General features: G+C 60.6%; 52 protein-coding genes (1 of these 52 only partly in view). 30 read left to right on the top strand and 22 right to left on the bottom strand.

Annotated elements, in window-relative coordinates:
• Positions 1-137 precede the first annotated feature (137 nt).
• From X756_RS158720 to X756_RS158780, 11 genes are all read right to left on the bottom strand, one after another.
• A complete protein-coding gene (locus tag X756_RS158720) occupies positions 138-3257 on the bottom strand; it encodes a hypothetical protein (RefSeq protein WP_156941341.1) in 3120 nt (1039 codons plus the stop codon).
• Positions 3250-4131, bottom strand: coding sequence for a hypothetical protein (locus X756_RS158725; RefSeq protein WP_023728982.1), 882 nt, complete (start codon positions 4129-4131; stop codon positions 3250-3252). Before X756_RS158725 ends, X756_RS158720 begins: the two co-directional genes overlap by 8 nt.
• Positions 4131-6575, bottom strand: coding sequence for a helicase-related protein (locus X756_RS158730; RefSeq protein ID WP_198020000.1), 2445 nt, complete (start codon positions 6573-6575; stop codon positions 4131-4133). Before X756_RS158730 ends, X756_RS158725 begins: the two co-directional genes overlap by 1 nt.
• Position 6576: 1 nt before the next feature.
• Positions 6577-9834, bottom strand: a complete 3258-nt coding sequence (locus X756_RS158735; protein ID WP_084569860.1) for an SNF2-related protein — start codon at positions 9832-9834, stop codon at positions 6577-6579.
• Positions 9835-10414: 580 nt separating this feature from the next.
• A complete protein-coding gene (gene queC, locus X756_RS158750) occupies positions 10415-11137 on the bottom strand; it encodes a 7-cyano-7-deazaguanine synthase QueC (RefSeq protein ID WP_023728977.1) in 723 nt (240 codons plus the stop codon).
• Between the two features lie 9 nt (positions 11138-11146).
• Positions 11147-11500, bottom strand: a complete 354-nt coding sequence (gene queD, locus X756_RS158755; RefSeq protein WP_023728976.1) for a 6-carboxytetrahydropterin synthase QueD — start codon at positions 11498-11500, stop codon at positions 11147-11149.
• A complete protein-coding gene (gene queE, locus X756_RS158760; protein WP_023728975.1) occupies positions 11497-12132 on the bottom strand; it encodes a 7-carboxy-7-deazaguanine synthase in 636 nt (211 codons plus the stop codon). Before queE ends, queD begins: the two co-directional genes overlap by 4 nt.
• A gap of 5 nt (positions 12133-12137) precedes the next feature.
• Positions 12138-13226: a DGQHR domain-containing protein DpdB gene (dbpB, locus tag X756_RS158765; protein WP_023728974.1), complete on the bottom strand. Its 1089-nt coding sequence runs from the start codon at positions 13224-13226 to the stop codon at positions 12138-12140.
• Positions 13223-14512, bottom strand: a complete 1290-nt coding sequence (dpdA, locus tag X756_RS158770; RefSeq protein WP_023728973.1) for a tRNA-guanine transglycosylase DpdA — start codon at positions 14510-14512, stop codon at positions 13223-13225. The genes dbpB (X756_RS158765) and dpdA overlap by 4 nt, the downstream gene beginning before the upstream one ends.
• The gene (gene dbpB / locus X756_RS158775; RefSeq protein ID WP_023728972.1) at positions 14512-15651 is read right to left on the bottom strand and encodes a DGQHR domain-containing protein DpdB; all 1140 of its coding nucleotides are present in this window, start codon (positions 15649-15651) and stop codon (positions 14512-14514) included. The genes dpdA and dbpB (X756_RS158775) overlap by 1 nt, the downstream gene beginning before the upstream one ends.
• Positions 15648-16604, bottom strand: coding sequence for a hypothetical protein (locus tag X756_RS158780; protein ID WP_156941340.1), 957 nt, complete (start codon positions 16602-16604; stop codon positions 15648-15650). The genes dbpB (X756_RS158775) and X756_RS158780 overlap by 4 nt, the downstream gene beginning before the upstream one ends.
• 458 nt (positions 16605-17062) lie before the next feature.
• On the opposite strand from X756_RS158780, the gene X756_RS158785 reads away from it, so the two are divergent.
• The 4 genes from X756_RS158785 to X756_RS158795 all read left to right on the top strand — a co-directional run bounded on the left by X756_RS158785 (position 17063) and on the right by X756_RS158795 (position 22251).
• The gene (locus tag X756_RS158785) at positions 17063-17803 is read left to right on the top strand and encodes a hypothetical protein (RefSeq protein WP_156941339.1); all 741 of its coding nucleotides are present in this window, start codon (positions 17063-17065) and stop codon (positions 17801-17803) included.
• Positions 17804-17810: 7 nt separating this feature from the next.
• Positions 17811-18596 (top strand): HAD family hydrolase, encoded by a 786-nt coding sequence (locus tag X756_RS0133680; RefSeq protein ID WP_023728969.1) that lies wholly within the window; start codon positions 17811-17813, stop codon positions 18594-18596.
• A gap of 387 nt (positions 18597-18983) precedes the next feature.
• Positions 18984-21068 (top strand): ParB/Srx family N-terminal domain-containing protein, encoded by a 2085-nt coding sequence (locus tag X756_RS158790; RefSeq protein WP_023728968.1) that lies wholly within the window; start codon positions 18984-18986, stop codon positions 21066-21068.
• Positions 21069-21939: 871 nt separating this feature from the next.
• Positions 21940-22251 carry a DUF736 domain-containing protein gene (locus X756_RS158795; RefSeq protein WP_023728967.1) on the top strand — a complete coding sequence of 104 codons (312 nt, stop codon included), beginning with the start codon at positions 21940-21942 and terminating at the stop codon, positions 22249-22251.
• Between the two features lie 88 nt (positions 22252-22339).
• Here X756_RS158795 and X756_RS158800 read toward each other — a convergent pair whose 3' ends face one another.
• On the bottom strand, positions 22340-22870 hold the full coding sequence (locus X756_RS158800; RefSeq protein WP_023728966.1) for a MucR family transcriptional regulator: 531 nt from the start codon (positions 22868-22870) through the stop codon (positions 22340-22342).
• 385 nt (positions 22871-23255) lie between these two features.
• On the opposite strand from X756_RS158800, the gene X756_RS158805 reads away from it, so the two are divergent.
• Positions 23256-24461 carry a DUF932 domain-containing protein gene (locus X756_RS158805; protein ID WP_198020003.1) on the top strand — a complete coding sequence of 402 codons (1206 nt, stop codon included), beginning with the start codon at positions 23256-23258 and terminating at the stop codon, positions 24459-24461.
• Between the two features lie 229 nt (positions 24462-24690).
• Here X756_RS158805 and X756_RS158810 read toward each other — a convergent pair whose 3' ends face one another.
• The gene (locus X756_RS158810; protein ID WP_023728964.1) at positions 24691-24906 is read right to left on the bottom strand and encodes a helix-turn-helix transcriptional regulator; all 216 of its coding nucleotides are present in this window, start codon (positions 24904-24906) and stop codon (positions 24691-24693) included.
• A gap of 125 nt (positions 24907-25031) precedes the next feature.
• Here X756_RS158810 and X756_RS158815 point away from each other — a divergent pair, with 125 nt between their 5' ends.
• The 10 genes from X756_RS158815 (at position 25032) to X756_RS158850 (ending at position 34824) form a co-directional block, all read left to right on the top strand.
• Positions 25032-25310 (top strand): DUF2285 domain-containing protein, encoded by a 279-nt coding sequence (locus X756_RS158815; protein ID WP_023728963.1) that lies wholly within the window; start codon positions 25032-25034, stop codon positions 25308-25310.
• A 291-nt stretch (positions 25311-25601) separates the two neighbouring features.
• Positions 25602-26243: a DUF2285 domain-containing protein gene (locus X756_RS1000000166575; RefSeq protein WP_050589224.1), complete on the top strand. Its 642-nt coding sequence runs from the start codon at positions 25602-25604 to the stop codon at positions 26241-26243.
• 134 nt (positions 26244-26377) lie between these two features.
• Positions 26378-26668, top strand: coding sequence for a helix-turn-helix domain-containing protein (locus X756_RS158820; RefSeq protein ID WP_023728960.1), 291 nt, complete (start codon positions 26378-26380; stop codon positions 26666-26668).
• Positions 26669-26685: 17 nt separating this feature from the next.
• Positions 26686-27570 carry a replication initiator protein A gene (locus tag X756_RS158825; protein WP_023728959.1) on the top strand — a complete coding sequence of 295 codons (885 nt, stop codon included), beginning with the start codon at positions 26686-26688 and terminating at the stop codon, positions 27568-27570.
• A gap of 319 nt (positions 27571-27889) precedes the next feature.
• Complete coding sequence (locus X756_RS158830; RefSeq protein ID WP_023728958.1) at positions 27890-28354, top strand: DUF2840 domain-containing protein; 465 nt, start codon at positions 27890-27892, stop codon at positions 28352-28354.
• Positions 28351-28911, top strand: a complete 561-nt coding sequence (locus tag X756_RS158835; protein WP_023728957.1) for a S26 family signal peptidase — start codon at positions 28351-28353, stop codon at positions 28909-28911. Before X756_RS158830 ends, X756_RS158835 begins: the two co-directional genes overlap by 4 nt.
• A 45-nt stretch (positions 28912-28956) precedes the next feature.
• Positions 28957-29283 carry a DUF736 domain-containing protein gene (locus X756_RS158840; RefSeq protein WP_023728956.1) on the top strand — a complete coding sequence of 109 codons (327 nt, stop codon included), beginning with the start codon at positions 28957-28959 and terminating at the stop codon, positions 29281-29283.
• Positions 29284-29296: 13 nt separating this feature from the next.
• A complete protein-coding gene (locus X756_RS1000000167130) occupies positions 29297-30376 on the top strand; it encodes a lytic transglycosylase domain-containing protein (protein ID WP_245264451.1) in 1080 nt (359 codons plus the stop codon).
• Positions 30377-30623: 247 nt separating this feature from the next.
• Entirely contained in the window at positions 30624-32363 is a 1740-nt protein-coding gene (locus tag X756_RS158845; protein WP_023728952.1) for a VirD2 family relaxase/mobilization nuclease, read from the top strand.
• A 403-nt stretch (positions 32364-32766) separates the two neighbouring features.
• On the top strand, positions 32767-34824 hold the full coding sequence (locus tag X756_RS158850; RefSeq protein WP_156941337.1) for a hypothetical protein: 2058 nt from the start codon (positions 32767-32769) through the stop codon (positions 34822-34824).
• A 216-nt stretch (positions 34825-35040) separates the two neighbouring features.
• On the opposite strand, the gene X756_RS1000000166560 is transcribed toward X756_RS158850, so the two are convergent.
• The 3 genes from X756_RS1000000166560 to X756_RS0133660 form a co-directional block, all read right to left on the bottom strand.
• Positions 35041-35985: a toll/interleukin-1 receptor domain-containing protein gene (locus X756_RS1000000166560; RefSeq protein ID WP_023728949.1), complete on the bottom strand. Its 945-nt coding sequence runs from the start codon at positions 35983-35985 to the stop codon at positions 35041-35043.
• Between the two features lie 247 nt (positions 35986-36232).
• Positions 36233-37228 (bottom strand): hypothetical protein, encoded by a 996-nt coding sequence (locus X756_RS0133665; RefSeq protein WP_023728948.1) that lies wholly within the window; start codon positions 37226-37228, stop codon positions 36233-36235.
• Between the two features lie 260 nt (positions 37229-37488).
• Positions 37489-38427: a hypothetical protein gene (locus X756_RS0133660; RefSeq protein ID WP_023728947.1), complete on the bottom strand. Its 939-nt coding sequence runs from the start codon at positions 38425-38427 to the stop codon at positions 37489-37491.
• Positions 38428-38657: 230 nt separating this feature from the next.
• On the opposite strand from X756_RS0133660, the gene X756_RS158855 reads away from it, so the two are divergent.
• The 15 genes from X756_RS158855 (at position 38658) to X756_RS158915 (ending at position 52946) form a co-directional block, all read left to right on the top strand.
• A complete protein-coding gene (locus X756_RS158855) occupies positions 38658-40652 on the top strand; it encodes a conjugal transfer protein TraG (RefSeq protein WP_023728946.1) in 1995 nt (664 codons plus the stop codon).
• Between the two features lie 54 nt (positions 40653-40706).
• Positions 40707-41108 (top strand): hypothetical protein, encoded by a 402-nt coding sequence (locus tag X756_RS158860; protein ID WP_050589227.1) that lies wholly within the window; start codon positions 40707-40709, stop codon positions 41106-41108.
• 213 nt (positions 41109-41321) lie between these two features.
• Positions 41322-42320 (top strand): P-type conjugative transfer ATPase TrbB, encoded by a 999-nt coding sequence (gene trbB / locus X756_RS158865; protein ID WP_198020002.1) that lies wholly within the window; start codon positions 41322-41324, stop codon positions 42318-42320.
• 10 nt (positions 42321-42330) lie between these two features.
• The gene (locus tag X756_RS158870; RefSeq protein WP_023728943.1) at positions 42331-42633 is read left to right on the top strand and encodes a TrbC/VirB2 family protein; all 303 of its coding nucleotides are present in this window, start codon (positions 42331-42333) and stop codon (positions 42631-42633) included.
• The gene (locus tag X756_RS158875) at positions 42633-42896 is read left to right on the top strand and encodes a VirB3 family type IV secretion system protein (protein ID WP_023728942.1); all 264 of its coding nucleotides are present in this window, start codon (positions 42633-42635) and stop codon (positions 42894-42896) included. The genes X756_RS158870 and X756_RS158875 overlap by 1 nt, the downstream gene beginning before the upstream one ends.
• A gap of 14 nt (positions 42897-42910) precedes the next feature.
• A complete protein-coding gene (gene trbE / locus X756_RS158880; RefSeq protein ID WP_023728941.1) occupies positions 42911-45460 on the top strand; it encodes a conjugal transfer protein TrbE in 2550 nt (849 codons plus the stop codon).
• Positions 45461-45492: 32 nt separating this feature from the next.
• A complete protein-coding gene (trbJ, locus tag X756_RS158885; RefSeq protein WP_032999257.1) occupies positions 45493-46203 on the top strand; it encodes a P-type conjugative transfer protein TrbJ in 711 nt (236 codons plus the stop codon).
• Between the two features lie 8 nt (positions 46204-46211).
• Positions 46212-46580, top strand: coding sequence for a putative entry exclusion protein TrbK-alt (gene trbK-alt / locus X756_RS0133655; protein WP_023728939.1), 369 nt, complete (start codon positions 46212-46214; stop codon positions 46578-46580).
• The gene (gene trbL, locus X756_RS158890; RefSeq protein WP_023728938.1) at positions 46577-47947 is read left to right on the top strand and encodes a P-type conjugative transfer protein TrbL; all 1371 of its coding nucleotides are present in this window, start codon (positions 46577-46579) and stop codon (positions 47945-47947) included. The genes trbK-alt and trbL overlap by 4 nt, the downstream gene beginning before the upstream one ends.
• On the top strand, positions 47944-48630 hold the full coding sequence (gene trbF / locus X756_RS158895) for a conjugal transfer protein TrbF (protein WP_023728937.1): 687 nt from the start codon (positions 47944-47946) through the stop codon (positions 48628-48630). Before trbL ends, trbF begins: the two co-directional genes overlap by 4 nt.
• Positions 48627-49688 (top strand): P-type conjugative transfer protein TrbG, encoded by a 1062-nt coding sequence (gene trbG / locus X756_RS158900; protein WP_050589222.1) that lies wholly within the window; start codon positions 48627-48629, stop codon positions 49686-49688. The genes trbF and trbG overlap by 4 nt, the downstream gene beginning before the upstream one ends.
• Positions 49685-50884 carry a TrbI/VirB10 family protein gene (locus X756_RS158905; protein ID WP_023728935.1) on the top strand — a complete coding sequence of 400 codons (1200 nt, stop codon included), beginning with the start codon at positions 49685-49687 and terminating at the stop codon, positions 50882-50884. The genes trbG and X756_RS158905 overlap by 4 nt, the downstream gene beginning before the upstream one ends.
• Entirely contained in the window at positions 50881-51108 is a 228-nt protein-coding gene (locus tag X756_RS0133650; RefSeq protein WP_031237862.1) for a DUF2274 domain-containing protein, read from the top strand. Before X756_RS158905 ends, X756_RS0133650 begins: the two co-directional genes overlap by 4 nt.
• Positions 51109-51307: 199 nt before the next feature.
• Positions 51308-51901: a DUF6088 family protein gene (locus tag X756_RS158910; RefSeq protein ID WP_031237861.1), complete on the top strand. Its 594-nt coding sequence runs from the start codon at positions 51308-51310 to the stop codon at positions 51899-51901.
• Positions 51894-52946: a nucleotidyl transferase AbiEii/AbiGii toxin family protein gene (locus tag X756_RS158915; protein WP_023728933.1), complete on the top strand. Its 1053-nt coding sequence runs from the start codon at positions 51894-51896 to the stop codon at positions 52944-52946. The genes X756_RS158910 and X756_RS158915 overlap by 8 nt, the downstream gene beginning before the upstream one ends.
• A gap of 142 nt (positions 52947-53088) precedes the next feature.
• Here the strand turns inward: X756_RS158915 and X756_RS158920 are convergent, their stop codons facing one another.
• From X756_RS158920 to X756_RS158945, 6 genes are all read right to left on the bottom strand, one after another.
• Positions 53089-53982: a LysR family transcriptional regulator gene (locus X756_RS158920; RefSeq protein ID WP_156941336.1), complete on the bottom strand. Its 894-nt coding sequence runs from the start codon at positions 53980-53982 to the stop codon at positions 53089-53091.
• A 38-nt stretch (positions 53983-54020) separates the two neighbouring features.
• Positions 54021-54602, bottom strand: coding sequence for an acyl-homoserine-lactone synthase (locus tag X756_RS158925; RefSeq protein ID WP_023728931.1), 582 nt, complete (start codon positions 54600-54602; stop codon positions 54021-54023).
• Positions 54603-54682: 80 nt separating this feature from the next.
• Entirely contained in the window at positions 54683-55471 is a 789-nt protein-coding gene (locus tag X756_RS158930) for a LuxR family transcriptional regulator (protein ID WP_023728930.1), read from the bottom strand.
• Between the two features lie 118 nt (positions 55472-55589).
• A complete protein-coding gene (locus X756_RS158935; RefSeq protein WP_023728929.1) occupies positions 55590-56534 on the bottom strand; it encodes an ROK family protein in 945 nt (314 codons plus the stop codon).
• The gene (locus X756_RS158940) at positions 56531-57259 is read right to left on the bottom strand and encodes a ribulose-phosphate 3-epimerase (RefSeq protein WP_023728928.1); all 729 of its coding nucleotides are present in this window, start codon (positions 57257-57259) and stop codon (positions 56531-56533) included. Before X756_RS158940 ends, X756_RS158935 begins: the two co-directional genes overlap by 4 nt.
• A protein-coding gene (locus tag X756_RS158945; RefSeq protein WP_023728927.1) for an alpha/beta hydrolase crosses the window boundary here: on the bottom strand, positions 57256-57671 show its final stretch. It continues 418 nt past the right edge of the window; 416 of the gene's 834 nt are visible here — the last part of the coding sequence; its start codon lies off the right edge, out of view; the stop codon is at positions 57256-57258. The genes X756_RS158940 and X756_RS158945 overlap by 4 nt, the downstream gene beginning before the upstream one ends.

Below are 57671 nucleotides of genomic sequence, written 5' to 3'. Positions count from 1 at the left end.
CAGGCGGCGCAGCTCATCGGCGAGATCAGCGGAGGCCCTGAGCTTGTCGCGGATCGCGACCATCTCTCCCAGTTGGGTGGCGCGCTTCTCTTTGTCAGGAATTACTTGCATGCGGGCGGTGAGATCGGAAATTCGGCTCATGCCACACCCCCCTGCGCAAGGCCGCCGACCCGCGCGAGCTCTGCTACAATCTCGCTCTCGAGCACGTCGGGATCGCCTTCCACGCTCATATGGGCAAGCTTAGCTTCGGAAAGCTCAGTCGCTTCCTCGACCAGCAACCGACAGCGCTCGACGACCGTCGCGACCCCCCTCAGTGCCTCAGGATCGAACAGAAGCACTTCGGAGGCGTTGATCCCTTCCGCGACCGCGGCGGCATTCGCCAGTACCTGCGCGAACGTGCCGCTGCGATCGGCAATCCGTTCGCGCTTGAAGAAGTCGATCCCGCTTGCCGGCCAGCGAAAGGCCGATTTTAGCAAATCGATCAACCGGCCGGTGTCGGCGATGAATTCGATGAAGCCGGCATAGTCTCCTCCGGTCGTAAAGCCGTAGCGCGCAAGCACATGGTCGATCTTGCTCACCAGGTCACCAATCGCCTCGCGCTCGATCATTATCGCGTCGGCCAGACCCGCCCAGGCCTTTAGCCCATCGACCGCCTGATAGCGCGACTTCCAGTAGCTTGCCGAATACTCCGCGGAGAGCGGCTCGATCGAGGGATCGCTGCGCGCCTCGGTGATTGCCTCTGTAATGATCAGTGGATCTATAACGACGATGCCGCCGGACGTCCCCTGGGGAAGGCTGGTCTCTTCGACCAAGAACGTTTGCAACATACGCCGGCGCTCGGGGAGGTCATTGTAGAGTTTGCGCAGCGGCTCGGTGAGTACCGTCGGCAGGGTCATAGGGTCGTTCGAAATCGCTCGCGATAAGGCAAGCGGCGTATCGCGCGGCAGTTCGGCGCGGCGTTCTATGATTGCCGACATGCACAAGAATTTGGTTGCGTGTTTGATTGGCGTCGTCGTCGACAGTCCGACAGGATCGAGCGCGGTGATGATCTCATGCTGATATCTGCGCAACCAGCGCGCGACGATTCGCTTGTAGCGTTCGCCTTGTGGGAAGTTCCAAGCGCCCCGGCCTACCACTGCGTGATGGCTCAAGGCGACAATGAGGTCATAATTGTCTTGGTTGCGCAGAAAAGTGAAGGCGGCCTTATTCGTCACGGCCTGGGTAGCGGAGTCCTCAATCCGGATCGACCCGCGATTGGCCTCACGCAATTGCCGCTGAGCGGGCACCGCCGGCGACCGGATATCATCGAGCGGAAGCGCTCCCTTCAGGAAGGTGAGCAGCATCTCCTGATAGTCTCTTGGGGTCTCCAGCTTCTCACCAGATCTCCAGCGCTCAAGTCGGTTTAGAAGATCAGTGAGCTGTTTTTGCGCGCCGGCATCGACCGGGGCCGGTGACGTCTGCTGGGACACCAACGTGTCGCCTCCAATCCGCTCGGCCCCCCCGCTTCCGTCCGACGAGGACTCTTGAACCGGCTGAACCGGCCCGCTGTCGGCGGCTTTGGCGCTGAATTCCGGCAGGCTGAACGGCCTTAGCAGCGTTTTCAGGTCGCTGGCGATGTCAGGTGCTTTGGTTTTGCGAGTCCAGGCTTCGACTAGGAGGCGCAAGCGTGTCTGATCTCCTCCCGCCCATCCGCCAAGGTAGGTTTCTGCGAGTGTCTGCCAATCGGTTGGCGGTTGGCGGTTGATCGGCAGGGTCAGGGGATAGCGATGGCCTTGGTTGAGCGCATCAACATGGCGCATCACCGGCTTGGTGACATGATCGAGCAGGCCGCGCTGGGTCGGGCGCACGCCTTTCTGCGACTCGTCAAGATGGTCGAGCAGATATGGTGCGGTACCCGGCCGGAAAGGAAACAAGCCAACGACCGTGTCGCGAAAGGCCACACTGCCGAACGCTGCATGACATGCCTCTCTTACCGGGCAGTCGTCACACGCACTGATGCTCACGTCGCCTCCCAGCCGCCTATGATCGGCGATCAGAGCGACCTGCGACTCTGGCAGGCGCGACGCATTCAGATAGCGCGCGATGAAACGATCGATTTCTGCATTCTTGTCGGCCCAGAATGTAGCGGTCGTGTCATCGGGAAAGGACAGGATCAGGCCGCTGCCGGCAACGCGCTCATACTGGTTGTCGCGAAGACGCCTATAGGCCTGCTCGGTCATGCCGAGGACCGACGTAAGATCGCAGAGACTGGCGTCGTCCTGCGGCTCGACCGCGTTCACGACTTCGTCGTCGAGTACCGAGAGCGTCGAGACATCCTCGATCAGCAGGACCAGCCGTTTGTTCTCCTTGCGCAGATCCTGGCGGATCGAGCGCAGAATCGTTGAGAGGGCCGCATTGCCGAGACCGGTTAACTCGCGTAGCGCAGAGCGCAGGCTTTCGTTGCACAGGCGCGCGGCCTGTTCTGCTGACTCGGGCTCTTCGGCGAATTCGTCTATCAGCCGGCGCACATTGGCGGTGTTGAGGCCGTGGCTGCGCTGTTGCGGATTGTCGATCCGGAACTCGTCCGCTGTGAAAGGCGGAAAGCTCTCGCGGTCGAGGACTTCGCTCGGGCTGATCAACTGCTGGATATTGCGATCGATCACGCCGCCCTCGCGGCAAAGCCAGGCACCAAAGCCTTCAGCATGGAAAGCTTCGGCGAGGTGGCGGATCGTACGCGGCAGCGGCTGCCTGCCCGCTTCTTCCCAACGGACACCGAGTTCGAGATGGAGTTCGGTCGCAAGCTTCTTTCGCGCTTCCCTTTCGGAGATGCGGTCAATCGCGGATTGTACCGGTTCGAGGTATTTGTGAAAGCGGCTGGGCAGTTGCTCGACGAGCTGCTCCAGCGCATCCTTGAGGCTGCCGGTTCGGCGGCGCACGAGCACCGGCAACACATCGGTAAGTTGCTCGGTTTTCAAAGCATGGTCGTAGCGCAGTTTCACCCAATTGATGAGGTGCGACTTGCCGGTGCCGGGCGCGCCGTGCACCAACACCACATTCTCGCGAGCGCTCAAGCGCGCAATATGCTCGAACACCTTGACGTCGGTGAGCGTGTGCTCGGAGTCGCCGACGCGGACGTGCGACATCGGTGCATGCGTGGCTAGGAAACGCGATGCGCTTTCGTCGGCCATGGCGGCCACGGTCCGAACCGTTGCCTCCAGATTGGCATCGGTCCAACAGGGTTGCCCCAGTCGCTGAGGAAGGATGATCGGCTCAGCCATTAGTACGGGCCCCCTTGACCGGGACATAGCGGACACTAGAAATGAGGTCGGACTTCAGAAAAAGCCCATCACGCGGCGGTGTCGCCTTGGCGATGCTCCAGCCATCGCTGTCGAGCGGGCAGTTGAGCACGATACCGCCGTCGAGATGCAGATCGACCAGCGCATGCGACAGCCCGAGCGACATCGCGCGGGCGGAGTGGTCCCAGGTCGGATTGGCCCGGAGGAAGAGATGCCCCCCGTCGAGTTCAGGGCATTGTTCGGAAAGCCGCCCTACAAAGTCGTCGATCAGCATGTCACGTCCGTTGCCAAATATAGCTGGTAACTGCCGCGATACGCGCTCGTACGGATTGGGGTGGAAGCGGTCATCGCCGTCGTGCCAGCCGAGCCCGCAATAGCGGAACCAGCGCCTAAGACCGCGATATTTTGTGTCGTTGAATCGGTTATTCTGCTTCGCGCCACCGAACAGTTCGCGCTCGAAGCGCACTTCCCATGTCATCGCGGCGTCAGGCCCGGCGGCAGCCGATTCATCACGCCCAAGCAAGAACGCGTAGAACAGCGCAAACCAGGGCTCGATTTTGTCGTCGCGTAAGACCTTCTCATCGATCGCCTCGACCACGGCCTCACGGGCGGAGCGATTGTCGCGCAAACGGCTAGCGCGGATCATTCCATCGGCGTGATCCACTATGAGGTCGAGTTCGCGGGCTGCCGCAATCATGCTCCGAGCCTGATCGCTTTTGCTCGTCAGACCTGGAAGCCCGGCGGGTTGGAGAAGCTGGCGTATCGTCGACGTATCGAGCTTGCGGTCACTCATAGTGCGCACAACGTCGAGCAGCATCTCAACGCGGGCTGGAGTTGCTTCGGAATCGGAAAACATCAGACCTGTCTCAGCCATTCATCATAGGAGGGAAAGAAGGACGCACCATCATGGGTAAGAAGAACACGCTCATTGGCATCGGTGATCTGGGCGTCCTTCGGAAAAAGGTGCGAGACCCGCGAGCCGGCGCGAACGCGCAGCATCGCGCGATCGGGTATGCGCCCGTGAATTGCGACCACATGGCTCGCGGGATCAACATTGAGGCGGCCGATCTCTCGGGCATCATCGAGACGATAATAGTAGCGGCTGGTCGGAATGAGGCGCTCAGCCAGTGCTGTCGTCAACGAATTCAGCAGATCGGACGCGCACAGGAAATGAATCAGTCCGTGCTCTCTAACAAGATCGGCGACGCGATCGGCCACCGCGCCGATCGCCTTTGCGCCGCTCGAGAAAATCTCTGTGGCGACGATGTCGAGCTTGGGTTTGGTCAGCCGTGGGGGATCGAAGTCGAGGGCCGGAATCGAATGAGGATCGAGATGCTCATCGCGGCAAGCGAAGCAGCCGCCACAGGCGATGATGGTCTCAGCGCCATATTCGCGGCGCAGCAACCGGCAGATCTTAGACTTGCCGGCGAGATAGTCGTCGAGCGCCGTGATGCCGCGCTTTGCTTCGCCGAGATCGCGCTCGCGCGACGCCCTCAGCATTTCTGCGATCCGCAGGTCGCTCGGCACAAAATTGCAGCGTATGCTCACCCGCTCTACCCGCCCATCGGGCTCGCTGGCATCTTCCTCAAACTGGAGGCCAACGATGTCGATCAGGCCGGCGCGCGCCATCATCAGCAGCAATCGCTTGTTCCAGCGAACATTCTCGCCATAGCTACGCCCGCCCATCAGTCGTTGGTGCTTGGCATTGGTGGGCATGTCGAGGACGCTGTCCTTCTTATCGCGCGCCGCAGCCAGCAGGGTTTTCCAGCGCAACCTGATGAGGTCAGCACCAAGCATCCTGGGCAACAGACTCGTAGCGACCCTCCGATCCTTGGGGATCACCGGAATCCAAAGTGCAATCGACTTGGCGCCATCGCGGCCGCCCCGCCCGACCTCCTGATAGTAGCGATTGACATTCTCAGGGTAGCAAGCGTGCACGACGGCGCGGACGTCGGGTTTGTCGACCCCCATGCCAAAGGCCGAGGTCGCCACCATGATCTCGATCTCGTTGCTCCGCCATGCGAGCAGCAGACGGCGGCGATCGGAGCCCGAAGTGTCACCGTGGAAGCATTCCGTCGCGGCAAACCCAGCGTTGACAAGCACTTCACGCAGGTGAATGGCCTCGTCGACCTCGGTCACATAGAGAATTAGCGGCCGCGGGATATGGTGAAGCGCTTCGAGGAGCGCCGCCTCGCGATCGTCCGCCACGGTAAAACCGCCGCGGAAATAGGAGATTTCGGGGCGCAGTCGCTGGCAGGCGAATTGTTGCCACCGATCGCCGCCAAACATGGTGCGGAGCAGGTCGAGACAGTGCGGCGTGAAGGTGGCCGACAGGAGGAGCGTTCGCAGCGTTCCGCCGCTCAGCGCCAGCCATTGGTTACGGCGCAGCGCGAGCAGTTGAAATTCGACGCGAAAATGTCCGCCCCAGGAATCTATGATATGCGCTTCATCAACCACCAATGTATCGAGCCGTCCGGCGGCCGCTAGATCGTCGATCACCGCGCGAAGACTGCCCGACACGCAGGATTCAGGAGAAGCGAACAGCAATCGGCAACTCCCGTCACGCAAGGCGGCGCGCACAGCGGCGGGGTCACTGGTGGGATCGTTGGCGGAGAAATAGCGCGGACCGAGATGCGGGAAGTCGGCTAAGATGTCCTTGGCCGCAAGAGCCTGATGGATCGCGAGCGCCGTGGTCGGGACCACTACAATGGTGACCCCGGCGCTGAACCGGGCGGCGAGTTGAAAGCTCAAGCTCTTACCCGCACCGGTCGGCAGGCCCAGCAAACTGGTCGAGCCTGGCGCTGCTGTCAACGCCTGCCAGCAGGCCTCTTTCTGCGCTGCAGAGTGCCAACTGCGCATCTGGCCTTTGGCCAGCGACCAAAGCCACGGCTCTGCCGGAAGGCTCTCGTCGGGAATGGCCGGTACTGGCGCTTCGTCAAGCCCTTGACCGTCAAGCCAATGCTCGTCTAGCAGCCACGTCGGACGATAAGGTGCGGCGATCAGATCCCCTGCGGCCGAAAGTGTAACCCCGCACGCCGTGCCGACTGTGGTAAGTGCCGGAGTGCAGCCGCCGACAAAGAACTTTCCGCCTGACCAGCGCACTGCCTGCCGCAGCAGCACGCCATGATCGAGCGTGGGCGTGGGACAACGCCGGAGCAGCGATAAGAAGCGCCAGCAAGGATAATCGGGGTGCCAGGTCGAGGGCGGCAATACTATCATTTCTGGCGCGATCCCACTCTCAAGCGCGGCGCGAAATTGCTCCCGGAGGGTCGGTTCTGGCGACGGGGATACGCTCACCATGTCAGTTCCGAACATTGACGGCGAGAAAGCCGATGCCATCGAGGACAACGTCCCAACTGTCGATAAGCGCGGAATAGCGCTCCAGCATGACCGCTTCGGCCGCTCCGGCGGCATCGGCACCTTCGATCAACTGGCGTCGTTGTACCGCAATGCGTTCGCGTTCCGAAGCCAGAGGCTCGACCAATGCCTTTGCGAAAACCAGGCGTACGGCAGGGATGATCTCATCCATAGCGCGATTGACGCAGGTCGACAGATCGCCGTCAAAACGTCTGACAAGTTGCTGGACATCGCCGCCGCTCAGATCGCGCCAACGTGGCCCCTCACCCTTCTTGGACAACGAAACAAGTAGCGCTGCTAGTTGCGATCCGTCGACGGATTGACCCCGAAGCAAGGGCACGAACAACTGCCGCCGTTGTGTCCCGAAGATCGCTTCCGCGAGGTTCGAAAGACTTGGAGAGACGTCGCTCGGGCTGAGACGGGGTCGGGCGGCTACAATCATCTCAAGGCCGATAAAGGCGGTTTTGCCACCGGTCTGGCAAGCAATCGCATAGGTGCGCCCAGTCAGACGCTGGCCTAGTGATTCGACGACTGCGTCAAACAGCGGATTGCCGTAGGTAAAAAATTCGACGTTGCGTTGCCGCTGAGCGAGCGCGCGCCGGAAGGTGCCAATGCGCTTACCGACTTCGCCCGCCGCGTCCTTATCGACGATGGTAAACTCTCCGTGCGGAACGTTATCGGGCCGCAGGCACCAGAGGCCCTCGGATTCGTCCCCGCTCTGATGCTTCGAGACGCCCTTTCCGCTCGATAGGATTCGAAAATAGTCGAGAAAGGCCGCCTCAAGCGCGAATTCACTTTCGGCCGAAGGCGTGCGAACAAAACGTTCAGCACGCGCCGCGTGATAAGAGGATTCATCAAGCAGCGCTTCGCTTTCGTCGCGCACGCGTTCTTCGGCTGCAATCGCCTTGAGACGGGGCACGAGATCCCGCATCCCGTCCTGACCATCGGTAAGCGCCGCATCGACTATCTCGTCCTGAATGTGCCTCAGCGCAAACTCCAACCCGCTGACTGACGTCCCAAACAAGTCAAGCCCTTGATGGTAGCAAGCGTAGAGGCCACCTTCCCACGCGTCAGCGTTTACGCAGATATGCGAAACGACCTCGGTGGAGATGGCCTCGCGGCCGAGACGATCGAGACGACCAATGCGCTGCTCGATTACCGCGGGTTGCCAGGGGAGGTCGGCATGGACAAGACTATGCGCGAACTGGAAGTTTCGCCCCTCTCCGCCGCTCTCATCGCTGACCATGACTGACACGTCCGATTCCGCGCGGAAACGCCCGACATTTTCCTCCTTGACCATGTCATCGAGATCGCTGCGGAACTCGGTCACTGATTTTTCACCGAATGTGCCCTTGAGGAGTGTCGACAGTCTCTGCGCGACTCCGGGGAAGCCTACAAACACAAGCGTCTTCCGGCCGGCGGCTATTTCCCCGTGCAACAATGAGATTAGCGCTTCCCAACGGGCCGACGACGTCTGCGATGACCGCCAGTTTGACGTAAGACGGAGCGCACCGGAGAGGAGGCTGACATCCACATGCGCCTTTATGCCCGCAGAGGCGGTGTCGAGTTGGACGCGCCAGCGTTCACCACCCAGACCGACTGCTGAGTTCAGCATCTCACGGCCGTAGGAATTAACCGTCGCGGCCTTTGCGTCCCGCACGGCAGTTAGCACCTCGAGCGTGGCGAGTGGATCAACCAATGCTTGAAGGAGGATACGGCTGAACGGGCGCAGGATGTCAGGCGACAGACTGGTGTCGCCGGCGAGCGCCGCAAGCATTGTCTCCGCAGCAGTCACCGCCTCGCCTTCAATCTGGTCAGGTTCGTAGACGAGCGGCGCCGGCACCCGGTTAATCCTCACGAGGCGATCCTGGCTGATCAGGCGCTCTCGGCGATTACGAAGGATGCGGCGATTGACGCGATATCGATCCGAGATCGTCAAATGGGCCTCGCGAGCGAGCGCCCCAGCCCGCTCCGGATCTGCTTTTGCGCCGGCGAGCAGCGCTTGAAGCTGCTCGTCGTTTTGAAGGATAGGCAGCGACAACGTCCGATCGAGACGCGAGACCACATCCTGGATGCTGGCCTCGCCACTCTCTAAGTCAGCGAGATCGTGGGATAGCAGGTTGAGCCGACGCCCGAGCGGTTCCTGCGCCTTGTATAGTGCGAGGAACGCTTCTTCGCTGGGGCCGTCTTTGCCATAAGTCTGTGGGTCAAGCAGGGCGAGAAGACGATAGAGTTCGGATTCACGCCGCCGAACTGGAACCGCGCTGAGCAGGAGTAGGTCACGCGCTGTGCGCGAAAGTTGCATCACCAGGTCGTAGAGGTGCGGGGCGTTCAGTAGGTGATGGACCTCGTCGACCACCACTAGGTCCCATGGAAGCGCCAGCAGTTCCTCATCAAGGCCATCAAGCGCGAAATTGGTGGAACAAATGACCTTGGACCAGCGACTCAAATCGACGGATTCGATTGGATGGAGATCGGCAAGCTTGAACCCCTGCCCGCCAAAGCTGCTATGCATTTCGCACAGCCATTGACGGGTCAATGGCCCGGGTGTGAGCACGAGCACGCGGGCGTTGGGACGCCGCGAGAGGAGATCATGCAAGATGATCCCGGCTTCAATCGTTTTGCCGAGACCCACTTCGTCGGCAAGAATGTAGCGTCGCACCGGATCGAGGATGACGGTTCCCGCAACGAAAGCCTGATGCGGGTGAAGGTCGATGCGACTGGCCAGCAAGGCGCGCAACCCGCCCACTTGCCGGTTGAAGCGCGCAAGCGCCACGAGCAGGCGGTGCCGGGCAGAAAACATTGCATGAGGATCGGTTCGTCCCTGGAGGAGACGCGCGGGAAGACTGTCAGTGAGGCTCGCGGGCAGCGGCAGTAGTTGGACCTCACTTACTGTGGCTCCGAGACCACTCTCGTAGATGACGCGGTAGTGGCGGGGGCCTTTTTCGTCTCCTTCAATCACCCCATTAATTGCGCACTGGCCATGCGGACCGATCGCCAGTGCCCCGGAATGGAGGACAACTCGCTTAAAGTCGCCGCCTTCGAGCGCATTACGCGAAAAGAGGCGCCGTCCGCCGACATCACACAGCTTGACGTCGATCGTGCGTCCGTCGATCCCGATGATCTTACAGCAGCCGAAGACGCGATGCTGAAAAATATAGCCTAACATTGCCGCTGAAGTCGCCGCTACGTGGATTGCCATCGAGCAATCAGGCTTTGCAACAATGGGGAGGCCCCACGCGCTTAGGCGCACGACGGAACACTCGGCTCTCTACACCCGCCGAAACAGCCGATATGGAATCACTTGTTGCTCGCATCTACCCGCCTCCCACACCAGTCATGATGCAGAATTGATTTGCCATAGGCAATTGCGGATTGGTCGAAGGGGGCGTTTAAACACGAATGAATACTTTCACCGCTATTCTGAGTCGCCCATCCATCCCGGTTCCAACGTTTCGGAGTCTTGCTCCCGAGCGCCAGGCCTAGCACTCCCAATCACGAGCTCGGCCGAATATGCTCGTCTTCGCGTGGAAGACACGAAGCATTCTGTTATGTGAAGGCTAGGCGTTTAGATAGAACCGATTTGGGCTTCGGCATGGTATTGCTTGGAACGGTGAAAAGAAATGGCCCGTTTGGGAATCCTTCTTTGTCTCTGTCTTGGCAGACGGACGCGCGATTGCGGCCAACTCAATCTTGCCGGTATCTCATGCGGGGATCTCACTTCAGTGTCCGGTTGCGTTCTTTTGCCGATGGAGCGTTGAAGAGAGCGGCTTCATCACCGGTTAATGGGCAATGTCCTGGGTGAGATTGGGGGATCGAAAGCGTTTCCACCCCTGCGCCCGCAGTTCACAGGCCGGGCATGCCGCACAGCCGAAACCCCATGAGTGACGTTGGTCCCGGTTCCCGTTGTAGCAGGTGTGGGTCTCCTCGCAGACAATGTTGACTAGCGTCTCGCCACCCAACCGTTCAGTCAACTCCCAGGTCTGAGCCTTGTCGATGAACATCAGCGGCGTGTGGACAACGAAGCGAGCATCCATCCCAAGATTGAGCGCGAGTTGCATCGCCTTGATCGTGTCGTCGCGGCAATCGGGGTAGCCGGAGTAGTCGGTCTCACACACGCCTGTCACAAGGTGCTTTGCGCCTCTTCTGTAGGCGACCGCGCCTGCAAAGCCAAGGAAGAGGAGGTTGCGGCCGGGCACAAACGTGTTGGGGAGACCATTCGTCTGCACCTCAATTGCAACGCTCTGCGTCAGAGCGGTATGGCTCACTTGGCCAAGCACTGTCAGGTCGATGAGGTGATCTTCGCCAAGTCGATCACGCCAATCTGGAAAATCCCTTCGGATTCGATCGAGCACCCGCGGGCGAACTTCCAGTTCGACGCGATGGCGCTGACCATAGTCGAACCCGATCGTCTCGACTTGTGCGAACCGCTCCAGCGCCCAGGCAAGACATGTGGTCGAGTCCTGTCCGCCGGAAAACAGGACGATTGCTTTAGATTCTTCCATGATTGTTCCTCAGCCTTGATATTCGGCCCAGCAATCGGACGTCTCGTAAACAACGACTGCAGAGGTCTGCGGGATCGCAGGCTTTATGCGGTTCCAGATCCAAATTGCGATGTTCTCAGCAGTTGGGTTCTCCAAGCCCTCGACATCGTTGAGACAGTAGTGGTCGAGTTGAAGGAGCAGTGGATTAAACGCCGCTTCTACATCGAAGAAGTCGACGACGAACCCAGTGTGAGCGTCAACGGGTCCCTCGAGGCGGAGTTCGATTCGATAGGAATGGCCATGCATACGGTGACAGCGGTGCGTTAACGGCACGTGAGGCAACCTGTGCGCCGCCTCGAAGGTGAATGCCTGAGTTATTTTCATCTGATTCCAAGTTGCTTGTGGGTTTGAAGGCTAAGTTGCCAGCGGGGGTTCGCTAGGCAAAAGGCGACGGCGTCCTGCGTATTCGACGCACGATCAGGCCCATCCATTGGCTGGAGCAGAAAATGATCGAAGGCCAGCGCTTCAAAGCGTTGGGGTTCTGCGCCCACCTGCGGAAATACCAACTTGAGTTCGTTTCCGGTCTTAACGGCGATTTCAGTTCCTGACTTTGGACTGACGCAAACCCAGTCGATTCCTGGGGGCGGCGTGAGCGTACCATTGGTTTCGACGGCGATCTCGAACCCCTTGGCATGCAAAGCATCGATGAGAGGCGGGTCGATTTGGAGCAGCGGTTCGCCGCCTGTCAATACGACGAACCTGCGCTGAGAGAGTGACGGTGACCATTTCGCCTCAATGGCACTCGCCAGGTCATCGCATGTTGCAAAGCGACCACCGCCGTCGCCATCCGTGCCCACAAAATCTGTGTCGCAGAACTGGCACACGGCCTTAAGGCGGTCGGCTTCCCTGCCGGACCAAAGATTGCACCCGGTGAACCGGCAAAAAACGGCCGCGCGTCCAGCCTGGCGGCCTTCACCTTGGAGCGTGTAAAATATTTCTTTGACTGCGTAACTCATGGCTTTCAGGCTGCCCTTGCGGATTCGGCCAGGCGCCGCTTGATGACCTGGACTAGATGAAACGATAATTGGCGGACATCAGATGGAACGTTCTGGAGTCCGTTCCAACGTCGGCGCTCGGCGCCGAACTCCCACTCGCCCTCGCTCCAAGCCGTCTTTCCCGATAGCAGTCGCAAGCCACTGGCAAATTCGTCACGCGTAGCGGCACCTGTAACGCTGTTGAGAAAGTCCATGACATATCCGAGAGCGACAATGCCTGTGCCATGAATCAACCGGGAGGTTTTAGGTGTCTTGCCGGCCCAGTCTTCTGCAAAGACGTGTTGAACTGCATGATAGAACTCGCTCATCATCGTGACACCGTGATCAAGCAAGAGCTTGTCTTCGCCGGCGTAAAGCCGCAGCGCTCCATCACTCAAGGAGTTCATAATAACCCGCTGCAGCACCGTGTCCCGGATGACCCCCTTTGGATTGGTTTGCTGCTTGATTAGTCCCCTCAGCGACGAGCCCTTGCGATAGTTAAGAGCCTCGGTGGCAAGCGCCGCTTGCGACCGGTTCGACATCCGATGCGGCAGATCTCCTACCTTGGGGAGCAATTCGTAGACCAGGGCCTTTGGAAGCGGGCGCGTGTTGTTCACGAGGATGAACTGTTTTTGCAGTTCCTCCTCAGTCTCGCAGAGAAAGCCCGACACGAGCACTTCAAAGTCACGGCTTCGCAGTTCTGAAAGCGCCGTAAAGCGCTGTTGCCCATCGACGATCCAACCCGGCGGGCCGTTGGACGTATCGATCACCAGTTGGCAGAGTCGACTTTCCGGACTTGCTGCTGGCTCTAGCCGAGCGCGACCCATGAACGCCACCACGATAGCGTTGGGTAAAATCGAGTTCGGCTTTTCGAGATAATCTCGGATTTCGCGAATGTGGCCTGCGATCTGCGGTCGCTGAAAGCCTTGGAGTGTCCCCACGTCATCTCGGCCTGCCCGCTCGATTCGAGCGATGCGTGCGACTTCTGCAGCTTTTGCAACAAAGGTGAAGACTGTCAGCTTCTGGCTCTGAACGGGCGCGAGCGCGTCAAACCGAAGGAAATGTTGCTTGTTCATATGCTCTCTCGCCGGAATTCGCTTAAGTGGGTGTGAAAGACGTGGAGGTTGTGGATGCCGCGTCGCTTGTTGCGATTTGAGGTACGAAAGATCACGGCCTCCACGCCGCTCTCTCGGCAAACTCGGCAGCTACACCGCTCCCAGGGTCGATCGCCAAGGGTATGGGCGTAGACTTTGCGCTGTCGGGTTGCTGCCTCGGAACGACGACTGGGCGACGCCTCCTCATGCCAATTCAAGGCGGCCCAATAGTCCATCACGGCGTCAAGGCTTTGGTCCAGGGTCGCGCCGCCGTCGGCGTACGCGCGCACGCCGCGAAGCGCGGCGTCTTCAAGACGCCTCGCATCTTCCTGGTTGAGACTCCCTTCCAGCGCCTTATGCTTGAGCTTGTTGTTCTGGGTGGCCTGCGGAATACGAATTGCAGTGTAGTATGAGAGGTCGCCGTTGGGCGTCCGCATCCAGTAATTCTTCCGGGCATCCTTGAAGGCGCGCAAGAGCGGTGAGGTCGTATCGAAACTGTTAACGCGGTACTGTTCCAGTACAGCCAGTTCCTCGATTTTCCCGAATCCGAGAAGATGCAGCCGAACCCGATTGGGAAGGGTCTCCCGCAGCGCTTGTAAGACCCGGCGAATCTGGTCGATCCTCAACGGCACAGTGCCGCCGATGGCTAAGTAGTCGTATCCCATGCTGGCTAGGCTGCCGGCGGCCTGCGCCATACTCTCAGCCGACCATCCCTGTATTACGCCCATTGGCGTGAAGCCTGGGCCTACGCCTGCGGCGGATTTGTAGAACTCGGTCGCATTCTGAAGAGTGATTTCGTAGCGACGGCGCACATCATCTGGCACGTCGTCGAAGCCCCGCGTCACCCCCACGTCGTCAAAGTCGAAGATAAGGTGATCGGGAGAGCAGCCGTGTGTGAAGCCGCCGTCAGCATAAAATTCCGCAGTGTCATCGGCACTATACGGCGGCTCCGGTAGATTCCGATAGGTGAAGGCGCCGCAGTCGCCCATCATCAGGCTTCCCGGAAATCGATCGAGCGGATAGCGCAGAAAACGTCGCGCGCCCTCGCGACGAAAGCGCATCAACTGCGCTTCCGAATATTTGCCTGGCTGCCGCGCGTCGCCCACGATGCCGCGGGAAACTAGAATACCGTCATACGGTGCCTGTTCTAGGAACTCGTGTGGGTACTGGTCATCGCGGTGAACCGATCGGCCCGCGCCGTTGCGATCAGCAACAAAGTCATACTCTGGGTCGATCGTATCAACGCTGTCAGCGAAAACGAATTGCATCACGCGACCTTTGCAAATGCATGCATGTGGTCAAGGCGCGCTAGATGCCCAGACAACAATTTTATGTCGCGTCCAACGTTCTGAATCTCATTCCAGTCGCGCTGCAACTCCGCCCACCTGCCGTTGGTCCAGCGACAATATGGAGCGATGCGCGTCAGCGACTCGGTCGCGTGTAGCAGCAGGTCCGTACCAGGAGCAGCGCGCGACATCATGCGATCCATCAAAAGACTCATCGCCTCGATGCCGGCAGAGTGCATTAGCCGGCTTTCGGTCGGTGGGCGACCCCACGCCTCAGGAAAGACGCGGCGCACAGCAGTCCAGTAAGCGACAAGCGTACGGTACATTGCATCGACATCGGCGGGATTTTCGGGGGTCGCCTTGTACGGTGCGAGGGCGCCAAGAGCGCTGTTGATGCTGTTCCGAATCGCCTTGATCAACGCTGAATCCGTGATCACCGCGATCCGAGAATCTTCAGAAAGCCTTTTGATCAGGCCTTGGAAGGGAGAATCAGGAGAGGTCTGAAGGAGATTGACGAGCTCGCTCGGGATTTTTCGAGACGACAAGTCACGCGGAAAGGCTGTGTCCACTTCTGGGAGCAATTCGTTAATTAGCCGAGGATCGAGCGGTTTGGCTTTGTTGACCAAGATGAACTGTTCGCGATGAACGGACAGTTCCTCCGACACAAAGGCGACGACGGGAACCGGAAAGCTCTTGTTTTGAGCTTGCGACAGGGCAATCGAACGCTGCTGGCCGTCGACAATCCAAGCCGCTTTTGAGCCGTCGTTTGGAAGCGGAATTCGCAGTGTCCCGGCCTCGCACGACTTTACGTCGCCGTCCGGCTTTTCGCCTCGCGTCTGAGTGAACCGCGCGCGCGGCGAAAGTGCGAGAATGATAGCGTTTGGGAACAGTACAGGCCCCTGATCAAGAAAATCCGTGATCGCTTGTACGTGGCTCTTAATGCCTTTGCGCTGAAATCCCTGCAAGGAGCCTTCGCCGTCGCGGTGGACGCGGCTGATCTCAGCAAATTTGAGAAGATCGGCGCCGGCGACAAAGAATGCATAGACAGCCTTGTCCGCCTGTTCGGTACGGACGGCGCGAACAGCCAGCATTGCTTCGTTGGTCCTTCGCGGCCGGGTCATGCTGCTTCCTTTTGCTCCATGGCAGTCCGGTAGAGACGACTGAACCGCGATTGCTCGCACGCAACCCCCTCTTCATCGCGAAGCGCGCGGAGGATTCGTGCAATACCTGATTGCGTATGAAGTCGTGCCAAAATTAGCTGGACAATCTCCGCGTCATTGCGGCGCGGCCGGCGCGCGCGTTCGGGGGGCGTCACCGCGCTCATTGCCGCCTCCACGGCAGCATAGTCGGCATCCCGGTCATATGAGCCGCGGTTGATCGCCACCAACCGAGCAAAGTGGAGCAAGGCTCGTTGAGAAAAGTCGGCACGAGTACCTGGCAGGATCGCATCCAACCGATCATCATACGGCACAAGCGATGGGCGGAGTGCGACCGGCAATGCCGGTTCAAGAGACGCGCCGAAGATTCGCAATCGCGCCAAGGCTTGAGGGTCCAGTTCACTGAGGCTTTTGCCCACCATCTCGGCATAAGGACGGGTGAGTGCTATCAGCACCCGCCCCGAACTTTGGCCGAACACATCGGTCCACTGATCTGAATGCGGACCTGACAGCAGGCTGGAAAACCAAGCGCCGACATCGAATTCACTTGAGATCCGGGCGGCGACAGACTCTGCGTATCCACTGGAGACGGTGAGCCCATAGAGAGGGACTTGCCGCTCGGCGGCCACCAGCCCCAATCCGGCAGAAAGGATGTAAAGTTGGGCGTCGGCGATTTTTGCTGCTTGGGTCGCAAGCCCAAACCCCCGGCCCGCATAAAGTGCGCCTGCGGGGCCACCGGGCGGCAACGCCCGTATCTTTTCTATCCAAGCATTCTGGATGATCTGCTGCGAACCAATCGGCAACGAAACTGGGGTTGCTGCTAAAGGTGGCCGCGCCTTTTTTCGAAGCGCGCAGATAGTGACGACCACGGTAGCGGGTTCTCTCGGGATATCTTCATTCGGGCGATCGTTTGCCATCAATTTCCGCGATAACTGCGTCTCAAACGAACTTCGATGGCTCGTCTTACGTCATGGAAAATCTATATGTAGCGTGCCGAGCTTGGCGCTCTACAATCTGCAGACCGTAGCATGGCTCTCGTCGAATAGCTACACTAAGCGGTGCACGTTTGCAATTTTATGTACCGAAAACTGCGGACCATCCCGAAAGTCCGCGATTCAGTGACCGCAGTTTTCGTCCCATCGGCTCGTGGCCGAAGGGGATGACCAGCAGGCTAATTGCTTAGTTTCGAGCACCATAGAAGCTCTCACGGAAGGTGGCCCGCGAGTCTTGGCGATGAGTCGTGTATCTGATACTTCCGGGTGCGTGCGCCTCTTAGCGAGCGAGTTGCAGCGCATGTGACGAGCTGGCCTGCGAGTTCGAAGGGCCGTCGGTCTGGACGATTGTGCATCGCTTAAGCAACGGCAGGAGCGTCATGATGAGCCAGAGTTTCAAACAGCCCGGCAAGACCGAACGCGATGCCGGTATCTCTGCGCTAATCAAGCGAATGAACGACTGGAATATCCCAGAAAAAGCGGTCGATAGGGTCCACGAAGCAGCGCGAGCAAGCCTGAACGAAGTGAAAGCTTTGACGGAGTATGAGGACGGAAAAGTCTCACGACTACTAACTGTCATCGCTTTTCTAAGCGCTGTTGTTGGAGCCGTTTTTACCCGTTTCGCGACCGACTATGCTTGGCCAGGACTGGACAACATCAACCCAAGCGCAGGGTGGCTATTGCCCACATCGACGTACTTCACATTCTTCATATACGCTGTGGTTGTAACTTGGTCTGTTTTTACGGCTCTCAACGCAATTCGTCCAACATTTAACGTCCCTGCAACATGGAACGGGCACGACGCCACTGGCCTTCCTCCTTCAATGATATTTTACAACGGTATGCTCGATGTGTCCGCGCCAAAATGGGGGGAAGCTTTTGAAACGTTGGCAGGCGAAGAAGGTACAGACCTCAAGCGTTACTATGCGAAATGCTACGTCATAGAAGCATATCTCGTTGCCGAGAAAGTCGCCCAGAAGCTCGCGGCCATCAACCCTTGTGTCAACGCGCTGCGGGCGGCGATGGTAATATTGATGGTGTTTTTCGTCTTGTTTGCGGCCACCATAGCGTTTGTGGACCCGACCCACTCTGGCGCCGTGCCCCCTTCACTGCTCACGAACTGATCGACTAATGGTGATTGTGCAAAAACACCTATTTACCGACGCCGACAATACGCTTTGGGATACCAACGCGGTGTTTGCTGCCGCACAACTCGGCCTCCTGCGTGCCGTCGAAACCGTCACCGGCCTGAAAGCACCTGAAGCCGAGGATCAAGGTCTTGCCTTTCTCCGTGATGTTGATCAGCGCATCGCGGCCGCGCACTCCCTTCGCCTTGGTTATCCTCCGCATATGCTCGCGCAAGCATTGGCTTTTGCGCTAAGCGGAAGCTCTGCAACGCGGGCGGCAGGCCGCGCCGTCGGCAATTCAAATTCGGATCCCGATTTCGATAGCGCGGTTGCGTTGCACATCGAGAAGCTCCGCGAACGGCCCGTCTTGCGCTGCGGCGTACGGGAAGGGCTCGAGGCAATTGCGAATGCGGGTGTGCCAATCACAGTCGTGACCGAAGATAAGTTCGATCGCTGCCGTGCTCTCATCGAAGCGCACGGTCTTATCCATTTGATCGCCGATGTTGTATCAATCCGAAAGACTCCCGACGCCTACACTGACTTGCGACAACCGCTGGCGGCGACCCATGCATTTATGGTTGGAGATCAACCTGATCGCGACATCGCCGCCGCTGCGCTAGCCGGCTTTGAAACGATCTACTTCCCCAGTGCCTTCCTACCTTTTTGGAACACCGACGTGGAAGTACGCCCCGATCACAAAATCACGCGCTTCGACGAAATCATTCCGCTTGTTTCGGGTCCTGACAATGGAGCCTGGGCCATCGATTCTCATCGCAAGGTCGTGAAATAGGGCGACGCTCTAGCTGTCGCGCCCGCTAGTCTTCCGATTACCGCAGGGCGGAAATCGCCGACGCGACTTTCAGGGGATCGGGACGTGCTACGGTCCATTCGATAGATGGGGTTGGCCGTACGTCGACGGCTCCAGTGTAAAGCTTGCACGGGGGAGAGATGGTCTTGGCCATCTCTCCCCCGCGAATGCCACCTGTGCAAAGCGGGGCCGCCCGCTCGCAAGGCGGCGCAAAGAACATCGCCCCTGAACTGATCCGATCCGCCCCGCTCGACGTGCAGCCCAGCCCCGCTCGCCGGCATTCGCCCCCCTCTCTGCCGCGCGCTCACGCGCCCCCGGAAGGCATGCCGAGGGGCAGCCTTCGGCATGTAACGGGAAAGGACCAGAACCATGACCAACGAGACGAACGCGAAGACCGAAACTGCCGGCGAAGGCGGCACAGAGGTTTTCATTCCGCTGAACAAGCTGAAGAAGTCGCCCCGCAATGCGCGCAAAACCCCGCACAGCGAGGCGATTATCGAAGCCTATGCCGCGAGCATCGCCGCCAAAGGCATCCTGCAAAACCTAGTGGTGGAGCCAGAGCTTGACGGCGAGGGAGCAGAGACCGGCTTCTATTTTGTCAGCATTGGCGAAGGCCGCAGGCTGGCGCAATTGCTGCGCGTGAAGCGCAAGCAGATCAAGAAGACCGAGCCGATCCGCTGCGTCATCGACACGGTCAATGATGCGCATGAGATCAGCCTGGACGAAAACATCACCCGAGAGGCTATGCACCCCGCCGATCAGTTCGAGGCGTTCCGCGAGCTTCACGAAGAGCGCGGATGGGGTGCGGAGGAAATCGCCGCTCGCTTCGGCATTACCGCGCATGTCGTGCGGCAGCGCCTACGGCTTGGCGCAGTCAGCCCCAAGCTGATGCAGGTCCACCGCGACGGCGATCTGACCCTCGACCAGTTGATGGCCTTCGCCATCACCGACGATCACGCGCGGCAGGAGCAGGTTTTCGAAAGCCTCACCTGCAATCGAGAGCCCTACATCATTCGCCGCGAACTGACGCGGACCCATGTTGCAGCGAACGACCGGCGAGCCGTCTTCATCGGCGCGGAAGCCTACATGGGAGCCGGTGGCGCCATCCTGCGCGATCTGTTCACCGAGGATCGTGGTGGCTTCTACGAGGATGCCGCATTGCTCGACCGCTTGGTGATCGAGAAGCTGCAAGGCATCTCGGAAACCGTCAGGCAGGCCGAGGGCTGGAAATGGGCGGATGTTCATATCGACTACCCGCACTCAAACGGCTTGCGCCGCACTTACCCACAGCCGGTGGAGTTGTCAGCCGAGGACAACGCCGCCTATGCGGCGGCATCCGACGAATTCAATCGGCTCACGCAGGAATGGAATAGCGCCGAGGAACTACCGGATGATGTCGATCAAAGCTTCGGTAAGCTTGAAGCTGAGATCGAGCGCATCGACGCGCTGCGTCGCGCCTTCGATTCCGATCTTGTTGCGCGTGGTGGGGTGTTCGTCGTGCTTTCCCATGACGGAACGGCGCGCATCGAACGTGGCTTCGTCCGTGCCGAGGATGAGCAGAAGGAGTCGGAAACGCTGCCCGACGGCGACGACTATGCCGTCAACGACGATGGCGAGATCATCGAAGCCGAAAGTGGTTCGATTCCCGATGGTGGCAATGATGAAGAAGCGGAGGACGAAGGCAAGCCGTTGTCGGACCTTCTCATTCGCGACTTGACCGCTCATCGGACGCTTGGGCTGCGCCTTGCACTTGGCGAACAGCCGGACATCGCCCTTGTCGCGGTGACCCACACGCTTGCCGCGCAGACCTTCTATCAGGGTGCGGAGGCCCACTGCCTCGAAATCCGCCCAACCAGCGTCTATCTCGCCGGTCACGCTGACGGCATCGAGGATACGGCGGCTGGCAAGGCACTGGCGGATCGACATGCTGGGTGGGCTGCGGACATGCCTCGCGATGCAGTCGACCTGTGGGACTTCATCGCCTCACTCGACCATGCCAGCGTCATGGCGTTGTTCGCCCATTGCGCCTCGCTCACCGTCAACGCCGTGAAGCAGCCTTGGGAGCGCAAGCCTCGCGCCCACGAGACTGCGAACAGGCTGGCGACAGCGGTCAACCTCGATATGACGGCACATTGGAGGCCGACCGTCCGAACGTATCTCGGGCGCATCACCAAGGCACATATCCTCGACGCTGTGCGCGAAGCTGCCAGCGAAGAGGCGGCAGAGAGGCTGTCGGACCTGAAAAAGCAGCCAATGGCGGAAGCCGCCGAGCAGTTGCTCGCCGGGACCGGATGGCTACCTGCGGTCTTGCGCACCGAGCAACCTGCGATGTCGGTTGAACGGCAGGACGAGGCAGCAGATGCCAGATCGGCGGACGTTTCCGAGCAGGACACGAAACCCGCTCAGCCTGACACGATCGAGGACGCCGAGGCCTTCAACGTCGCCGCCGAGTGACCCGCAGCGGGCCGGAGCCGCCACGCGGCTCCGGCATCTCTTTCAAGAANTTTCAAGAATTTCCGGCCGCGCCATTGGCGCGGCCGGACACCTCGACAGAACGAAGTTTTGCAAGCGGTGGAACCCAGCACATCCTCGATACGAATGTCTCCCGGCGTGCCATCGCCCAGCATGTGGCGCGATACCCTGCATCAGGTGCCTGTGCGGATGCGTCCCATACGCAATGCCTCACCGTGCGCAGAAGTCAGCGAAGTCGGATCATTCGGCGATGCGGCGGAGGATCGGGTGTGATGTTCCTGGCCGTCGATCTCAACCGGGCTCGCATCCAGTCGACTGAAACGCGAAATCGTCACGAGGGTTGGCGGCTTGGAACCCGTTGCGTTCAGCAATCAATCGGTCGTCTTCGGAGCCGCCCGAAACTCGATGGTGGGTCAGCCCAAAGATGATGGAAGTCGGCCGTTCCTTTTCATCCGTTGGAGAACGGACCGCACTCTCCTGCCATTTGGGGCCAGTTCTTTGACAGGGCGGAGAAGCGCCACGGTGCGGACGACACCAGCTGTGACAGATCGGAGCCTGGTGGCGGTTCCTTCCGCCAATTCTAAGCTACGCCCACGGCGTCCTCGAATGGATTGGGTCTGACCGAAGACCGCCTTCGCTTCACTCAGTCTCGATCGTCTTCCCGCAACGACGTCGCAGCGTTTTCTTCCCCTGTCCGCTGCGCGTCCATTCCTCGCGATCCAAGAAAGCCTCGCGTCGCCGTCTTCCACTTCGTTTCACCCCCTTCGGGATGCGGACCGATCGTCTTCGGTCTCACGACCACCATCGAGGCCGCGATGGGCGCGGCCCGAGAAAAACAGAAGGAACCACCACAATGGCTACGATCGGCACTTTCTCCCGCACCGCGAACGGCTTCTCCGGCTCGGTCAAGACCCTCAACCTCAACGTCAAGACGGTGACGTTCTCTCCGGCCGATGGCGAAAATGAAAAAGGTCCTGACTTCCGCATCTTCGCCGGCGCCACCGAGTTCGGGGCGGCCTGGAAGAAGACCTCGCGGGAGGGACGCGACTACCACTCCGTCAAGCTCGACGATCCGAGCTTCCCCGCTCCGATCTATGCGAGCCTGGTCGAGACCGACACCGAGGGCGACTTCTCGCTCATCTGGTCCCGCCGCACCGCAGAGTGATCCGACTTAACACGAAGCCCCGCCGCAAGGCGGGTCTTCGCCATGTTCAGGTCCTACACAGCCTGGCACGTCCGCCAGGCGCCGCGCGCTAGGCTTTGGCCGGTGCCTTGCGCGTCTTCTTCAGCGGCGACTTGATGGCTGCCGCAGTCGTCGTCGCTGCTGCCGCCCGAGCAGCCCGTTTTGGTTTTTCTGCCGCGGCATGTGTGGGCGTCGTCGCCTTGCGCCCGAGCCCGATTGATTTCGCCAGGGCCGAACGCGTGGCCGCGTAATTCGGCGCCACCATCGGATAGTCGGAAGGCAGGTTCCATTTCTGTCGGTATTCGTCGGGGGTCAGATTAAAATGCTGAAGATGCCGCTTGAGCGATTTGAATTTTTTTCCGTCTTCCAGACAGATGATGAAATCCGGCGTCACCGACTTCCTGATCGATACTGCCGGTTCCTGCTTGATCACAGTTTCTATCGCCGCAGTGCCGATGCCTTTCAGAGCGGCATGGATATCGCCGATCAACTTCGGCAACTCGCCGACCGGCAATGGATTGTTCGACACATAGGCGGCGACGATGTCGGCCGCTATCGACACGGTATCCAGTTGGCCATCTTGTTCGAGAGCAGTGGTCATATAACTTCCTCTTATTGTGTCGGACGAATTGAGCGACGTTTGATTTCCCGTCCCGCCACCGAGCCAAATAGTACGTTTTTCTGTAAAATCCAAATCTCTTGCACAACACTATAAGAGTAAGCTTCGCTTTCATCGTTCCGATCGACTGCGNACTTCCCCTCGCTTCCCCGCCAATGCCGCCTGTGCAGAGCAGGGCCGCAGGCTCGCAAAGCGGCCGACGGCAGCAACCGGTGGCCATCAATTTCCATCAGCTCCGCTCGACCGTGCAACCCGGCTCTGCGCGCCGGCATTGGCCCCCATCACTCCCGCGCGCTCTCGCGCCCCCGGAAGGCATGCCGAGGGGCATGCCTTCGGCATTGACGGAAAAGGAGTGAGCACAATGAACATGACCACCAGTATCAACAGCGAGAGCAACACCCAGCATCAGGCGATTTCCAGCGGCTTTCGCGTGGATATCTCGCGCGGCAAGCGGATCGGGCGGGTTTCCTCGGAATGGTTTTCGCGCCCCGATGACGAGCGGTTTCTGAGCCTTACTGAACTTTACGACGCTGTGAAGCAGCGAGCCGACCGTGCCACGGCCCGTACTGTCGAGAGCCGCAACGTGCGCGTCGAAGCTACTCGTGACAATGCAGAGAGGCTTTCGATTATCGTCCCCGGACAAGAGCAGCCAATCGCGCCGACACATTGGAGTTTTGGCCAGCTTTGCAGTCTTGTCAGCGCACCGGCAACCTACATGCGCCAACTGCCTGCGCCTCTGGCAGGCATCAATTTGCAGCATGGCCTTTTGAGCCATCGGGCGGAGTTGATGAAGACCCTCGAGACGGAGGACGGGCGCGTCGAGCTTCGCGCCGTGACCGGCCCGGACTATGGCCGCATCTGGGATCACGAGCTTGTCGCCGCCGTCATGAAGATCGCCGGCAATGGCACCGGCGACACCATGTGGAAGGTGCCGGGCGTTCTCGACTGGGCGACCATGACGCACAATCCATTTGTGGACGTGACCAAGGACACCACCACGCTTTACGCCAGCGACCGCGACGTGTTCCTGTTTCTCGTTGACGATACGCATCCGATCGAAGCCGGAAGGCTCCCGAATGGCGAACCTGATTTGTATTTTCGCGGTTTCTATTGCTGGAATTCGGAGGTTGGCAGTAAGACGTTGGGCATTGCAAGTTTCTATCTCCGCGCCGTTTGTATGAACCGCAATCTTTGGGGCGTAGAAGGCTTCGAGGAGATCACGATTCGGCATTCGAAGTTTGCAGCGCAGCGTTTTGCGCATGAGGCAGCGCCCGCTTTGACGAGTTTTGCGAACTCAAGCCCGGCGCCGTTCATCGCCGGCATCAAGGCCGCGCGGGAGAAGATCGTCGCCCGTAGCGACGAAGACCGCGAAAGCTTCCTGCGGAAGCGCGGTTTCTCCAAGAGCGAAATAGGCAAGATCATAGAGGCAGTTTTGCAGGGGGAGGGCCGCCCGCCGGAAAGCATCTTCGATTTCGTACAGGGCATGACCGCGCATGCCCGCACCAAGGCGCATCAGGATAGCCGACTGGAGCTTGAAAGCAGGGCGAAGGCCTTGTTGGAACGGGCTGCATGAGCATTCGAAAGGCCGCGCAGCGATCGTTTCGCCGCGCGGCCTATCAGGTCCGCCGTATCAACGAGACCGTCATAGCATAAGAATATCTAGCAACCAGATCATCGGGGTCGGCGTGCTGTCGTTTTTGAATACGGCGGCCGCTCGCCGGGCTCTGCCCGGCTCGCGACTCTACTGCTCTCATGTTCGGAACTGGTGCACTTCGGGCCAGGTGCGCCATCCCGCAATCAGTTCACCGTGTCGTTTTTCTGATCAACTCGCATGGGTCCACATTTAGCGCCTTTGCGATCCTACCAAGAACGCTGACGCTTGCCGAAACCCGGGCGCGCTCGATCGATCCGACGTAGCGCATGCTCAGTCCAGAGCTGGCGGCCAGTTCCTCCTGCGTCACGTTCTGGTCATGGCGCAGACGACGCATGTTGACCGCCATGATCTCCTTGAGATCCATGGTGGATTAGGGACCAGAAAGGGAACTATCGTTCTAGGAATGATCGTTCCTATTCGTTATGATCGGACCTCGACTTGGATGATAGTTCCTTCGGGATCGCCGCCAAAATATCAGCGATTGATACTGTGCTTAAGCCGCTGCTCGATCCCGATGTCGCCGACGTCGCGCCGGATGCGCCAATCCTGACCGGCTATGACGAGGAGCGATTGCTCACATATATCCGCTTGCTCGACGCCGCGGCGGAAGATGCGGATTGGCGTGAGGTCGCCAAGATCGTTCTACATATCGATCCTCAGCAAGAACCGGAACGCGCATTCAGGTCGTGGGAGACGCATCTCGCACGCGCCCGGTGGATGACGACGAACGGCTATCGATATCTCCTGGCGGGCGGTGCCCCGCACTAAGTGCTGCTTGCGACTCGCCACGCTTTGCTGAATCAGCACAGCGGTTTGCCGACTCTCCAACTACCCAACTTCTGTATCGGCCTGGATGCTGATTGCAGGGCCTGCGGCCTGGTGCGGGCATCGGGAGAGGATTTGGCGCATTGCAAGGCGATTGGACCGACCCGGAAGCCTACGCGCACATGCAAGGCTACGAGCCTGCAGAGTTCGCTGCCGAATATCTGATCCGGAACGACGACTTTGTCGCCGAGTGCGGCCAGCTGTCGTCACATCTCCCAGGTGCCGTAGAACCTGTTGGTCTGCCCGACTTCATCGCTCGTTGGGGCGCGCGATTTCACCGTCACCGGTGACGGGCTTCCGTTAGCTGGGAACATCGTCTGGACGGAACTGGCCTCGCCGCGCGTGCTGCGGGCCACGCAAATCCGATCGTCAGTCAGTCCTTCGCATCAGACTGTCCAACTTACCAGCCTAGGCAGCGCCGCCGTTTGGAAAGCAGACGAGCTTCATATTCTTTGGCCGGCAACGACCGGAACAAATAATCTCGTCACCGACATCCGCAGCGGCGCGACCGAATTCAACGCCATAGTTCTGCCACTCGATGCGGCATTCGAGACGAGGCTCGACGCAGCGCGCCGGTTCTGGCGGGCGCTCAACGGTCAACGATCTGGCCCGGTGTACGGCGCGCTGCCGAAGCAAACGAAGACAAGGCATACACTCAATCTGCGCGCATATGACGCCCGCAGCGCAGGGGCCACCTACCGCGAGATCGCGGAGGCGCTTTTGTCACGAGAGTCGATCGCGCCTCGAGACTGGCGCGATCATCATCTCCGGCACAAGATTCGGGCGATCCTGCGAAGGGCGGATCGCCTTGTGGCCGGCGGCTACCGCGACCTCCTCTTCTATCCTCACAGCCGCAGCCGAAAATCCGATCGCTGAAACCCTTCTCGCATGGGTAGCGAAAACACATCACCCGATGTTTGCCCTCCCTCGCTTTTCCTCAATTCGACCATCGTCCGTTTCGCGCGTCCCGGCAGGCCAGGGCGACAGCAAAACCGAATGGAGATCGAGCGATGTCGAAGGGTCCCGCGGACGCGCCCCAAAAATACCTGCGAACGAAGGAAGCGGCGCGCGTCGTCGGACTCTGTGCTCGGACGTTGGAAAAGCACCGGACCTATGGCACGGGTCCAAAGTACCGCAAGGTCGGCGGCCGCGTCCTCTACGACATCGATGACCTGCACGCCTGGATCGAACTTGGCGCGCGCACTTCCACCAGTGATGAGAACGCGACCTTAGTTCCGCCTGCCAAGCCGCATGCGGCGTGTGCGCCGGCCTATGCCGGCCGGCGCGATCGCGTCTCCTGATCTGCGGTGCAAGGACAATGCAGCTTCGCTCGACCGATCAGGGGCAGCTTGATTTGTTTCAAGCGCGCGCCAGTGTCATCGCGGCACGCGATGCGCAAGACCTCATGTCGTGGCCTTTCTTCTCGCTAGCCAAATCCCGCCGCATGACACCGATCGATTTTCGCATGGGCGAGGTTTCGATCCGCGTCGAGGCAACGATCGAACATGGCATGGCGACGATCTGGGACGCCGACATCCTCATCTGGGCTGCCAGTCAGATTGCCGATGCACGTGACAAAGGCCTTCGCACGTCGCGTCTGATGGCGGCCACCCCCTACGAGATCCTTGCCTTCATCGAGCGGGGTGATTCCGCCCATAGCTACGACAGACTGAAGGCCGCGCTGGACCGCCTGCAATCGACCACGGTTGCCACTTCCATCCGCCAGTCGTCCGAGCGGCGGCGACATCGATTCTCTTGGATCAACGAATGGAAGGAGCGAATGGACGTCAGCGGGCGCCCACTTGGCATCGAGCTCATCCTGCCCGACTGGTTTTATGCCGGCGTCATCGACGATGCACTTATTCTCACGATCGACCGCCAATATTTCGGGCTGACGGGCGGCCTGGAGCGCTGGCTCTACCGTCTCGTTCGCAAACACGGTGGCCGCCAGACCTATGGTTGGAGCTTTGATCTCGGCCATCTCCACGTGAAGTCCGGCAGCCTGTCGCCCTTCAAGCGCTTCACCTTCGACCTGCGCGAGATCGTGCGTCGCCAGCCGCTGCCGGGCTACCGGCTGGCACTCTCCGTCGATCCCGACGGTCGGTCACGCCTGAACTTCCAACTCAACCCGGTCGATCCATTCGCGAGCGCCGGCGTAACGCAGGGGGCGCCACGTAGCCGCACCACGAGGGCTGTGAAATGACTGTGGACAGGCCCGTGCTATCAGGAACCGCAACTCCCGTGCCATCGGGAACCGGATTCCCGTGCTATCAGGAACCGGAATCGGGCTTAAGTCATTGCGGCGATTGCCGAACCTGCTCCTCTAACGTTTCTAACTGTGAATCCTTCGGATTCTTTCTAACGGAAAGCGCTCATCCGCGGGGCTGTGGACGACAGCGGAGCCATGATCTTTCGGCCAGGCCGAGAACGATCGACGCCCGTTTTTCTTCCCGAAGCACAGCTGTCTTCTTTGATCCGCGTGTAGCCATGCTGACTGCTGACCTTCGGTCATCGGGGCCAGTATGAGCAATCTTACCCATGTCGAACTGGTGTGGCTGAAGAAGCGGATCGAGAACTATACCCGGTTCGGCCAGGTTGCTTCCAACAGGAGCATCGACCGTAGCCGTCGTGTCGTCTCCTTTACGCCAGGCAGCATCTTCGCCTTCGCTCGGTGGACCGCGAACGACTTCGGCACTGTCGCTTCCCGCATCGATATCCTGCGCGCTGTCGCCACTGGCGAGCGCTGCTCGACTGTCGCCTATGTGCGTCCTGGCGCCGACATACTGCTCACCGCTATCGGATGGCCGAACGTCGAGAAGGTGCTGAAGATCATCGACGCTATCGAAGCGATCGGCATCGATCCCATTGATGTGTCGCCGGACTACTGGCGGCATGCCCACAGCAGGTTCGCCGCGCGCGAGGCGCCCAGGCCCTACACTCGCCAGCGCCATGAGGCATGGCTCCTGCGCCGCCGAGTTGAGCCATGAGCATGCGCGCAACGATCATCGTCGCGACGTTCGGCGGTGCGGTCCTGGTCGCCGCGCCGGCATGGTTCGACCATCGACCGAAGTTGATCTGGAATGCGTCAGCGAGCGTCCCGGTCGGGCTCTACCGCGTCGAGCCGGTCGACAGGATCGGCGTTTCCGATACCGCCGTCGTCATGCCGCCCAAGCCACTGGCGGATTTGCTTGCCCAACGCGAATACTTGCCGAACGGCGTGCCGCTGCTGAAGCATGTGTTGGCACTCGCAGGCACGATGGTGTGCCGGCGAGGCGGCTCCATCATCGTCTATGGCGTGGCCTTTGGACGTGCGCTCGAACGTGACAGTCGCGGCCGGCCGCTGCCCGTCTGGCAAGGCTGCCGAGTCGTTCGCAATGACGAAGTCTTCCTCATGAACTGGCGCGCAGCCGACAGCTTTGACGGACGCTATTTCGGGCCACTCCCGCTCAATTCGATCATCGGTCGCGCGGTCCCGGTCTGGACCAACGACCGCATTTCGCCGGCGTCGGGTGGTTCCAGCGAGGCGGATCGCCGCGAGCCGTGACGGCTCGCACCAACCCTCACGAACGCTCATGAAAGGAGCAACGCAGTGGCCCAGATCGGCACCTTCACCCGCAACGATGACGGCTTCTTCGGCAACGTCTCAACGCTGACGCTCGGTGCGAAACTCGCCATCCTGCCTGCCGAGAAATCGGACGCAGAAAACGCGCCAGACCATCGCGTCTTCTGCGAAGGCATGGAGATCGGCGCGGCGTGGGATCGCACCGGCGAGAAAGCTGGCGCTTATCTTTCTGTCTCCATTGACGATCCGTCCTTCACGCAGCCGATCCGCGCCAATCTGTTCCAGTCCGATGCCGAGAAAAGCGTCTGGCACCTGCACTGGAGCCGGCAGTCGAAGCGCGACGAGCGAGGCTGATCGGATGCTCCGATTGCGCTCCAGCGGCCTTTCTGCGTCAAACCCTTTGATCGATCGGGCGCCGTTCAAACCCTTCGACCCGATCGCCTGTCAGGCGGCCACCGCGCACAGCGAAGGTCAAGGGCGGCCGGACGCTTGCCGGTCGTTCAGGACGTTCATGGCGCCGCAGTTTGCGGCAAGCAAGTCCGGCCGGCGAAGCCTTGCCCTTGACGGAAGCGAGCATGGCGGCAGGCTGCAGGCGCGTCGGGATCGTGGTGCATGTGCTTTTATCTGCCGAGGCATTGCAGCACTGTCTGCAAGCGTCATGCTTGCCCTCCCGGCGTCTACTGTCTGTGCAGAGCCTTCCGCGCATCGTGAGCGGCCGGCGCACTCCGGCAGCGTCATCTCGTCCGCTGATCCCTGGTCGGCGCATATCCGAGAGGCTGCCACACGCTTTGCCATTTCCGAGCGGCTGCTCCGCGCCGTCATGCATGTCGAGAGCGTTGGTGATGTTCATGCGGTGTCGAGCAAAGGCGCAATGGGCTTGATGCAGATCATGCCGCCGACATGGCAAGAACTGCGCACCAGGTACCGCCTCGGTGACGATCCTTATCAGCCGCACGACAACATTGTTGCGGGTGCAGCGTATCTTCGCGAGATGCTCGACCGGTTCGGCCGCAACGGTTTCCTCGCCGCATACAATGCTGGTCCTGGGCGATACCAAGAGCACCTCGCGACCGGCCGACCGCTGCCGCGTGAGACGATCGACTACGTCAGGAAACTCGCGCCGCTGGTCAACGGTTCGATGCCTGTCCCGACGCATCCACGCCATGGAGCGGGCAGGGCGAGCGCACTCGAAGCGGCGATTTTCGCGCACGTCGCGAACACATGGAAGGGCTCGGCTTCGCAAGGCGATCATCAGACCAATGTTCCCTTCAAAACTGTGTTCACGGCGATCCGCTCACCCACCGTGCGAGCACCGGTGGACAAAGCGGTCACCGATCTTACGGCGCTCGTACCGCAACCGGACGGCTCGCGCAGTGAACGTGGATCAGATCCGAACCCCGCTATTCATAGCCCGTTTGTGCAGGGTTCCTCCGCGACTCCACAATGATCTCAGCATTCCTGGTCAATCGTACTCCGGCCTGGTCCGTCGCTGAAATTGCGGCGGGAGGATTGGCTGTGAGCGATGACGGAGAGGGATGGCAGGATAAAGGGCCGCGATGTGCGGCTCGGTTGGTTGGCTGTTTTTCTTATGGTTTTCGCCCCACTTTGGAATGTGCTGACGTAAATGGTGATGCGCGCGACCGGCATTTTTTCAATCATTCCAGTAAAAACCGCACCTCGTGGGTTCATTCGCCATGAATAGGGACGATGATTTTCGTGTGCGCCCTGGCCGTATCCGCTCCCGCGCCGGCCAGCGCGCTCGCCCGTTCATATTCCAGGCGCTGGCATCGGCACAGCGGGCGGGCGGTCATATCTCGCGCAAAGGCCAGTTGGTCTCGCGACGCGCCTCGACGTTCGGTCGCGGCATATCGGCAAGCATCCGCTCAAATCGCCTCATTACCGGCCGCTCACGCGGTGCAGTCGTAAAGGCACGCGTCGTTCGCCAGTTCAATGGATCGACGCCGCTCGTTGCTCATCTCAAATATCTTCGTCGCGAAGGTGTGACGCGCGACGGCGAGAAGGCGACGATGTTTGGCCCTGACACGGACGAGGCCGATCATGATACCTTCTCCGATCGCTGCAAGGACGATCGGCATCATTTCCGTTTCATCGTATCACCCGACGACGCCCACGAGTTGGGCGACCTCAAGAGTTTTACTCGTGACCTCATGGTCGACATGGAGCGCGATCTCGGCACGAAGCTCGACTGGATCGGCGTTGACCATTGGAACACCGAACATCCGCACGTTCATATTCTTGTGCGCGGTGTTGCCGACGACGGCGAGAACCTGGTCATCTCACGGGACTATATACGCCAGGGCATGCGCGACCGGGCGAGCGACATCCTCACCCAGACACTTGGGCTACGCACGGATCACGACATCCGCCAAACAATCGAGCGGCAGATCGACAGCGAACGTTGGACACTGCTCGACCGCCAACTTGTACGAGACACTTATCGCCATGGCGTCATCGATCTCGCGCCGCATCCCGACGGCCAACCCGACGAGTTCCTGACACTCAAGGTCGGGCGACTCCGAAGGCTTGAAAGCCTAGGCCTCGCCAGCGAGATGCGCCCCGGCCAATGGACCATGGCGGATGAGGCCGAACCCACGTTGCGCGCGCTCGGTGAACGCGATGACATCATCAAGCGCATGCACCGCAGTCTCGCTGGTCATGGCATCGACAGGCCAGCGGCTGGTTATGTCCTAGCGGCTGAAGAAATCGACACGCCTGTCATCGGGCGACTGTTGGAGCGCGGCCTGGACGACGAGTTGCGTGGCTCGGCCTACGCGATCGTCGACGGCATCGACGGACGCGCGCATCACATCAGCTTTCATGATCTCGCTGCCACCGGCGATTCCGCATCCGGGTCCATCGTCGAGCTACGCCGCTACGAAGATGCGAACGGGCGCGGACGCATCGCGCTTGCCGTCCGCTCCGACCTCTCGATCCAAGAACAGGTCCGCGCCTTTGGCGCGACCTGGCTCGACCGGCAACTCGTCGCCAGCGAGCCTGCCGAACTCGGCGAGGGGGGATTCGGCGCGGAGGTCAAGCAGGCACTGAAGGGTCGCACCGATTATCTGAGCGAGCAGGGGCTCGGCCGGCGCGAGCCTCAGCGTGTCATTCTTGCCCGTAACCTAATCGATACGTTGCGCAGCCGAGAGATCGACGCTCTCGGCACGAAACTCACGGCCGAGACAGGTCTTCAGTTCATAAAGACCGGCGACCGTGATCCAATAGCTGGCATCTATCGACGGCGATTCTCGCTCGCCTCCGGGCGCTTCGCCATGATCGACGACGGGCTTGGCTTCAGCCTCGTGCCGTGGTCACCGTCGCTTGAACGCCTTCTCGGCAGGCATGTTTCGGGTGTGGCGCAGGGCACTCGCGGTATTGAGTGGAATGCCGGACGAAAAAGATCACTCGGGATTTGATCGTGCACTTGGCGAGGTCGTTCGGACCGGATTGCGCCGCAACTTAGCCTTTCGGGCCAACGGTTCCTTAACCCAGAAAGCGGCCATTCGTTCTTTTGGGCACCGTGGTAATCATCACAGCCGCAAATGACAGATCCAATAGTTGACGGATGTCTGTTCAATCCCAACAGCGCGCAAAGAAGCCAAATCGAACATATACCTCATGCCCGCGAAATGACTGAAACGCGGGACTTCCTTGCTAAGATCAGTGAAATTCTCAGCGGTTCCCTATAAGTCGGCCTGGTCGCTTCTTTCAACCATCCCGGCACGCAGCCGTCGCAATAGAAGGCTTAATAATATTTAACTTATGTGCGATGATTGCCTCGCGGATACCGGCAATGTTGTCGGCTTCGGAGGGGCGCTCATGCCGGCTTGGCTTATCAATCGATTTCCCGTGCTGCTATTTTCCCTTGCTCTTACCGAGTTATTCGTCATCGCTCCCAGTCAGTTGCGAGACCAGTTGGCGAGCCAGGGTCCGTCACCAGTTATTCTGCTGGTTATGTTGGTGACCTTCAATTGCTTACTCGCTCTGGCTCACCTCTCCTTCCTAGCGGCTCGAGGTCAGTTTCAGCCAATAACCGACAGTGTCGCCGTCTCCCTGCCGTTGATCGCGGCTTGTCTGTCCCTCGTCCGCGTTTCGCCTGATGCCTGGATACCTAGCCTCGTTGCCGCCATCACAGGAACGCTCATCATTGAGATCGCCAGCCGTAGGCTGGTGCCGCACGCAGGACGAGCCTTAGTCTGGCTGATGGGGACCGTCGGTGCCCTTTACTTGGGCGCGCTCATCCTGACGATTACCTTTCCAGTGTCTTTTCCTCGGGTCATCGGCTCGGTGTGTATCGTCTTCTTTGGACTGGGCGCGTTGACGGTCGGGATCGCCGGCATGTTGCTGATCCCACTACGTGCCCGCAACATAATTCTGGGCATATTCATGCTGTGCCTGGTATTCGATCCGATACAACACGCTGCGCGCAGAATCTCTCCCGGCGAAGGCACTTCCGAGTTCTTCAGGGAGAGGTTCTCCGCGTGGATCCTGAGCAGAGCAGATCTTAACGCCTACAAGGATGCGAAGCGCCCCTATCCTGTGATCATCACTTCTGCCGCCGGGGGAGGCATCACTGCCGCGGCGCACGCCTACGCAGTGCTGGAAACCTTACAAAAGCTGTGTCCGAATTTCTCGCAACACGTGCTCGCTAGCGTCGGCGTGTCCGGTGGCAGCCTGGGAGATGCTTTATTCGCGAGCACCGTATCGGACGCTGCTCAGAGAACGGATGTCGTTGCCTGTCAACGGATCGACGGCCAGATCAATCTGGACCCCGTTCTTGCCGACCACCTCGCTCCGGTGTTGGCAGCCTTCCTTTTTGCAGATGTTCCCAACGCTCTGCTGCCGGCATCTCCGGTCCCAACCGACCGTGCGATCGCGCTTGAGAAATCCATAGAGCAGTCTGGCACCGGCACCGATTCGTATTTCACGAGGCCCATTGAAGATTCTTGGCAGCCAACAGGTGCCACCCCGGCTCAGATCTTTGTCGCGACACAGGTCCGGACTGGCGAAAGATACATGCTCTCGCCGCTCTCGGCGGAATACGGCGACTACCACCCCAGCACGGACGCTAGCGTGAGCATGAGCACCGCGATCGGCATCAGTGCAAGATTTCCCTGGCTGACGCCGACAGCACGAATACCTTTCGCCAGCGACGTGCTCCTGGCCGATGGTGGCTACTTCGAGAACTCGGGCGCCGATACCGCCACAGAACTTGCAAGCGTTATTCGTGGCTTGGAGAAGCCGTCGCCTTGCGGAGGAGACCTACCACCCGATTGCAACGTTCTCTACTTCCCGGACCAACCGGGCCAACGCTGCCAACTTCGTGTCGACACCTATTTCGATCAGGACGTCGAGTGGGGTTGCGATGTTCACGTCCATATCAGCTACGTCGCCAGCGCCGATTTCACGGAACGATGGGGCACGCCATTTACCTCACCTGACCCACCCCAGTCCTTCTGGCTGGATCCGCTGACCACCATGCTCAACACTCGGACGGCTCGAGGTCATCTGGCTCTGCTCAACGCCACCGAGTCGTTCTGCCTCAGCGATTGTATCGAGGGAAACGAACTTGACTCGGGCATGCACAGCAACCTAGTCGCGACCAGCGCGCTAGACTTGCCGCTTGGATGGACGCTATCCCGCGCCAGTCTCAATAAAATCCTCGAAACGACCACCGCCGTTGACCGGTGCGCGGAGCTCCGGCACCAGTTGGACCCAACTTACGAGGTACCAGACGTCTCCAGATACGATCTGGAGGACCCAGCAACCATCCTCGATGCCAACGCTTGCGGATTGGCGACCGTGGCGGGCCTATTCAACCTGACTGATCCGACCTTCCGGTCCTACTACGGCATTCAGGGGGTACCGTACCGCTAGTTAGATTGGCCAGGTGGGTTTTGGTGCGCAATTGAAAGTCGGCTTCTGGAAATTCCAACGCCAGCGGCTGAAATTCCGCATCCGCAAATGTCTGCACGGCAGCTTTGCGCCGCATTTCGAACGGTGATATCCGCCTCGCGATTTCCCGAGACCGAACGTGATTGCACGGCCTGTATTTGCCGCCACTTGCCCGTGTGGAGACGGGTAGACGCGATATCACCGGTGGGCTAGTGGGGCTACGAACCGGTTCCAGAAATAATCGGCGGCCTGATCCGGCGTCATTCGCTTTGTGTCAATCTTCGTTTCGAAGTCCGAGTAGCCCATGGACATCATGGCCGAGAAGGCCAGTTCGTCGCCATCGGCCGGTGTAAGCACTTCATTTGCCGAGTTGCCCGTCGAGCGTCCTTCCGAGAAGCAGATGCTGTTGGGTCCGAACATCTCGCCCAGAAATATCCGGCAATCGCATTTGCTCTTGCCGTCGACGAACAGCTCGGCTCGAAACTCCGTCGCCGTCATTTCGGTGAAGTCGGTTTCGATCCTTGAGTCCTGCTGGCTCGCCTCGCCGAGGTTCACCGAGAACCGGTTCCGGATGATCGCAAAACCGTCCTTCACGAATTTTCGGACGTCGCGATCGGTCGGTCGCGACCTCAAAGCAGGAATGACCGATACCCGCCGAGCCATTGCGGTTGCGGGGCCGGGAAAGTCCTTGTGTTCGACATGTGCGGTCGCTGAACCAGGGAACTGTGGCCGCGTCTGTGGCTTGGCCCGCTTCATGTCGATGCCGGCGATCAATGCCGCGCGGGCATCTTCTTCGTCCATGCCTTGAATGCAAATTTGCACAATCGTCGGCAGTAGACCCTTAGGCTGACATTCGCGCACCATGACCGGAACGATGCGACGATCCTGCCCTTGCGGATCCTTCGAAAACGCGGCTGCCCATTCCGGGGCCGCCATTTTGGAGTTCAAGTAATCAGGCGAGAGGACCATGACCGTGCGTTCGGCCTTCTCTGAGGCATTTTGCATTTCAAGAACGAAGTTGCTACCAGGCCGGAAATCCCACGCCTGGATCTTGGTCGTGAAGCCTTCTTCCTCAAGAACGAAAGCTATCCATTCTGCCCATTCCCGGTCTGCATGGGTGTAACTGATGAAGAAGTCCGTCATGTCAGACTTTCCATGAACTTGAGAGGAGGGAATCGTGCGGAGAGTATCTGGTCAAGGCTCAGTCGAACGCAAGGCATTGCGCCTAGCCAGCACCCACTTCAATGCCGTGACGGCAGTCCGCGCCGCCAACGAAAGCGATCAACAGTCCAGGGTCTAGAGCGGGTGGCGATTGCTGTGCCGGTCACAGCCGGGGCGGATCTACAGGCAGGCTATCGCAATGTCGCTCTGCCTTGATCACAAGGAACACTCAGAGGATCCGTCGTCGGCAGCGCCGAAGGAACTTGGGTGAGAAAGTGATCGTCGGTGTCCTCCCCACGCTCCCGATCGAGTACAAGTGCACCTCAATTCCCTGAGCTTCGAGTGCGGCGGCTATCTGAGGCCTGAGCGATGGCCGATCCGGAACTAGGAGAACGGGCTCAAGGTCGTCAGGCAGCTTTATCAATGATGGGTAGAGGGTTAGTTGCCCCACTGCCTCGTAGATGTCATGAGCGGAAACTCCTGTCTTGATCTCGATGAGAGCCTTGGCCCGCTCGATCATCGCGTCGACCGCATACCCGTGTTTGGTGGGCTTTGTCAGCGGCTTTCCGATCAGTCTCTTCAGCTCGGCCCAAACATACCCCTGCATGTCCTCGACCTCCTTGGTTCCCCCCGTGATCGTCACCTCCTTGGTGCGCCCCTGTTCATCCAGCCCATACCGATATGTCTCAGGTTCGGCGGATTTGGATGTCCCACCGCCTGCTTTAGACCGAGCTCTTGAGCATGCATTCGTGAAGGCGGCGGTTTTTTCCGGAATGGTGCCCTTAGATGAAATATCTGCAACGACATACCACTCACGAGACGACAGCTGTCCTCGCGCCCTCACCGGGACGGCCTCCAATCCGCTAAGTTCTGCGAAGTCCCCTCGCACCTCGCGCGAGATCGGGTTTTTCTTCAGCCATCCTTGCCGCAGCAGGAACGGCCGCCCTTGCTCGTTGCGGCCAATTGCAGTCAGCTTGCCCTTGTCCTGCTGCGCAACGTCAGGTTGGACGATCTTCACAACCCACGTACCGAGGCTCGAATCAATACCGAGCACAACCTGGTTCTCGATCGCGCCCGGTCGACCATGTCGGTTGTTAGCGAAGACTACTCCGGTGCCCTCGATCACCCATCCCTTGTCGTGCTCGGCGCTCCCCTTGATCAAAGCATCGGCCCAGTCACGGAACAAGCGATCAGTCTCGGCTTGATCTGTTAGCAGTTCAATCATCTACGATCCCCGTTCCCAGAAGAGATTGGAGACCACCGGTACCAGGAATGTCCGTTTGTGGCACCTAGCTGATAGTTCACTCGGACCGCTATGCCTCGCAGCGGCCGGGCATGCGGTCATGCCTGTCACATCAAGGTTTAGCGCTTGATGCCTGCTTGCAAGAGTAGGCCGCAAGGTAGAGCATTCAAACAATCGGCATCCTGTGCACGAGATCAATCAGCCGCCAGTCTTTGACATGCAAGTTGGGCAATGGGACAGCGTCAAAGTCGTTTGCCTTTGGGATCACCAACCGCATACAGGCGACCGCCATCTGCAGCGAGTGCGTGCTCGAGAGCGGCCCGGTGTGCCTGCCAATCCGCATAGTCCTTTTGGCCGGCGTCAAAGCCGAAGACCAGAAGGTTAACCTGCGGTGCGTCCCCTAGTGTGACTTTCCGCGTGCCGGCGGCGATTTCGTCCACCAATGGATGGACGCCCTGACCGGCTGCGCCGCGAATCCTGCGCAGGTTGCTGCACAACCTGGTGTAACTTTCTTCCAGATCGTGCCGATAGCCGTCCAGGATGGCGCGATAGGCCGCGATCTGCGCCAGAACCGGTGCCGGAAGTCTGGATCGTATGCTGCCCAGTTCCGCATTCTTGAAGTCTTTGGCCTCCCAGAACACAAGCCGGGCCTCGTCCGTCCCCCGCGGCTCCAATGCGAGCAGGTCGATACGTGGTGAAGTGACCTCGTCACCCGGTTCGTTCCGCTCGACACTTCCGGGTAGTGCAATCTCCACGTCGATTACCTGCGAATTCGCTATTGCAATAGAATGGCAACCGCGTTTTTCCCTGCCCGAATAGATGCCCGCCGCGCGCTTTATGAGAGCAAGCGATGCAGGCCCTTCATAATGTTTGAGGAAGGCCTTGGTCCCTAGCGCGGCGACATCAAACTTTTCACCATCGAAGTCGATCTGACCGCCGAGCTTCGGGTCGAGCAGGAATTTCTCGTGAGTGCTTGCCCTGAGTGAGAGCGGTCCTGCCTCGACCTTGAAGATTGACTGACCCTTCCAGTAGACATTCAGGGATTTGCCGCGAAGCCCAATCACAAGTTCGCGGTCTTCGAGGACATCACGCCACCAACCCTTCTCTGCCGCTTCCTCCAGTTGCACAACGAAGCGGTCAGGCAATGACCTGTCGAAATTCTTGATCGTGATTTCGGTCATGTCCCCTCGCTGGAAAACCACCGGTGCTTCTCCAAAGGTCCAACCGCTTTGCAAGAGCGGGATATCCTTTGCGGAGCACTTCTACCTATCTCGTTAACGACCGATCGCACCAGACAAGTCTTTGCACGTCGGGCTACGACCCGCTGACCTGGCGAGCCTTTTGTCCTTGCGTATCTGGAAATTCGACATTTCCTGCTCGCTCCCGATCGATCAGCCAGATGAGACGTGCAGTGCCGGCAACCAGAATATTGTGGGGCCAAGTTCTGACGGTCCTTCTGATCGTGCTCGTCACCACCTGGTGCGGAACCCAATGGACGGCGTGGCGACTGGGTTTCCAGGCGGAGCTAGGTTCTCCCTGGTTCGAACTCGCCGGCCATCCAGTCTATCAGCCAACAGCCCTGTTCTGGTGGTGGTTCTTTTATGATGCCTATGCACCAGAGGTCTTTCTCGAGGGTGCGCTCATCGCGGTATGCGGCAGCTTCGTCGCGATCGCTGTGGCAGTCTGCATGTCGGTATGGCGGGCGCGTGAGGCGAAGAACGCGGCCACGTACGGTTCGGCACGCTGGGCAACGCGCGACGAAATTGCGGCCGGAGGCCTGATCGGACCGGACGGCGTGATACTCGGCAAGCTAGAACGGAAATATCTGCGCCATGATGGTCCGGAACATGTGCTGTGTTTCGCGCCGACCCGAAGCGGCAAGGGCGTTGGCCTTGTAGTTCCGTCTTTGCTGACCTGGCCGGGTTCGGCGATCGTCCATGACATCAAGGGTGAAAACTGGGAACTGACGTCCGGATGGCGGGCGCGGTTTGGCCGCGTCCTGCTCTTTGATCCAACCAATACGGCATCTGCCGCCTACAACCCTTTGCTGGAAGTGAGGCGTGGCGAGTGGGAGGTCCGCGACGTGCAAAACGTCGCAGACGTGCTGGTTGATCCCGAGGGCTCGCTGGAACGCAGGAACCATTGGGAGAAGACCAGCCATGCGCTGCTGGTCGGCGCCATCCTGCATGTCCTCTATTCTGAAACGGACAAGACGCTTGCCGGAGTTGCGAACTTCCTTTCCGATCCGCAAAGGCCGATCGAGACCACGTTGCGCACAATGATGCTGACGCGCCATCTCGGTGACGTTGGTCCGCATCCGGTCGTGGCGTCGGCAGCAAGGGAACTGCTCAACAAATCGGAAAACGAACGGTCAGGCGTGCTTTCGACAGCCATGAGTTTTCTGGGCCTCTATCGCGATCCGGTTGTGGCCAAGGTGACGTCCCGCTGCGACTGGCGGATCGCCGACCTTGTCGAGGACGAGGGACCAGCAACACTCTATCTTGTCGTGCCGCCGTCCGACATCAGCCGTACCAAGCCGCTGATCCGGCTCGTGCTCAACCAGATTGGCCGCAGGCTGACTGAAGACCTTCAGGCGAAGGATCGACGGCAGCGTCTGCTTATGATGCTCGACGAGTTTCCGGCTCTCGGCCGGCTCGATTTCTTCGAGTCGGCGCTCGCTTTCATGGCGGGCTATGGCATCAAGTCTTTCCTGATAGCCCAGTCGCTCAACCAGATCGAAAAGGCCTACGGGCCGAACAATTCGATCCTCGACAACTGTCATGTGCGGGTGAGCTTTGCCACCAACGACGAGCGTACAGCCCGGCGCGTTTCTGACTCGCTGGGAACGGGAACCGAGATGCGGGCGATGAAAAACTATGCCGGGCACAGGTTGTCGCCCTGGCTCGGGCATCTGATGGTCTCGCGGCAGGAAACAGGCCGCGCACTGATGACGCCCGGCGAGATCATGCAGCTTCCGCCGACCGATGCCATCGTCATGGTGTCGGGCCTGTTCCCGATCCGGGCGAAGAAGGCACGCTATTTTGCCGATCCGCGCCTTGCCGAGCGTGTCCTGTCTCCACCGAAGCCCGAAATGACCTCAGGAACATCACGCACCGACGATTGGACCCGCGCAACGATCCAGGCGTCGTCAGGCAGCCTTCCGCAAGCGAAGCCCTCCTCCCACCTTCAGGACGAGGATCCGGCCAATGGCGGCATCCGTCGTCAGCCCGAGCTTCCGGAACACGAGGACATTGCGCCGGAACGGACAGCGCAGCACATCAACGAGTTCGACCTCGATCGGGATGAATCCGATGATGATGCGCTGCGTCGGCGCGCGGTCGATCAGGCAATGCGGCGCGCTGCACGGCAGGCCACCCTCGATCCCAATGACGGCATCGAGCTTTAACCCGTGAAGAACGCAAAGAAAAGGCGGCTCTCGGCCTATCTCGATCCCGACGTCATGAACGCGCTTGCCGACTATTCGGCACGGCGCGACGCCTCGCTGTCACTGATAGCCGAGGCCGCGATTGCCTCGTTCCTGTCACCGGATGCCGAGGAACGGAAGGAGGCGGCTGTCACAAGGCGCCTCGACCAGATCGACCGGCGCGTGCAGCGCGTCGAGCGTGATGTCGGCATCTCGATCGAGACACTGGCGCTGTTCGTCCGCTTCTGGCTCAACTCGACCCCGGCATTGCCGGAATCCGCGCAGGCTGACGCCCGTGCGAAAGGCCTGCAGCGGTATGACGCATTCGTTGACGCGCTTGGCCGCAGGCTGAACAAAGGACCAAAGCTCAGACAGGAAATAGCGGAGGACATTCCGTCCGCGCAGCCAGCCGACCCGAGTGATTCGCCGGCGAGGTAGATGGCGTCGCCAGGTCCGCTAGGCCACCGCTCCGCATTTCACAGGTCAGTTCACGTCGCATCACGATCGCCGGTTTTGCTTGTTGCAAGGCCGATATTCCTGCCTCTTCTAATCATCCCCGACCGCGGCACGAACAGCTCGCCGCAGTGAATGGGGATCGTCGTGGCAACCAATCATCAGCCTGGCAGGGAAGCGGTGTCGCGCGGCGCGCGGATGCTGCGCACGGCGCTTGGGCCGGCCATAGCACGCTTCCTCGAAGATCCGGCTATCGTCGAGGTGATGCTTAACCCCGACGGACGCATCTGGGTCGACCGGCTAAGGGACGGGCTCTGCGCCACCGATGAATTGCTGGTCCCGGCCGACGGCGAGCGCATCGTCCGCCTGGTAGCTCACCATGTCGGGGCGGAAGTGCATCCGGACTCGCCGCGCGTGTCGGCCGAACTACCCGAGACGGGCGAACGTTTCGAGGGCTTGTTGCCGCCTGTCGTCGTGGCTCCAACTTTCGCCATCAGGAAACCGGCGGTCGCAGTCTTTGCCCTTGAAGACTACGTCGCCGCCGGCATCATGACCAAGGGCCAGGCTGAGGTGCTGCGGCTTGCCGTCAAGAGAAGGAAGAATGTGCTGGTCGCCGGCGGCACGTCGACCGGCAAGACGACGCTGGTCAATGCGCTGCTGGCCGAAGTCGCCAAAACCGCCGACCGCGTCGTGCTGATCGAGGACACGCGCGAGCTGCAATGCGCCGCACCCAACCTCGTGGCGCTGCGCACCAGGGACGGCGTCGCCTCGCTTTCCGATCTGGTGAAGTCTTCGCTGCGGCTCCGCCCCGACCGCATCCCGATCGGCGAGGTGCGTGGTGCCGAAGCGCTTGACCTGCTGAAGGCCTGGGGCACCGGCCATCCGGGGGGCATCGGCACAATCCACGCAAGTTCTGCCCTTGGCGCACTGCTCCGGCTGGAGCAGCTCGTGCAGGAGGCAGTCGTCACGGTCCCGCGCGCGCTCATTGCCGAGACAATCGATGTTGTTGCCATCCTCGCTGGCCGGGGCTCGGCCCGCCGCCTTGTCGAGATTGCTCTCGTTGACGGACTCGATGCTGCCACCGGCGACTACCGCATGCTCGAGGCCAGGCTCGAGAGCACATCAATCGCGAATCCCCAGTCCACAATGGAGCTCCAGAATGAACCCGATCCGCTTCACTTCATCGTCTATCCGTAGCCTTGGAGAGATGCTCCCGCGTGTCGCTGCGACTGCTTCGGTTGCGGTCTTGATGATCGCGCCCGCGCACGCTGCGGGATCCTCCATGCCGTGGGAGGAGCCTCTTCAACAAATCCTCGAGTCGATCGAAGGGCCGGTCGCCAAGATCGTGGCAGTGATCATCATCATCGTCACCGGGCTGTCGCTTGCCTTCGGCGATACGTCAGGCGGATTTCGGCGGCTGATCCAGATCGTATTCGGACTGTCGATCGCTTTCGCGGCGAGCTCGTTCTTCTTGTCATTCTTCTCTTTCGGCGGCGGAGCGCTGATCTGATGGAGGAGGAACTCCGCGGTTTTTTCGCGCCGGTGCATCGCGCGCTCACCGAACCGATCCTGCTCGGTGGCGTGCCGCGCGTGGTCGCCATCGCCAACGGCACGCTGGCCGGCGCAGTTGGACTAGGTCTGCGCCTCTGGATCGCGGGTCTCATGATCTGGGCGGTCGGCCACTTCGCGGCTGTCTGGGCAGCCAAGCGTGACGCGCAGTTCGTCGACGTGGTTCGCCGGCACCTGCGCTATCCCGCACATTTTGGCTGCTGAGAGAATTTTTACCCATGAAGAACCTCGCCGAATACCGCAAACGCTCATCCAGCCTCGCCGACTACCTCCCTTGGGCGGCCCTAGTCGCGCCGGGCGTGGTTCTCAATAAGGATGGCTCCTTCCAACGAACCGCGCGCTTCCGCGGTCCCGATCTCGATTCCGCCACGCCGGCGGAGCTGGTCGGCACGACGGCGCGGCTCAATGGCGCACTGCGCCGTCTCGGCTCCGGCTGGGCCATCTTCATCGAAGCACAGCGCAATCCAGCCACCGACTATCCCGCTAGCAAATTTCCCGACGGCGCTTCAGCGCTTGTCGACATCGAGCGGCGTGAACAATTCGAGGGCGAGGCGGACCAGAAACCAGTCCAATGGAGCGATCGCAGGCAAGACGGGGACCTGTTCGAGAGCAGCTATTTCCTCACCTTCGTCTGGTTGCCGCCGGTCGAGGAAGCATCTCGGATGGAGAGCTGGCTCTACGAAGGGCGGGAAGGTACCGGCATCGATCCGTGGGAACTCCTCAGAGGTTTTGTGGATCGCACTGACCGCGTGCTGAATCTTATCGAGGGTTTTGTCCCCGAAGCCGACTGGCTCAATGATAGCGAGACGCTGACCTATCTCCACTCCTGCGTTTCCACCAAGCGCCATCATGTCCGTGTCCCTGAGACGCCGATGCATCTCGATGCGCTGCTTGTCGATCAACCGCTCGCCGGCGGGCTGGAGCCGAGGCTCGGCGATGTTCATCTGCGCACGCTCACCATCATCGGTTTCCCCACCGCGACTTTCCCGGGGGTACTCGACGACCTCAACCGGCTCGCCTTCCCCTACCGCTGGTCGACGCGGGCGATCATGCTCGACAAGGCTGACGCCACCAGGCTCCTGACCAAGATCCGCCGGCAGTGGTTCGCCAAGCGCAAGTCCGTCACCGCGATCCTCAAGGAAGTGATGACCAATGAGGCATCCGTCCTCTTCGACACAGACGCCGCCAACAAGGCAGCCGATGCGGATGCGGCCCTTCAGGACCTTGGCTCCGACCAGATCGGCCAGGCCTATGTCACCGCTACGGTAACGGTATGGGATGCCGATCCATCGATCGCCGACGAGAAGCTTCGGCTGGTCGAGAAGGTCGTTCAGGGTCGCGACTTCACTTGCATCGCCGAAGGCGTCAACGCCATCGAAGCCTGGCTCGGCAGCATTCCAGGCCACGTTTATGCGAATGTCCGCCAGCCGCCGCTGTCGACGCTGAATCTCGCTCACATGATCCCGCTCTCGGCAGTCTGGGCTGGACCTGTCGAGGACGAGCATTTTCGTGCTCCGCCACTGTTCTTCGCCCGGACCGAAGGCGCGACCCCGTTCCGGTTCAGCCTGCATGTCGGCGATGTCGGCCACACCCTTGTTGTTGGCCCGACGGGTGCGGGCAAGTCGGTCTTGCTGGCCCTGATGGCGCTGCAGTTCCGGCGCTATGACAACAATCAGATCTTTGCCTTCGACTTCGGCGGCTCAATCCGTGCGGCCATGCTGGCCATGCACGGCGACTGGCACAATCTCGGCAGCAATGCGGCGATCGGGCAGGGCTCGGGCGATCCGCTTGCGCTGCTGACCTTGGCCGATCTGTCGGATGACGTCGACGCCGTTTCGCTACAGCCGCTTGGCCGCATCCAACAAACGCAGGAGCGGGCCTGGGCAGCCGACTGGCTGGTTGACATTCTTCTGCGCGAGGGCGTTCCCGTCACGCCGGACGTGAAGGAACATCTCTGGTCGGCGCTGACCTCGTTGGCCTCAGCGCCGGCACAGGAACGGACGCTGACCGGCTTGACGGTGCTGCTGCAGTCCTCGCCGTTGAAGCAGGCGCTGCGGCCCTATTGCATTGGCGGTCCTTATGGCCGCTTGCTCGACGCCGAGCACGAGCGTCTTGGTGAAGCCTCGGTCCAGGCTTTCGAGACCGAGGGTCTGATCGGCACAGGTGCAGCCCCGGCTGTACTTGCCTATCTATTCCACCGCATCGAGCAGCGAATGGACGGCCGGCCGACGCTGCTGATCATCGACGAGGGCTGGCTGGCGCTCGATGATGGCAGCTTCGCCGATCAGCTCCGCGAATGGCTGAAAACCCTTCGCAAGAAGAATGCCTCCGTCATCTTCGCCACGCAATCGCTCTCCGACATTGATGGCAGCAGGATCGCGCCGGCCATCGTGGAAAGCTGTCCAACGCGGCTGTTCCTGCCGAACGAGCGCGCTATCGAACCGCAAATCACGGCCATCTATCGGCGCTTTGGTCTAAACGATCGACAGATCGAGATCGTCGCCCGCGCCACGCCAAAGCGCGACTATTACTGCCAGTCGCGGCGGGGCAACCGGCTGTTCGAACTGGGCCTCGGTCCGATTGCGTTGGCGCTCTGCGCTGCGTCCTCGAAGTCGGTTCAGGCGGCGATCGACCAGATCATTGCCGAGGGAGGCAGAGGACAGTTCCTCAAGGCCTGGCTTGCCGATCGGGGTCTCCCCTGGGCGGCCGACCTCATCCCCGATCTCACCAATGTCATCGACCAATCCGCAAAGGAGGTTTCCTCATGAGGTCTTTTCCTGCACGTCGCCGCATCCGCCGCATGGCCGCCGGCGCACTTGTTGCCGCTGCTGCACTGTCATCGGCACCAGCACTGGCGTTCATCGTGTTCGATCCCAGGAACTATGCCGAAAACCTGCTTTCGGCATCTCGGGCCCTCGAGCAGATCGAGAACCAGGTCACCTCGCTTCAGAACGAAGCGCAGATGCTGATCAACCAGGCGAAGAACCTTACCTCGCTGCCGACCTCGATGCTTGACCAGATCGAGGGCAATTTCTCCGAGATGAAGACCCTGCTCGGCGAGGCCAGCAAACTCGCCTACAGCGTCCAGGACATCGATAGCCAGTTTACGTCTACCTATGAGAATTTTGGCTCTGACCTCTCCGGCCAGCAGCTTGTCGACGGTGCGCGCGAGCGCTGGCAGACCTCGGTGTCGGCCTTCGAGCATTCGCTGAAGGCCGGAGCCGTCGCTGTTGACAATACCGACGGGACGCGGCAGCAGGCCAGCGCGCTGGTCGGCGCCAGCCAGTCGGCCGTCGGCGTGCTGCAGGCGACGCAAGCCGGTAACCAGCTTCTCGCCGTGCAGGCAAGGCAGGTCGCCGATCTTACGGCGATGCTCGCCGCGCAAGGACGGGCGGCCGCGCTCGAACAAGCCAGGCAGGCGGCAGCGCAGGAACAAGCGCGAGAACAGTTCAGTCGCTTCATGACGGGCAGCAGCTACAGCCCGTCATCGATAAAGATGTTCCACGACTGAGGCGGGTCATGGATCTCAAGATCGCCGCCCGGATGATAGCCGTTCTTGCCCTTGGCGCCGCCATGACCGCCGCCTTCATGGCGTTGCGCGGCAGCGGCTCGCAGGACGCGTCCTCCCCGCGCTCCGCGCATCCGGGCGGCGAGCCGGCAAGTGCAGAACTCGAACGATGCCGGGACATCGGGATGGCCGCGATGGCTGACGAGGCCTGCAGGAAGGTGTGGGCTGAGAACCGCCGGCGTTTCCTGCGGCCATCCCGGCCGGTGGCACCATACGCGGCACCGTCGATGGAGAAGGATCCGAGCCGGCTGCTGCCGCTACCGCCATCGAAGCTGACCGGCGCGGAAGATGAACTCCGTCCCAAGACGGTGGCGCCATGAACGACACCGGCGTCATCGACAGCTTCCTCGAAACCTTTACCCGCTACATCGATTCCGGCTTCGGATTGCTCGGCGGCGAGGTGGCCTTTCTCACTTCAACGCTGATCCTTATCGACATCACGCTCGCTGGCCTGTTCTGGGCCTGGGGAGCTGACGAGGACGTGCTGCACCGGCTGGTCAAGAAGACGCTCTACATCGGCTTCTTCGCCTTCATCATCGGCAACTTCAATCGTCTCGCCGGCATTGTATTCGAAAGTTTTTCTGGGCTCGGTCTGAAGGCCGGAGGATCGGCGCTTTCGGGATCGGCACTCCTGCAGCCAGGACGCGTCGCGCAGGTCGGCATCGACGCCGGCAATCCGATCCTTGAAGCCGCCAGCCAGCTGATGGGCTACGTCTCGTTCTTCGAGAATTTTGTCCAGATCGCCGTGCTCATGATCGCCTGGGCGATCGTGCTGATTGCCTTCTTCATCCTCGCTGTCCAGATCTTCGTCACGCTGATCGAGTTCAAGCTGACGACGCTTGCCGGCTTCGTGCTGATCCCCTTCGCACTGTTCAACCGGACCGCGTTCCTTGCCGAAAAAGTGCTCGGCAACATCATCGCCTCTGGTGTGAAGATTCTTGTACTCGCAGTCATTGTCGGCATCGGATCGGGCCTCTTCGGCGAGTTCACCCAAGGCTTTGGCGGGGATCAGCCGACGATCACGGATGCGCTGTCGCTTGTGCTGGGCGCGCTGTCGCTGATGGGGCTTTCGATCTTCGGTCCCGGCATAGCGACAGGCCTCGTCTCCGGTGCGCCACAGCTTGGTGCAGGCGCCGCTGTTGGAACAAGCCTCGCCGCCGCGGGCCTTGGCGCCGCCGGCGCAGTGGGCGCCCGTGCCGGACTGAGCGGCGCAGCGGGCGCGGTCAGTGCTGGTGGGCGGATGTCGGCAGCCGCAGCGCGTGGCGGCGCGCATCTCGCCGGCAGCACCTCGACCGCCTGGGGACTTGCCACAGCCACATCCGGACAGAGCGGTGCAGGCTCGATCGCGGCCGGCATGGCCGGAGTAGCCAAGGCGACTACCGGAGCTGCCGTCCAGCCGGTGAAGCAGGCGGTGTCGCGCGCGGCTTCAGCCCTGTCGTCCAGCCACCAGGCCGGCCGCTCTGCCGCATGGACCGCGACCGGTGGAGGCGAGTCATCGGCGGCAACCTCCTCAGGTCATGTGTCGAGCGCTGAATCCGTTCCTGGATCGCCGCCAGCATGGGCCGCTCGAATGAAGCGCGGCCAAACCATGAGCCACGGCGCCAGCATGGCCGCGCACTCCGTCCGCTCCGGCGACCAAGGCGGCGGATCGATGAATCTTTCCCTCAATCAGGACGATCGCCTATGAAGCTCTTCAAACGACCATCCGTTCGTTATGGAAAAACGCCTCAGCCAGAAACGCCATACCAGCGGGCGGCCCAGGCGTGGGACGACCGCATTGGATCGGCCCGCGTCCAGGCAAGAAACTGGCGGCTGATGGCCTTCGGCTCGCTCGTGCTGGCCGGCGGTTTTGCATCCGCTTTGGTTTGGCAGTCGGTGCGCGGTTCCGTGGTTCCCTGGGTCGTTCAGGTCGACAAGCTCGGCGAGCCGCAAGTGGTCGCTTCAGCTGTCGCCGACTATCGGCCGACCGACCCGCAGATCGCATGGCATCTCGCCCGCTTCATCGAGCAGGTCCGAAGCATCTCGGACGATCCCGTCATTGTCCGCCAGAATTGGCTGCGCGCATACGACTACACGACCGACCGCGGCGCCGTTTCTCTCAACGACTATGCTCGCTTGAACGACCCTTTTGCCAAGGTCGGCAAGATCCAGATCGCGGTCGAGGTCTCCAGCGTTATTCGCGCCTCGCCGGACTCGTTTCGTGTCGCCTGGATCGAGCGCCGCTACGAGAACGGCAGCCTGGCCAGCAGCGAGCGCTGGACCGCCATCCTCACCATCGTCACTCAACAACCACGCGATGCCGACCGGCTGAAGGCCAATCCGCTCGGCGTCTACGTCAACGCCATCAACTGGTCAAAGGAGCTTTCATGATGTGTGCGGCTTGGACAGGCAAAACGACGGGACACACTTACCGCCACATCACGAAGGCGCGGGTATTTGCGGTGGCATTGCTCTCTGCAACAGCGCTCGCCGGCTGCGCCTCGAAGAAATACCTTCCGCCAGAGATCGACTACGACGATGCGTTGCCAGCCGTGCAGAAGCTCGATCCGCCTGGTGCGGTGAAAGTGGTGGAATTGCCGAAACCGCTTCCGCTTCCCGGCCAGTTGAAGCCGGTGGAGACCACCAAGGGGAAGCCGGAACCGACCGATCCGAGACAGCGGATCAGCCAGGCGAATGAGGCCGCTCGAATGCAGCCCGTCCGTAACGGTTTCGTCAACGCGATCCAGCTCTATCCCTGGAGCGAAGGCGCGCTCTACCAGATCTATGCCGCGCCCGGCCAGGTCACCGATATCGCCCTGCAGCCGGGAGAGCGGCTCGTCGGCTCCGGTCCTGTCGCCGCCGGCGACACCGTGCGGTGGATCATCGGGGATACGCAGAGTGGGGCAGAAGAGCGGCTTCAGGTCCACATTCTCGTCAAGCCGACGAGGCCCGATCTCCAGACCAACCTCGTCATCAATAGCGACCGTCGCACATATCATCTCGAGCTGCGATCGACCGAAAAGACCTACATGGCCTCCGTGTCCTGGCAGTATCCGCAGGACCAGCTGATCGCGCTGCGGCGGCAGAACGCAGAGGCTTTCGCCGCCCAGCCGGTCGCCGCGGGCGTCGACATCCAGAAACTCAATTTCCGCTATCGCATCCAGGGCGACGCCGCGCCCTGGAGACCGCTGCGTGCCTTCGATGACGGCGCAAAGGTCTATATCGAATTCCCGTCGGGCATAGGCCAGGGGGAGATGCCGCCGCTCTTCGTCATCGGGCCTTCGGGTGGCTCCGAACTGGTCAACTACCGCGCCCGGCAAAACTACTATGTCGTCGACCGGCTGTTCGCCGCGGCAGAACTGCGGCTCGGTGACAAGACGAGCGAGAAGCGCGTTCGGATCGTTCGAACCGATGGGCGGCCGCAGCGCGGCGTGGGGCTGTTTCGATGAGCGACGCCGCAAACGTCCCCAACCAGGACATCCGCGCTGAATTGCGCCTGCGACCCGAAGCCACGCGGGTGACGCGACTGTCGCGCAAGGTGCTCATCGGCTTGGGAGGTGCCGCTAGCCTCACGATCCTTGGCACGCTGATCTGGGCGCTCGACACCGGACGGCGGGGCAGCGAGCAACCCTCGGAGCTATTCACCATCGAAAACCGCGCGGCGGCTGACGGGCTGAAGACACTACCAAAGGATTATTCCGGCGTCCCGAAACTGGGTCCCGCGCTACCCGGCGATCTCGGCCGGCCGATTCTGCGCGCGCAGGAGCGGGGGCAGCCAGTCGAGGTGCCGAACATCAGTACACCGCATGCCGATCCGGACGAGCAGCGTCGCCTGGCAGAGATCGAGGCCGCGCGCGTCGCCAGGCTGTTTACTGACACCAGTATAAGCGAACGGTCCGTCCAGAGAATGCCGGCGGCGGAACCGGCGAATAGCTGGATGTTGGCTGCCGCACCACAGTCGTCCGATCCAGGCTCATTTCAAAACATGCAGGACCGCAAGCTCGCCTTCGTCAACGCCGAGCCGGATCACCGCACGGTCAGTCCCGATCGTCTCGCCGGGAAGGCCTCGCCCTATGTCGTGCAGCCAGGCACGGTCATCCCAGCGGCCCTCATCACCGGCATCCGTTCCGACCTGCCGGGCCAGATCACCGCTCAGGTCACAGCGAACGTCTACGACAGTCCGACAGGATCCTACCTCTTGATCCCGCAGGGCTCGAAACTGATCGGCCAGTACGACAGCGAGGTCGCCTTCGGACAGTCACGCGTGCTGCTGGTCTGGAATCGACTGGTCATGCCCGATGGCACGTCGATCGTGCTGGAACGCCAGCAGGGCGCGGATGCGCAAGGGTTTTCGGGGCTGGAAGACGAGGTCGATCGTCACTGGGGTCAGCTCTTCCGGGCGGCGGCGCTCTCGACCCTGCTCGGTATTGGGACATCGCTGGGTTCCAGCAGCGACGAAAGCGAAATCGCCAAGGCCATCCGCGAAGGCGCGCAGGATTCGGCTTCCAATATCGGCCAGCAGATCGTACGCCACCAACTCGATGTCCAGCCGACGCTCACCATCCGGCCCGGTTTTCCCGTCCGTGTCGTCGTCAATCGGGATCTTGTGCTTGCGCCCTATGGAACGGCGGAGCATCCGTCATGATCAAACTGAAACTCTCCGCCATACCCGATGAGCGACCAGTCAGGATCACGGTAGAACTCCCTGCTACCGTTCATCGCGACCTTGTCGCCTATGCCGAAGTGCTCGGCCGTGAGACGGGCCACGCAATCGCCGATCCGGCAAAGCTGGTCGTGCCGATGCTCGCACGGTTCATGGCGACGGACCGCGCCTTCAGCCGGTCCCGCCGCGAGGTGAGGGGTCGCTGACAACCATTCGCCTCTCGGTCGACATTGGAAGCGTATGACGCATGTCGAGAAGCCGGTACCGGATCTGAATGTCCGGGCAGCAATGCCTCACGACAGAAGGCGGCAACGGCAGGGACAACATTGGCTCTTGAATGTCAGAAAAAGATAGCCTATTTTCTGACACATGAAAACGAGAGCTTTTTCAGCGCCAGACCGCATTATGAGGCGCGCCCGTGCAGGCGGGCGCGGCAGTGTCTTCACGCCAAGCGATTTTCTCGACGTTGCCGGCCGTGCAGCGGTCGATCAGGCTCTGTCGCGCCTGGTTGATGGCGGCAAGCTGCGCCGCCTGGCCCGAGGTCTTTATGATTTCCCCAAGATGCACCCAAAGCTTGGCCCGCTGTCGCCAGCTCCCGACGACGTGGCAGAGGCATTGGCACGTGAGACCGGATCGGTGGTACAGATCGCTGGAGCCCGGGCCGCCAATGCCCTCGGCCTGTCGACCCAGGTTCCGGCAAAAAGCACCTATCTGACCGACGGCCCGTCGAAGCGCGTCGTGTTTGGAAAGCGAGTCGTCGACTTGCGTCACGCCTCGCGCAAGCACCTGATCGCGCCTGGCAGCCCAGCCGGCACCGTCGTCCAGGCTTTGCGGCACCTTGGCGTGGTGCGGGCCACCGATGTCGCTCGAGTGGCTGCCCGCAGGCTGTCCGCCAGCGACAAGAAGATGCTCGCCAACAGCGCACTCCAGGCTCCCGCATGGATGAGGCCAACTCTGGTGTTCATCGCACAGGATGCGTCCGGGATGGTCGATGGATAAGGTCGCTGTCTCAAGCCGCTCCGATCGTTCAGCGTTATTTGGACAGACCGGAGCGGCGCTTGGCGTCGCCAACACCATAGTCGAGAAAGACTTCTGGGTTTGCTGGACACTGAAGCGTCTGTTCGAGTTGCAGAAAGAGGGCGCAGCTACCCTCGTGTTCAAGGGCGGGACGTCGCTGTCCAAGGCATTCAGCGCAATTCGCCGTTTCTCCGAGGACATCGACCTGTCGTTCGATCATGCGGATCTCGGCTATACCGGCGATCGCGATCCCGAGCAGGAGGGCCTCAGCCGAAAGGCGGCGAGGAAGCTCATCGAGACGCTCGCTGCTGACGTCGAAAAGCACATCGCCGAAACGCTCCTGCCGGCTCTTCGCAAGGCCATTGCAGCCCACCTTGGCGACCCTGCTGAGGGAAGATGGTCCCTGGAGATCGACGCCGAAGAGCCCCAAACCGTCAACTTTCATTACCCAACCGTTCTTCCGGATCTCGAGTACGCGGAGATGGCCTACATCACGCCCAGGGTGAAGCTCGAATTCGGCGCCCGGGGAGACCCATGGCCCACGGAGCAGCAGACCATCCATCCATATGCGGCTGATGAATATCCCGACTTCTTCGAGGATCCGTCCTGCACGGTGACCGTACTGTCTGCGCGACGCACATTCTGGGAAAAAGTCACGGCGCTGCACGCGGAGGCCCACCGATCTGCCGACACGCCGATGCCGCCATATTTTTCACGACACTACTACGACATCGCGATGCTTCTCGAAACCGACCACGGGAAGGCCGCGGCGACTGACTTTGATCTCCTTGAGCAGGTGTCCCGGCACAAGGCTCTGTTCTTCCGATCAAGCTGGGCAAGCTACGACACGGCCCGGCCCGGCACATTGCAGCTGATGCCTTCGGAAGCGAGGCAAAGGGAGTTGCGCGCAGACTACCGCGACATGGCACCGATGATGTTCGACGAGAGGCCATTGCCATTCGACGAGATCCTGGCCCGGATCAAAGAACTGCAGGACAGGATCAACGCGCCGTCGCGATCAAACTGAAATTTCTCCGCCATTCCCGATAAATCGAGGGACAAGATCGCGGTCGAACTGCCCGCCGTTTGCTGCGATCATGTCGCTTATGCCACGGCCGGGTGACCTGAAGGTCGGCTGAACCGGGCCCTTGTGTGTCGACATACGGGCCTCACGGTGCATGATACCGTATCCGCAGAGACGCGATGAAAGCAGCCAGCACCGGATCTGAATTGTCTGAAAGCCAGTTAGCGAAGTAGCGGGTTCGCACTGGGTGGCCTTCGTTGCAAAGCCTGGCGAACGCGATCCCATTCGCCGATGGCCCCGCCTCATTCTCGGGAACAACCGCGATCCCCATGCCTTCGCGGACCAGGCCGAGCAGGGTCTCCCGGCTCACATCGTTATGGACAATTGGCAGTGATTCGCCGGCGATGGCCAATCCTGTAAAAAGGATCGTGTCCGCCGGGTGTGCGTTCGTCAGAACCCTGTGGCCTTCAAGTTCCGCCCATTCGACTATGGCGCGCTCCGCGAGTGGATGATCGGTCGTAACTGCCACAACGAGGCGACTTCCCCGGAGTTGTAGACTTGAGCCGGAGCAGTTCCGGAGCCTGCCCGTTACAATTGCCAGATCGATCGCCCGCTCATTCAGCGCTTTCGCAAGTTCGTCGCGACTCGTCTCTACGAAACGAATGGCGACATCCGTCCTGTTGCGAACAAAATCGGTGGCCGCATGCAAAAGTTCTCCGGTATGGAGCGAAGCATCGAAGCCAATCGACAGGCGCCCTGCTTCTCCTTTCCCTGCTTTCTCGACCATGGCGAGCGTACGATCAAGGTCGTCCAATACGCGGCCGAGATTGCTCAGGAACCGTGCACCAGTCGGTGTCGGCAGGACTCCAAATGGATGGCGCTTGAACAGGATGACGCCTAGCGTGAGTTCAAGGTCACGGATGCGCCGACTCAGCGCCGAGTAGTGGATCCCCATACATCGGGATGCGCCGAGAATGCTGCCTGCCTCGGCAATGACAAGAGCGCTGCGTAGCGTGGTCAGCTGAATTGAGCGGCGCATGCCCTGGCCCCCCGCAGTCGTCAAGCGCTCGGCCAAGGTTACGGACCCCGCGCCTCCTGGAGTTTTGCGAGGGTCCGCCTGTCGAAGCTCGCCGTGACGGCCAGCGTCTCCTCGCCCTCGATGACCAGTGGACGTCCGAGTGGCACGACACGAAAATGCAATTGCACCAGCCGAAGGAGCCAGAGCGGATTCATCTCGATGATGATCGTGTCGATGCCGCGGTCGAGACCCCACTCAACAATTCCCGACAGCAGGGCATTCGCGACAGGGCTCAGCATACGACCGCGCTCGCGGCGGCCGGCTTCGACACAGTAGCGCGTCCACTCCCAGATATTCGGGCCAACCGGTTGCTCTTCCTCGCAGAGTTGCGGAAGCACATCCGACAGAAGATGCGGCCGCGTCGACGGGAGCATGCGCTGATAACCAACGACACGGCCGTCCTCAGTAAACAGCATGTGGACTGCATTCTCGTCGTCGAAACGATCAATTTCGCGGCCGTCGTCTCGCCGCAAGGCGGACCATCCCTTCTCCTCGACAAAGACCTTGTGGCGAAGCCTGAAAGCTTCGTCCATTTCCACATGATAGGTGTCGGCGTTTTCGGATGTAATGATATGGAGCATCTGTCGTCCTTCAGAATTGAGGTCGACCGACTCTGGACAGTTCATCCGCGTCCGGACATCACGTGATCCCGTGAGATCGCTCAGCTTATCAAGCCAAGCCTGAACGCCTCCGCTACGGCGTGGATGGTGCTTGTTACGCCCAGTCTCTCGCGTACCGCGCGCAGATGGGTGTCCGCAGTGTTGCTGCTGATGGTCAGGCGCTCGGCGATCCCGTCTATGGTAAGGCCCTCTGCAGCCCAGCGTAAAACATCGCGCTGCCTGCCCGACAGATGGACGTGGTCACGAGGCCGTTCTCCATCAACAAGTACGATGGCCTGGCCCAACGCGCAGGCCGCTATCAGCTGGAGTACCTGGTCAAGTCCTGGCTCAACTTCCAGGCGCTCGCCGGCGACCGAAAAGCCAACCATCTTTCCTTCAAGCGTTCTCAGCGCAATGGTCAGCCCTTCCCGCAAGCGAAAATCCATCGCCTCCGCCATGACCCTGCTGCCGATCCCATCATCCTGGCAAAGCTCACAGGCTTCTCTCCACAAGAACGGTGGGCTGTCGCGACAGACAAGTCGTATCGTCGGATCATGGAAGAGATAGCCGCTCGAAAAATAGCGCAATGCCCACTCCTTTGGCCAGGTCTCGAGCAGCACATGCGACAACTGCTCGCGCCGCGACGAGCCTGGCGGAGGTATCTGACCGGCAAGCAGGTTTGTCGCTCCAAACCGGCATGCATAGGCGAGGAAACAGTTGGAGACGTCATCGGTTGATCTGCTTTGACGGAGCCGCTCCAGGACGTCGTATGTGTCGTCAAGCCGACGCCGCCAGTTGCGGGTGTTTCCATCAGCATGGATCTTCCCGGTTCGCCTCAACTTGTCACGCATCGCACCATCCACTCCGGCAGGCTACCCCGGGATCATGGCTGCAGGACGCGACATGCTGCAGCCAGCGCCGGCTCGTGGAGCGCGAACCTCGTAAGGCCCGAGCGGGACGATCTCGAAATCAATCATCCCTGCATTGCGCCAACGCAGCGATCCCGAGCAGGCCGCTGCTGTCTCCAAGGCCCGCCGGTACAACCGGAACAGATTTGAAGGGACCCATCGCATTCCTGTCGATGACGGCTCGGATCCTCTCGCTCATGAGTTCAAAACCCTGCGAGACGCCGCCTCCCATGACGACAAGATCCGGACTGAAGAGGTGAATCAGCCCCGTAAATCCTATTCCGAGGTATTCGGCCTCTTCATCGATCAAAGCCCGACACACCTCATCACCTGAGCGCGCGCCTTCGACAACGTGTCGAGCGGCAACATCTCCTGTAACACGCCCAAGATATCCCAACGGATGCTCTTGCGCTTTGGCCTGGGCCCTGTTTCCCAACGCGGTGCCGGATGCGAAAGCCTCGAAGCATCCGATTGCCCCGCACGAGCAGCGCGGTCCGTCCTCGGCCATCCGGAAATGCCCGACATGGCCACCCATGCCGCGCCTCCCGTGCATGAGGCGTCCATCGACGACGACGCCGCCGCCAAGGCCTGTACTGACAGTTGCGTAAACCATGTGATCGTGGCCTCGGCCGGAGCCGAATCGCCACTCTCCGTAAGCCGCCGCTATGCCGTCGTTCTCGACCACGACGGGTAGATCGAATTTGTCCCGTACGGCGTCGCGCAGTCGAAATCCTTCCCAGCGCGGCAACGTCGGGATCTCGATGATCTCCCCGGTGGTACTATCGAGCGGACCTGGCGCGCAGATGCCAATTCCCGCGATAGCGGCCTTGCGATGACCTGAGCAAACCTCATCCATCAGCATCCAGAATTGCTTCAGAACGCCTTCCGGCCCATCGTTGGCGTTGGTAGGCTTGGACTCCCGTGCAAGAATCCTTCCATTATCTACGAGCGCAGCCCTTACCTGGGTTCCCCCAAGATCGATGCCCACTGTGAGTTTGCTGCTCATCGACCCTCTCCCTCGGAGAGAGACTTCAGCCATGCCATCCGCGCGGCCAGATCGTCCGCCTCGAAAGCCAGCGACCCCATCACGACCGTCTCGGCGCCCGCCCATCGCAACTCGGGAACCGTGCTGGATCGAATGCCGCCATCCGCGGCAAGGATAATGCGCCTGGCACCATTCGCGGCAACCAGTCGCTTCGCATCCGCGATCCTGGAGCAGGCCCTTGGATCAAGCGCCTGCCCTTTGACGCCGATCGCAGTACCAAGCAGCGTGACCATCGCCAGGCGGTCAAGAAATGGCGCTGCCGCCTCGACCGGCGTGTCGATCTTGAGGACAAGACCGGCAGCGACATCTCGTTCGGCCAGCATGTCCAGCGCTGGCGCTATGGCCTCGCCGTTTTCGGCATGGATGCTGATCAGGTCGGCTCCAGCTTCGGCGAACTGCGAGACCTGATCAAGCAGGATCTCGTTCGTCGCCATGAGATGGACATGCAGGGCGACGTCGGTTGCCTGCCTGATCCGCGCCACAAGGTCGGGGAAGAAGAGCAGGGAAGGTGCGAAATGTCCGTCAGCGACGTCCAGGTGATAGAGGTTCGCGTGATCCCGCGTCGCGTTCAAAGCCTCGCCTAGCCGAAGGAGATCGGCCGACCAGAGCGAGAATTCCGCAAGCAGGCGGCCCGCCGGCAGCCGTCCAATGCGCGTTGCGCTTCCAGCGCTACGATCCGTGATCATTGCAGGGCTCCTTCTGGTACTGATCTCAGATGGCGGCTCAGGAAGCTCACGACCCCGGCACTGACTTCCCGGATGTGGGAGGTCCGGTCGTCAGATTTCGGTGTCACCTCCAGCAGTTCAGCACGTCCGATCAGGCCAGCGAGTTCGCGCGCATGCGACAAGGGGTGCGCGATATCTCGCTGATGTCCCACCACCAGGGTCGGCGCATCGATGCCCGCGATCTGAGCCTTGCTCAAGCCTGGACCGTCGCGCGCCACCGATGCGAGAAGCGAAGCTGTCCAGCTGGGGCGGTCGGGCGCAAAGAAGCTCAGCAGTGACGCGACATTGTCGGGAGCGTCGCCAACCAGAAACTCCGCCGAAGGCGAACGCTCGAAGGCGTGCCGCCCGGCCTCGGGACCCAGGTCTTGCAGCA

Source organism: Mesorhizobium sp. LNJC405B00 (assembly GCF_000502615.1).
Taxonomy (GTDB): Bacteria; Pseudomonadota; Alphaproteobacteria; order Rhizobiales; family Rhizobiaceae; genus Mesorhizobium.
The sequence above is the reverse complement of the archived record's forward strand: the minus strand, read 5'-3'. Positions and strand labels throughout refer to the sequence as shown.

Excerpts from the sequence above, each read along its gene's own strand:
- X756_RS158720 (WP_156941341.1), bottom strand. The coding sequence starts at position 3,257 with ATGGCTGAGCCGATCATCCTTCCTCAGCGACTGGGGCAACCCTGTTGG.
- X756_RS158725 (WP_023728982.1), bottom strand. The coding sequence starts at position 4,131 with ATGTTTTCCGATTCCGAAGCAACTCCAGCCCGCGTTGAGATGCTGCTC.
- X756_RS158730 (WP_198020000.1), bottom strand. The coding sequence starts at position 6,575 with ATGGTGAGCGTATCCCCGTCGCCAGAACCGACCCTCCGGGAGCAATTT.
- X756_RS158735 (WP_084569860.1), bottom strand. The coding sequence starts at position 9,834 with ATGGCAATCCACGTAGCGGCGACTTCAGCGGCAATGTTAGGCTATATT.
- queC (WP_023728977.1), bottom strand. The coding sequence starts at position 11,137 with ATGGAAGAATCTAAAGCAATCGTCCTGTTTTCCGGCGGACAGGACTCG.
- queD (WP_023728976.1), bottom strand. The coding sequence starts at position 11,500 with ATGAAAATAACTCAGGCATTCACCTTCGAGGCGGCGCACAGGTTGCCT.
- queE (WP_023728975.1), bottom strand. The coding sequence starts at position 12,132 with ATGAGTTACGCAGTCAAAGAAATATTTTACACGCTCCAAGGTGAAGGC.
- dbpB (WP_023728974.1), bottom strand. The coding sequence starts at position 13,226 with ATGAACAAGCAACATTTCCTTCGGTTTGACGCGCTCGCGCCCGTTCAG.
- dpdA (WP_023728973.1), bottom strand. The coding sequence starts at position 14,512 with ATGCAATTCGTTTTCGCTGACAGCGTTGATACGATCGACCCAGAGTAT.
- dbpB (WP_023728972.1), bottom strand. The coding sequence starts at position 15,651 with ATGACCCGGCCGCGAAGGACCAACGAAGCAATGCTGGCTGTTCGCGCC.
- X756_RS158780 (WP_156941340.1), bottom strand. The coding sequence starts at position 16,604 with ATGGCAAACGATCGCCCGAATGAAGATATCCCGAGAGAACCCGCTACC.
- X756_RS158785 (WP_156941339.1), top strand. The coding sequence starts at position 17,063 with ATGAGCCAGAGTTTCAAACAGCCCGGCAAGACCGAACGCGATGCCGGT.
- X756_RS0133680 (WP_023728969.1), top strand. The coding sequence starts at position 17,811 with ATGGTGATTGTGCAAAAACACCTATTTACCGACGCCGACAATACGCTT.
- X756_RS158790 (WP_023728968.1), top strand. The coding sequence starts at position 18,984 with ATGACCAACGAGACGAACGCGAAGACCGAAACTGCCGGCGAAGGCGGC.
- X756_RS158795 (WP_023728967.1), top strand. The coding sequence starts at position 21,940 with ATGGCTACGATCGGCACTTTCTCCCGCACCGCGAACGGCTTCTCCGGC.
- X756_RS158800 (WP_023728966.1), bottom strand. The coding sequence starts at position 22,870 with ATGACCACTGCTCTCGAACAAGATGGCCAACTGGATACCGTGTCGATA.
- X756_RS158805 (WP_198020003.1), top strand. The coding sequence starts at position 23,256 with ATGACCACCAGTATCAACAGCGAGAGCAACACCCAGCATCAGGCGATT.
- X756_RS158810 (WP_023728964.1), bottom strand. The coding sequence starts at position 24,906 with ATGGATCTCAAGGAGATCATGGCGGTCAACATGCGTCGTCTGCGCCAT.
- X756_RS158820 (WP_023728960.1), top strand. The coding sequence starts at position 26,378 with ATGTCGAAGGGTCCCGCGGACGCGCCCCAAAAATACCTGCGAACGAAG.
- X756_RS158825 (WP_023728959.1), top strand. The coding sequence starts at position 26,686 with ATGCAGCTTCGCTCGACCGATCAGGGGCAGCTTGATTTGTTTCAAGCG.
- X756_RS158830 (WP_023728958.1), top strand. The coding sequence starts at position 27,890 with ATGAGCAATCTTACCCATGTCGAACTGGTGTGGCTGAAGAAGCGGATC.
- X756_RS158835 (WP_023728957.1), top strand. The coding sequence starts at position 28,351 with ATGAGCATGCGCGCAACGATCATCGTCGCGACGTTCGGCGGTGCGGTC.
- X756_RS158845 (WP_023728952.1), top strand. The coding sequence starts at position 30,624 with ATGAATAGGGACGATGATTTTCGTGTGCGCCCTGGCCGTATCCGCTCC.
- X756_RS158850 (WP_156941337.1), top strand. The coding sequence starts at position 32,767 with ATGCCGGCTTGGCTTATCAATCGATTTCCCGTGCTGCTATTTTCCCTT.
- X756_RS1000000166560 (WP_023728949.1), bottom strand. The coding sequence starts at position 35,985 with ATGACGGACTTCTTCATCAGTTACACCCATGCAGACCGGGAATGGGCA.
- X756_RS0133665 (WP_023728948.1), bottom strand. The coding sequence starts at position 37,228 with ATGATTGAACTGCTAACAGATCAAGCCGAGACTGATCGCTTGTTCCGT.
- X756_RS0133660 (WP_023728947.1), bottom strand. The coding sequence starts at position 38,427 with ATGACCGAAATCACGATCAAGAATTTCGACAGGTCATTGCCTGACCGC.
- X756_RS158860 (WP_050589227.1), top strand. The coding sequence starts at position 40,707 with ATGAACGCGCTTGCCGACTATTCGGCACGGCGCGACGCCTCGCTGTCA.
- trbB (WP_198020002.1), top strand. The coding sequence starts at position 41,322 with ATGCTGCGCACGGCGCTTGGGCCGGCCATAGCACGCTTCCTCGAAGAT.
- X756_RS158870 (WP_023728943.1), top strand. The coding sequence starts at position 42,331 with ATGCTCCCGCGTGTCGCTGCGACTGCTTCGGTTGCGGTCTTGATGATC.
- X756_RS158875 (WP_023728942.1), top strand. The coding sequence starts at position 42,633 with ATGGAGGAGGAACTCCGCGGTTTTTTCGCGCCGGTGCATCGCGCGCTC.
- trbE (WP_023728941.1), top strand. The coding sequence starts at position 42,911 with ATGAAGAACCTCGCCGAATACCGCAAACGCTCATCCAGCCTCGCCGAC.
- trbJ (WP_032999257.1), top strand. The coding sequence starts at position 45,493 with ATGGCCGCCGGCGCACTTGTTGCCGCTGCTGCACTGTCATCGGCACCA.
- trbK-alt (WP_023728939.1), top strand. The coding sequence starts at position 46,212 with ATGGATCTCAAGATCGCCGCCCGGATGATAGCCGTTCTTGCCCTTGGC.
- trbL (WP_023728938.1), top strand. The coding sequence starts at position 46,577 with ATGAACGACACCGGCGTCATCGACAGCTTCCTCGAAACCTTTACCCGC.
- trbF (WP_023728937.1), top strand. The coding sequence starts at position 47,944 with ATGAAGCTCTTCAAACGACCATCCGTTCGTTATGGAAAAACGCCTCAG.
- trbG (WP_050589222.1), top strand. The coding sequence starts at position 48,627 with ATGATGTGTGCGGCTTGGACAGGCAAAACGACGGGACACACTTACCGC.
- X756_RS158905 (WP_023728935.1), top strand. The coding sequence starts at position 49,685 with ATGAGCGACGCCGCAAACGTCCCCAACCAGGACATCCGCGCTGAATTG.
- X756_RS0133650 (WP_031237862.1), top strand. The coding sequence starts at position 50,881 with ATGATCAAACTGAAACTCTCCGCCATACCCGATGAGCGACCAGTCAGG.
- X756_RS158910 (WP_031237861.1), top strand. The coding sequence starts at position 51,308 with ATGAGGCGCGCCCGTGCAGGCGGGCGCGGCAGTGTCTTCACGCCAAGC.
- X756_RS158915 (WP_023728933.1), top strand. The coding sequence starts at position 51,894 with ATGGATAAGGTCGCTGTCTCAAGCCGCTCCGATCGTTCAGCGTTATTT.
- X756_RS158920 (WP_156941336.1), bottom strand. The coding sequence starts at position 53,982 with ATGCGCCGCTCAATTCAGCTGACCACGCTACGCAGCGCTCTTGTCATT.
- X756_RS158925 (WP_023728931.1), bottom strand. The coding sequence starts at position 54,602 with ATGCTCCATATCATTACATCCGAAAACGCCGACACCTATCATGTGGAA.
- X756_RS158930 (WP_023728930.1), bottom strand. The coding sequence starts at position 55,471 with ATGCGTGACAAGTTGAGGCGAACCGGGAAGATCCATGCTGATGGAAAC.
- X756_RS158935 (WP_023728929.1), bottom strand. The coding sequence starts at position 56,534 with ATGAGCAGCAAACTCACAGTGGGCATCGATCTTGGGGGAACCCAGGTA.
- X756_RS158940 (WP_023728928.1), bottom strand. The coding sequence starts at position 57,259 with ATGATCACGGATCGTAGCGCTGGAAGCGCAACGCGCATTGGACGGCTG.